Annotated in this window: 57 protein-coding genes and 1 tRNA gene (2 of these 58 running past the window's edge); 28 read left to right on the top strand and 30 right to left on the bottom strand. The window is 67.1% G+C overall.

What is annotated here, in order from left to right; translation table 11 throughout:
- Positions 1 to 1,174: the 3' portion of a nodulation protein NfeD gene (locus DIE08_RS04920; protein ID WP_124901156.1), read on the top strand. The gene continues 383 nt to the left of window position 1, outside the view; 1,174 of the gene's 1,557 nt are visible here — the last part of the coding sequence; the start codon falls outside the window, past its left edge; the stop codon is at positions 1,172 to 1,174.
- Positions 1,171 to 1,944 (top strand): slipin family protein, encoded by a 774-nt coding sequence (locus DIE08_RS04915; protein WP_124622025.1) that lies wholly within the window; start codon positions 1,171 to 1,173, stop codon positions 1,942 to 1,944. Before DIE08_RS04920 ends, DIE08_RS04915 begins: the two co-directional genes overlap by 4 nt.
- A gap of 81 nt (positions 1,945 to 2,025) precedes the next feature.
- Here DIE08_RS04915 and DIE08_RS04910 read toward each other — a convergent pair whose 3' ends face one another.
- Positions 2,026 to 3,303: an HAD family hydrolase gene (locus DIE08_RS04910; protein ID WP_124901155.1), complete on the bottom strand. Its 1,278-nt coding sequence runs from the start codon at positions 3,301 to 3,303 to the stop codon at positions 2,026 to 2,028.
- 471 nt (positions 3,304 to 3,774) lie between these two features.
- On the opposite strand from DIE08_RS04910, the gene DIE08_RS04905 reads away from it, so the two are divergent.
- The 5 genes from DIE08_RS04905 to DIE08_RS04885 all read left to right on the top strand — a co-directional run bounded on the left by DIE08_RS04905 (position 3,775) and on the right by DIE08_RS04885 (position 8,432).
- Complete coding sequence (locus tag DIE08_RS04905; protein WP_124901154.1) at positions 3,775 to 4,653, top strand: M24 family metallopeptidase; 879 nt, start codon at positions 3,775 to 3,777, stop codon at positions 4,651 to 4,653.
- Between the two features lie 49 nt (positions 4,654 to 4,702).
- Positions 4,703 to 6,490 carry an SDR family oxidoreductase gene (locus tag DIE08_RS04900; protein WP_059600182.1) on the top strand — a complete coding sequence of 596 codons (1,788 nt, stop codon included), beginning with the start codon at positions 4,703 to 4,705 and terminating at the stop codon, positions 6,488 to 6,490.
- Between the two features lie 34 nt (positions 6,491 to 6,524).
- Complete coding sequence (locus tag DIE08_RS04895) at positions 6,525 to 7,430, top strand: metal-dependent hydrolase (protein WP_124901153.1); 906 nt, start codon at positions 6,525 to 6,527, stop codon at positions 7,428 to 7,430.
- 88 nt (positions 7,431 to 7,518) lie between these two features.
- A complete protein-coding gene (locus DIE08_RS04890; protein ID WP_059600184.1) occupies positions 7,519 to 7,806 on the top strand; it encodes a hypothetical protein in 288 nt (95 codons plus the stop codon).
- A 251-nt stretch (positions 7,807 to 8,057) separates the two neighbouring features.
- Positions 8,058 to 8,432, top strand: a complete 375-nt coding sequence (locus DIE08_RS04885) for a DUF2917 domain-containing protein (RefSeq protein ID WP_059600333.1) — start codon at positions 8,058 to 8,060, stop codon at positions 8,430 to 8,432.
- Between the two features lie 173 nt (positions 8,433 to 8,605).
- On the opposite strand, the gene DIE08_RS04880 is transcribed toward DIE08_RS04885, so the two are convergent.
- Positions 8,606 to 8,884, bottom strand: a complete 279-nt coding sequence (locus DIE08_RS04880) for a hypothetical protein (protein ID WP_006480752.1) — start codon at positions 8,882 to 8,884, stop codon at positions 8,606 to 8,608.
- 761 nt (positions 8,885 to 9,645) lie between these two features.
- On the opposite strand from DIE08_RS04880, the gene DIE08_RS04870 reads away from it, so the two are divergent.
- Positions 9,646 to 10,947 carry an NCS2 family permease gene (locus DIE08_RS04870; protein ID WP_059600185.1) on the top strand — a complete coding sequence of 434 codons (1,302 nt, stop codon included), beginning with the start codon at positions 9,646 to 9,648 and terminating at the stop codon, positions 10,945 to 10,947.
- Between the two features lie 108 nt (positions 10,948 to 11,055).
- Here DIE08_RS04870 and DIE08_RS04865 read toward each other — a convergent pair whose 3' ends face one another.
- Positions 11,056 to 11,907, bottom strand: coding sequence for a LysR substrate-binding domain-containing protein (locus tag DIE08_RS04865; RefSeq protein WP_124901293.1), 852 nt, complete (start codon positions 11,905 to 11,907; stop codon positions 11,056 to 11,058).
- Between the two features lie 199 nt (positions 11,908 to 12,106).
- On the opposite strand from DIE08_RS04865, the gene DIE08_RS04860 reads away from it, so the two are divergent.
- The 3 genes from DIE08_RS04860 to DIE08_RS04850 are packed head-to-tail and all read left to right on the top strand — an operon-like array spanning position 12,107 to position 13,844.
- Positions 12,107 to 12,637 carry a sugar ABC transporter gene (locus tag DIE08_RS04860; RefSeq protein ID WP_124901151.1) on the top strand — a complete coding sequence of 177 codons (531 nt, stop codon included), beginning with the start codon at positions 12,107 to 12,109 and terminating at the stop codon, positions 12,635 to 12,637.
- A gap of 13 nt (positions 12,638 to 12,650) precedes the next feature.
- On the top strand, positions 12,651 to 12,977 hold the full coding sequence (locus tag DIE08_RS04855) for a hypothetical protein (RefSeq protein WP_124901150.1): 327 nt from the start codon (positions 12,651 to 12,653) through the stop codon (positions 12,975 to 12,977).
- A 3-nt stretch (positions 12,978 to 12,980) separates the two neighbouring features.
- Positions 12,981 to 13,844 (top strand): MBL fold metallo-hydrolase, encoded by an 864-nt coding sequence (locus DIE08_RS04850; RefSeq protein ID WP_059600189.1) that lies wholly within the window; start codon positions 12,981 to 12,983, stop codon positions 13,842 to 13,844.
- Positions 13,845 to 13,996: 152 nt separating this feature from the next.
- On the opposite strand, the gene DIE08_RS04845 is transcribed toward DIE08_RS04850, so the two are convergent.
- Both DIE08_RS04845 and DIE08_RS04840 read right to left on the bottom strand, forming a co-directional pair.
- Complete coding sequence (locus tag DIE08_RS04845) at positions 13,997 to 14,284, bottom strand: DUF1488 domain-containing protein (protein WP_014898618.1); 288 nt, start codon at positions 14,282 to 14,284, stop codon at positions 13,997 to 13,999.
- Positions 14,285 to 14,525: 241 nt separating this feature from the next.
- Entirely contained in the window at positions 14,526 to 14,717 is a 192-nt protein-coding gene (locus DIE08_RS04840) for a DUF2964 family protein (protein WP_059527249.1), read from the bottom strand.
- Between the two features lie 281 nt (positions 14,718 to 14,998).
- On the opposite strand from DIE08_RS04840, the gene DIE08_RS04835 reads away from it, so the two are divergent.
- From DIE08_RS04835 to DIE08_RS04805, 8 genes are all read left to right on the top strand, one after another.
- On the top strand, positions 14,999 to 16,888 hold the full coding sequence (locus DIE08_RS04835) for a sigma-54-dependent Fis family transcriptional regulator (RefSeq protein ID WP_124901149.1): 1,890 nt from the start codon (positions 14,999 to 15,001) through the stop codon (positions 16,886 to 16,888).
- 104 nt (positions 16,889 to 16,992) lie between these two features.
- Complete coding sequence (locus DIE08_RS04830; RefSeq protein ID WP_059527056.1) at positions 16,993 to 17,295, top strand: 2Fe-2S iron-sulfur cluster-binding protein; 303 nt, start codon at positions 16,993 to 16,995, stop codon at positions 17,293 to 17,295.
- A 56-nt stretch (positions 17,296 to 17,351) separates the two neighbouring features.
- Positions 17,352 to 17,846 carry an SRPBCC family protein gene (locus tag DIE08_RS04825; RefSeq protein ID WP_124901148.1) on the top strand — a complete coding sequence of 165 codons (495 nt, stop codon included), beginning with the start codon at positions 17,352 to 17,354 and terminating at the stop codon, positions 17,844 to 17,846.
- Between the two features lie 104 nt (positions 17,847 to 17,950).
- Positions 17,951 to 18,328, top strand: a complete 378-nt coding sequence (locus DIE08_RS04820) for a DUF2946 domain-containing protein (RefSeq protein WP_059600192.1) — start codon at positions 17,951 to 17,953, stop codon at positions 18,326 to 18,328.
- A 226-nt stretch (positions 18,329 to 18,554) separates the two neighbouring features.
- Positions 18,555 to 18,920, top strand: a complete 366-nt coding sequence (copC, locus tag DIE08_RS04815; RefSeq protein ID WP_124622044.1) for a copper homeostasis periplasmic binding protein CopC — start codon at positions 18,555 to 18,557, stop codon at positions 18,918 to 18,920.
- A gap of 52 nt (positions 18,921 to 18,972) precedes the next feature.
- On the top strand, positions 18,973 to 19,419 hold the full coding sequence (locus tag DIE08_RS04810) for a copper chaperone PCu(A)C (protein WP_059600194.1): 447 nt from the start codon (positions 18,973 to 18,975) through the stop codon (positions 19,417 to 19,419).
- Positions 19,420 to 19,451: 32 nt separating this feature from the next.
- Positions 19,452 to 19,628, top strand: coding sequence for a hypothetical protein (locus tag DIE08_RS35500; protein ID WP_170296371.1), 177 nt, complete (start codon positions 19,452 to 19,454; stop codon positions 19,626 to 19,628).
- A 92-nt stretch (positions 19,629 to 19,720) separates the two neighbouring features.
- Positions 19,721 to 20,350, top strand: coding sequence for a LysE family translocator (locus DIE08_RS04805; RefSeq protein ID WP_124901147.1), 630 nt, complete (start codon positions 19,721 to 19,723; stop codon positions 20,348 to 20,350).
- 54 nt (positions 20,351 to 20,404) lie between these two features.
- On the opposite strand, the gene DIE08_RS04800 is transcribed toward DIE08_RS04805, so the two are convergent.
- The gene (locus tag DIE08_RS04800; protein ID WP_124901146.1) at positions 20,405 to 21,727 is read right to left on the bottom strand and encodes a leucine-rich repeat-containing protein kinase family protein; all 1,323 of its coding nucleotides are present in this window, start codon (positions 21,725 to 21,727) and stop codon (positions 20,405 to 20,407) included.
- A 141-nt stretch (positions 21,728 to 21,868) separates the two neighbouring features.
- On the opposite strand from DIE08_RS04800, the gene DIE08_RS04795 reads away from it, so the two are divergent.
- Positions 21,869 to 21,953, top strand: a tRNA-Leu gene (locus DIE08_RS04795).
- Between the two features lie 172 nt (positions 21,954 to 22,125).
- Here DIE08_RS04795 and DIE08_RS04790 read toward each other — a convergent pair.
- A complete protein-coding gene (locus DIE08_RS04790) occupies positions 22,126 to 23,010 on the bottom strand; it encodes a LysR family transcriptional regulator (RefSeq protein WP_185715831.1) in 885 nt (294 codons plus the stop codon).
- Positions 23,011 to 23,088: 78 nt separating this feature from the next.
- Here DIE08_RS04790 and DIE08_RS04785 point away from each other — a divergent pair, with 78 nt between their 5' ends.
- On the top strand, positions 23,089 to 24,390 hold the full coding sequence (locus tag DIE08_RS04785) for an aspartate aminotransferase family protein (RefSeq protein WP_124901144.1): 1,302 nt from the start codon (positions 23,089 to 23,091) through the stop codon (positions 24,388 to 24,390).
- A gap of 84 nt (positions 24,391 to 24,474) precedes the next feature.
- Here the strand turns inward: DIE08_RS04785 and DIE08_RS04780 are convergent, their stop codons facing one another.
- Entirely contained in the window at positions 24,475 to 25,224 is a 750-nt protein-coding gene (locus tag DIE08_RS04780; protein ID WP_124901143.1) for an SDR family oxidoreductase, read from the bottom strand.
- A gap of 41 nt (positions 25,225 to 25,265) precedes the next feature.
- On the opposite strand from DIE08_RS04780, the gene DIE08_RS04775 reads away from it, so the two are divergent.
- From DIE08_RS04775 to DIE08_RS04765, 3 genes are all read left to right on the top strand, one after another.
- Positions 25,266 to 26,243 (top strand): AraC family transcriptional regulator, encoded by a 978-nt coding sequence (locus DIE08_RS04775; RefSeq protein WP_124901142.1) that lies wholly within the window; start codon positions 25,266 to 25,268, stop codon positions 26,241 to 26,243.
- A 154-nt stretch (positions 26,244 to 26,397) separates the two neighbouring features.
- On the top strand, positions 26,398 to 27,255 hold the full coding sequence (locus DIE08_RS04770; protein WP_124901141.1) for an AraC family transcriptional regulator: 858 nt from the start codon (positions 26,398 to 26,400) through the stop codon (positions 27,253 to 27,255).
- 44 nt (positions 27,256 to 27,299) lie between these two features.
- Positions 27,300 to 27,707: a DUF2000 family protein gene (locus tag DIE08_RS04765; protein WP_059600202.1), complete on the top strand. Its 408-nt coding sequence runs from the start codon at positions 27,300 to 27,302 to the stop codon at positions 27,705 to 27,707.
- Between the two features lie 148 nt (positions 27,708 to 27,855).
- Here the strand turns inward: DIE08_RS04765 and DIE08_RS04760 are convergent, their stop codons facing one another.
- The 8 genes from DIE08_RS04760 to DIE08_RS04720 all read right to left on the bottom strand — a co-directional run bounded on the left by DIE08_RS04760 (position 27,856) and on the right by DIE08_RS04720 (position 36,942).
- The gene (locus DIE08_RS04760) at positions 27,856 to 28,557 is read right to left on the bottom strand and encodes an ABC transporter ATP-binding protein (protein WP_006484776.1); all 702 of its coding nucleotides are present in this window, start codon (positions 28,555 to 28,557) and stop codon (positions 27,856 to 27,858) included.
- Positions 28,557 to 29,330, bottom strand: coding sequence for a high-affinity branched-chain amino acid ABC transporter ATP-binding protein LivG (gene livG / locus DIE08_RS04755; RefSeq protein ID WP_059600203.1), 774 nt, complete (start codon positions 29,328 to 29,330; stop codon positions 28,557 to 28,559). The genes DIE08_RS04760 and livG overlap by 1 nt, the downstream gene beginning before the upstream one ends.
- Positions 29,327 to 30,598: a high-affinity branched-chain amino acid ABC transporter permease LivM gene (locus DIE08_RS04750; RefSeq protein WP_059447699.1), complete on the bottom strand. Its 1,272-nt coding sequence runs from the start codon at positions 30,596 to 30,598 to the stop codon at positions 29,327 to 29,329. The genes livG and DIE08_RS04750 overlap by 4 nt, the downstream gene beginning before the upstream one ends.
- 11 nt (positions 30,599 to 30,609) lie before the next feature.
- The gene (livH, locus tag DIE08_RS04745) at positions 30,610 to 31,536 is read right to left on the bottom strand and encodes a high-affinity branched-chain amino acid ABC transporter permease LivH (protein WP_124622061.1); all 927 of its coding nucleotides are present in this window, start codon (positions 31,534 to 31,536) and stop codon (positions 30,610 to 30,612) included.
- 174 nt (positions 31,537 to 31,710) lie between these two features.
- Positions 31,711 to 32,829, bottom strand: a complete 1,119-nt coding sequence (locus tag DIE08_RS04740) for a branched-chain amino acid ABC transporter substrate-binding protein (RefSeq protein ID WP_059534285.1) — start codon at positions 32,827 to 32,829, stop codon at positions 31,711 to 31,713.
- A gap of 1,546 nt (positions 32,830 to 34,375) precedes the next feature.
- Entirely contained in the window at positions 34,376 to 34,885 is a 510-nt protein-coding gene (locus tag DIE08_RS04730; RefSeq protein WP_124622066.1) for an OmpA family protein, read from the bottom strand.
- Positions 34,886 to 34,969: 84 nt separating this feature from the next.
- Positions 34,970 to 36,238 (bottom strand): diguanylate cyclase domain-containing protein, encoded by a 1,269-nt coding sequence (locus DIE08_RS04725; protein ID WP_124901139.1) that lies wholly within the window; start codon positions 36,236 to 36,238, stop codon positions 34,970 to 34,972.
- Positions 36,235 to 36,942 (bottom strand): YfiR family protein, encoded by a 708-nt coding sequence (locus DIE08_RS04720; RefSeq protein WP_124901138.1) that lies wholly within the window; start codon positions 36,940 to 36,942, stop codon positions 36,235 to 36,237. Before DIE08_RS04720 ends, DIE08_RS04725 begins: the two co-directional genes overlap by 4 nt.
- A 609-nt stretch (positions 36,943 to 37,551) precedes the next feature.
- Here DIE08_RS04720 and DIE08_RS04715 point away from each other — a divergent pair.
- On the top strand, positions 37,552 to 38,793 hold the full coding sequence (locus DIE08_RS04715; RefSeq protein WP_124901137.1) for an FAD-binding oxidoreductase: 1,242 nt from the start codon (positions 37,552 to 37,554) through the stop codon (positions 38,791 to 38,793).
- A gap of 16 nt (positions 38,794 to 38,809) precedes the next feature.
- Here the strand turns inward: DIE08_RS04715 and DIE08_RS04710 are convergent, their stop codons facing one another.
- From DIE08_RS04710 to DIE08_RS04670, 9 genes are all read right to left on the bottom strand, one after another.
- On the bottom strand, positions 38,810 to 39,571 hold the full coding sequence (locus DIE08_RS04710; protein WP_124622074.1) for a FadR/GntR family transcriptional regulator: 762 nt from the start codon (positions 39,569 to 39,571) through the stop codon (positions 38,810 to 38,812).
- 71 nt (positions 39,572 to 39,642) lie between these two features.
- Positions 39,643 to 40,533 (bottom strand): amidohydrolase, encoded by an 891-nt coding sequence (locus DIE08_RS04705; RefSeq protein WP_124901136.1) that lies wholly within the window; start codon positions 40,531 to 40,533, stop codon positions 39,643 to 39,645.
- Between the two features lie 48 nt (positions 40,534 to 40,581).
- Complete coding sequence (locus DIE08_RS04700) at positions 40,582 to 41,523, bottom strand: ABC transporter substrate-binding protein (protein WP_059600212.1); 942 nt, start codon at positions 41,521 to 41,523, stop codon at positions 40,582 to 40,584.
- A gap of 76 nt (positions 41,524 to 41,599) precedes the next feature.
- Positions 41,600 to 42,637, bottom strand: coding sequence for an ABC transporter permease (locus tag DIE08_RS04695; RefSeq protein ID WP_124901135.1), 1,038 nt, complete (start codon positions 42,635 to 42,637; stop codon positions 41,600 to 41,602).
- A gap of 30 nt (positions 42,638 to 42,667) precedes the next feature.
- Positions 42,668 to 44,209, bottom strand: coding sequence for a sugar ABC transporter ATP-binding protein (locus DIE08_RS04690; RefSeq protein ID WP_124901134.1), 1,542 nt, complete (start codon positions 44,207 to 44,209; stop codon positions 42,668 to 42,670).
- Positions 44,210 to 44,221: 12 nt separating this feature from the next.
- Complete coding sequence (locus DIE08_RS04685) at positions 44,222 to 44,998, bottom strand: SDR family oxidoreductase (protein WP_124901133.1); 777 nt, start codon at positions 44,996 to 44,998, stop codon at positions 44,222 to 44,224.
- 81 nt (positions 44,999 to 45,079) lie between these two features.
- The gene (locus tag DIE08_RS04680; RefSeq protein ID WP_124622079.1) at positions 45,080 to 46,357 is read right to left on the bottom strand and encodes an L-fuconate dehydratase; all 1,278 of its coding nucleotides are present in this window, start codon (positions 46,355 to 46,357) and stop codon (positions 45,080 to 45,082) included.
- 23 nt (positions 46,358 to 46,380) lie between these two features.
- The gene (locus DIE08_RS04675) at positions 46,381 to 47,223 is read right to left on the bottom strand and encodes an ureidoglycolate lyase (protein WP_124901132.1); all 843 of its coding nucleotides are present in this window, start codon (positions 47,221 to 47,223) and stop codon (positions 46,381 to 46,383) included.
- Positions 47,224 to 47,261: 38 nt separating this feature from the next.
- Positions 47,262 to 48,026, bottom strand: coding sequence for an SDR family oxidoreductase (locus DIE08_RS04670; protein WP_059600218.1), 765 nt, complete (start codon positions 48,024 to 48,026; stop codon positions 47,262 to 47,264).
- A 698-nt stretch (positions 48,027 to 48,724) separates the two neighbouring features.
- On the opposite strand from DIE08_RS04670, the gene DIE08_RS04665 reads away from it, so the two are divergent.
- The 3 genes from DIE08_RS04665 to DIE08_RS04655 all read left to right on the top strand — a co-directional run bounded on the left by DIE08_RS04665 (position 48,725) and on the right by DIE08_RS04655 (position 50,647).
- Entirely contained in the window at positions 48,725 to 49,015 is a 291-nt protein-coding gene (locus DIE08_RS04665) for a DUF3331 domain-containing protein (protein WP_044847789.1), read from the top strand.
- A gap of 130 nt (positions 49,016 to 49,145) precedes the next feature.
- A complete protein-coding gene (locus DIE08_RS04660) occupies positions 49,146 to 50,132 on the top strand; it encodes an oxidoreductase (RefSeq protein ID WP_124901131.1) in 987 nt (328 codons plus the stop codon).
- A 212-nt stretch (positions 50,133 to 50,344) separates the two neighbouring features.
- Positions 50,345 to 50,647 (top strand): DUF4148 domain-containing protein, encoded by a 303-nt coding sequence (locus DIE08_RS04655; protein ID WP_059600219.1) that lies wholly within the window; start codon positions 50,345 to 50,347, stop codon positions 50,645 to 50,647.
- Between the two features lie 192 nt (positions 50,648 to 50,839).
- On the opposite strand, the gene DIE08_RS04650 is transcribed toward DIE08_RS04655, so the two are convergent.
- The 5 genes from DIE08_RS04650 to DIE08_RS04630 all read right to left on the bottom strand — a co-directional run.
- A complete protein-coding gene (locus tag DIE08_RS04650; RefSeq protein ID WP_124901130.1) occupies positions 50,840 to 52,036 on the bottom strand; it encodes a TauD/TfdA family dioxygenase in 1,197 nt (398 codons plus the stop codon).
- 22 nt (positions 52,037 to 52,058) lie between these two features.
- A complete protein-coding gene (locus DIE08_RS04645; protein WP_124901129.1) occupies positions 52,059 to 53,015 on the bottom strand; it encodes an alpha/beta hydrolase in 957 nt (318 codons plus the stop codon).
- A 43-nt stretch (positions 53,016 to 53,058) separates the two neighbouring features.
- Positions 53,059 to 53,547, bottom strand: coding sequence for a thioesterase family protein (locus DIE08_RS04640; protein WP_059534242.1), 489 nt, complete (start codon positions 53,545 to 53,547; stop codon positions 53,059 to 53,061).
- Positions 53,548 to 53,553: 6 nt separating this feature from the next.
- A complete protein-coding gene (locus tag DIE08_RS04635; protein WP_059685629.1) occupies positions 53,554 to 54,519 on the bottom strand; it encodes an L-carnitine dehydrogenase in 966 nt (321 codons plus the stop codon).
- Positions 54,520 to 54,606: 87 nt separating this feature from the next.
- Positions 54,607 to 55,045, bottom strand: the end of a protein-coding gene (locus DIE08_RS04630; protein WP_124622092.1) for a 3-keto-5-aminohexanoate cleavage protein. Its footprint extends 491 nt past the window's final position; only the last 439 of its 930 coding nucleotides appear in the window; its start codon lies beyond the right edge, outside the window — the gene reads right to left on this strand; its stop codon occupies positions 54,607 to 54,609.

Below are 55,045 nucleotides of genomic sequence, written 5' to 3'. Positions count from 1 at the left end.
GGCCGCGAGCGCCGGTACCTATATCGTCTACGCGAGCCACATCGCAGCGATGGCGCCCGGCACCAATCTCGGCGCGGCGTCGCCGGTGCAGTTCGGGATCGGCGGTGGCGCGCCGGGGACGCCAGGCGCGCCCCGAGCGCCGCCAGCCGGGGCATCGGGTGCCGCCGGTGCATCCGCGACGCCGGCCGAGCTGCCGAACGATACGCAGTCGACCGAGATCCGCAAGGCGACCCAGGACGCCGCCGCGTACATCCGCGGCCTCGCGCAGTTGCGCGGACGCAATGCCGCATGGGCCGAGCGCGCGGTGCGCGAGGCATTGAGCCTGTCCGCGACCGAGGCGCGCGCGCAGCATGTCGTCGACCTGATCGCGCAGGACCCGGCCGACCTCGCGCGCCAAGTCGACGGTCGCACCGTGACGACGACCGCCGGCACGCTGCACGTCGCGACCGCGCATGCGCCGCTCGTCGTGCTCGCGCCCGACTGGCGCAGCCGCTTCCTGTCGATCATTGCCGATCCGAACGTCGCGCTGATCCTGCTGACGATCGGCATCTACGGTCTCTTCTTCGAATTCGCGAATCCCGGGTTCGTGCTGCCGGGCGTCGCCGGCACCATCTGCCTGCTGATCGGGCTGTTCGCGATGCAATTGCTGCCGATCAGCTATGCGGGCCTCGGGCTCGTGCTGCTCGGGCTCGGCTGCCTCGTCGCCGAGGCGTTCCTGCCGACCTTCGGCGTGCTCGGTTTCGGCGGAATCGTGTCGTTTACGATCGGCGCATTGATGCTGATCGATACCGACGTGCCCGGCTACGGTATTCCGTGGCCCGTGATCGGGAGCCTCGCGCTCGGCGGCGGGCTGCTCGTCGCGGGCGTGTCGAGCGTCGCGCTGCGCGCGCGGCGGCGGCCGGTCGTGACGGGCGCCGAGGCAATGGTCGGCAGCATCGGCGAAGTGCTCGACGACGGTTTGCAGGCCGACCAGCCGCACGGCGCGGCCGGCCCCGCACCATCGGCGGCGGGCTGGGCGCGCGTGCATGGCGAGCGCTGGCGCGTCGCGAGCAGCGTGCCGCTCGCCGCGGGCTGCCGCGTGCGCGTCACCGGCCGCCAGGGGCTGACGCTCACGGTCGCACCGCTCTACGACGTGCCGGCACACGAACAACAACACCAGGGAGCACCGTCATGATGGGCTACACGTTTGGCTTCAGCAGCGTCCTGATCGTCTTCGTCGTTGTGCTCGTCGCATCGTCGATCCGCATCTTTCGCGAGTACGAGCGCGGCGTGGTGTTCATGCTCGGCCGCTTCTGGAAAGTAAAGGGGCCGGGGCTCGTGCTGATCATCCCGATCGTCCAGCAGGTCGTGCGGATCGACCTGCGCACCGTCGTGTTCGACGTACCGCCGCAGGACGTGATCACGCGCGACAACGTGTCGGTGAAGGTGAATGCAGTCGTGTATTTCCGCGTCGTCGATCCGGAGAAGGCCGTGATCCAGGTCGCGCGCTTCTTCGACGCGACGAGCCAGCTCTCGCAGACGACACTGCGCTCGGTGCTGGGCAAGCACGAGCTCGATGCGCTGCTGGCCGAGCGCGAGCAGCTGAATGCCGACATCCAGAAGACGCTCGACGCGCAAACGGATGCGTGGGGGATCAAGGTGTCGACGGTCGAGATCAAGCACGTCGACCTGAACGAGACGATGGTGCGCGCGATCGCGCGGCAGGCCGAGGCCGAGCGCGAACGGCGCGCGAAGGTGATTCATGCGGAGGGCGAGCTGCAGGCGTCGGAGAAACTGCTGCAGGCCGCGCAGCGGCTCGCGCAGGAGCCGCAGGCGATGCAGCTGCGCTATCTGCAGACGCTGACGACGATCGCGGCGGACAAGAACTCGACGATCGTGTTTCCGCTGCCGATCGATCTGCTGGGGGCACTGCTGGACCGGTTGGGCCCGCCGCGCGAGCATTGAGTCGCGCGGGCGCCGGCCCGCACGACGCCGCAGCCGATGCCGACGGGCGCCCGGCCGCGGCGGCCCGGCGCCCGGCCCGCGTCAGGCCAGCAGCTTGCGGTCGGTCTTGCCGTACTTGATCGACTTCTCGTCCGGAATCATCAGGCCCGTGTGCTCGTCGCGGCCCTGCAGCAGGAAGCGGGCGTCCCGGTTGCCGATCTGTTCGGCCGCGAGCTTGCTGTCCGCGCCGATCTCGCCCTTCTTCATCCGGTTGACGATCACACCGGCCGCGGTGTCCTTGAAGTCGCGCAGCATCCATGCGTCGCCGTCGCTGTCGCCGAACACCAGCAGCGGGCCGTAGCCCTTCTTCGACACGAGGACGTTGCGGATGCCCACCGTCTTGCCGGGCCCCCAGTTGAAATGCCAGCCGGCCGGATAGGTGCTCGTGTATTTGCCGTCCTGCATGTCGAGCCGCAGGCCGATCACGTTCTCGGGCGCCACGCCGTAGCCATAGTTCGGATTGCCGGCGAATACGCGCACGACATCGTCGAGCGACGCGGTGCTCACGTACACGTCGATGCCATTCGCACGCAGCGTATGCATCACCGCGCGGATTTCCTCGTGAATGCGGATGCCATGGAAATGCGTGTCGGCCACCACGCCTGCCTTGCCAGGCAGCGCCTTCGGGCTTTCGTAACGGACCTTGCGCAGCGCGTCGCCGATACCGTAGTTGTTCGACGCTTCCGCCATCGCCTGCAGCTCGGCGGTCGTCATGTTCTTGTAGAAGTAGATGATCCACTTGTAGCCGACTTCGAGCGGATGCGTGTCGCAGATCGCGTCGTACATGAAGTACAGCTTCGCGCGAAAATCCTTGAACTGGTCGGTCTCGCGAATCTCGTCGAGGCTCTTGTCGCCGCCGAGGCCCTTGTAGTTCGCATGGAGCCAGCGGTAGTCGGATTCGACGTCGGCGGCGAGATCCTCCATCGTCACCGGCTTGCCGTCGACGGTCGTGTAGTCCTTCATGAACGCGCCCTTCGGCACATCCTTCCACATCACATCGACGAACTCGTCCGGTGTCAGTTTGTACTGCAGATGGTTGATCTGGTACATCAGCAACGCCTCTTCGCAGTCGTTCATGATGCACGTGTTGTCCCAGTCGAATACCGCATACGGGCGGCGCTTTCCGTCGTAGCGCGCGCTCGCGACGCCATGCTGGTCGAGCACCGCCTGCAGGCGCGCGGCGTTGAACGGCGACCAGCGGCCCGGGTCCAGCGCGTCCGGCGCGGTTGCGCTCTTCGCGCCGGCCATGCCGGCCTTGAGCATCAGCGGCGTCGCAGCGGCCGCCGCGGCAAGGGTGTTCATGAACTTGCGGCGTTGCATGGTCTCTCTCCGTGGAATTGTCGAATCGGCGTGGGTCATAGCCCCGCGAAGCCGGAAAGGCTTCGAATCGGGGGCGAATGATGTGACGAAATTATTTCGGCAATTTGACAGCGTCTCGCTACGACACGACGGGGAGTTGATCCGGCGCGACATTCCAGGCCTGCGTCGGCACCGCGCGGGGCGCACGCCGGCCGGCTCCCCCGCACGGAACACGCGCGCGGCGACTGCCATCCGGCCACGACCGCCGGAAACCTAGAGCTTCCCCTCCATTTCGGCCTTCATTAGGAGAAGCCCTCACCTCCGCGCCACGTCGAACCGGCTATGATCTTTACATCAATCAATGACACATTAAATGCTGACTGAATAATTCGCCCTGGATCGTCGGCGAATGGATTCCGGATCAGCGCCCCAGCCTTGCACAGGCCCCACGTCGCCGAAGCGCGAACGCGGGCCGTCACATGGAGACGCCTCATGCCCGACCATCCGCTGCCGGAAGTCCATCTCGACGAGCTGCCGCAATTCCGCGCGGTCCAGCAGCTTGCCTATCGCTGCGTCGAGACCGTCGGCGCGATGCTCTATCCCGGCATCACCGAGAAGGAAGCCGCGCGCCTGCTGACCGAATGGCTGCGCGACAACGGCGTGCACGACTGGCTACACAAGCCGTTCGCGTGGTTCGGCGACCGCACCGCGTTCGAAGGCTTCTCCGGCCTGAAGCACATGGGCGGCTTCAACCTCGCGTTCTTCCCGAGCAATCGCCAGCTCGAGACCGACATGCCCGTGATCCTCGACGTCGCGCCGGTGCTCGACGGCATCGTGGCCGACGTCGGCTACGCGCACTGCCTCGGCCACAACCCCATCCTTGAACAGCTGCAGGACGACCTGATGGACCATCGCGACATGATCGTGCGGCTCGTGAAGGAGCGCCGCCCGATGGCCGAGGTCGCGCAGGCGGTGGACGCGCTGTGCCGCCGCCAGGGCGTCGAGCCGCGCCACAAGGCGTATCCGTTCAAGGTGCTCGCGCATCGCGTCGCGAAGATCCACAAGCTGTCGACACCGCGCTTCGTCGCGCGCTTCGGGCTGAACGCGACGCGCAACCTGCTGCTCGACCAGGGCCGCGCGGCGAAGCAGCAAGGCTGGTCGCCGCTGTGGTCGATCGACCGCCGCTCCGAACACGCGCCGGTGCCGGGCCTGTGGGCCGTGGAGCCGCATCTCGGCTTCGCCGGCGTCGGCGCGAAATTCGAGGAACTGCTGGTGATCACCGACGACGACGCGTACTGGCTCGACGACGACCTGCCGCACGTGCGCCGTCGGCAGCGCCGCCAGGCCGAACGCATGCCGGCCGTCGCCTGACACGCACGCGTCTCGCCCACTTCCCGAATCCCTGAACGACGGACTCACGATGCAGCCTCTTTCCGATGAAGCGCCGCTGGCCCTGTTCGAATCGGTTCACAGCGAGACGGCCGTCGCCTCCGGCGACCTGACGCTCGCGGTCAGGACCTGGGGCGACCCGGCCCGCTCGCCGGTCGTGCTCGTGCACGGCTACCCCGACGACAGCAGCGTCTGGCAGCAGGTCGCGCCGCTGCTCGCGCGCAAGCACTACGTGATCGCCTACGACGTGCGCGGCGCGGGCCTGTCCGGCGCGCCCAAGCGCACGGCCGACTACCACCTCGCGAAGCTGACCGACGACTTCATCGCGGTGATCGACGCGCTCTGCCCCGGCCGCGCAGTGCACCTGATCGCGCACGACTGGGGCTCGATCCAGGGCTGGGAGTTCGTCACGGATCCGCGGCTCGCCGGCCGCATCGCGTCGTACACGTCGTGCTCGGGGCCGTGCCTCGACCACGTCGGCTTCTGGCTGCGCGAACGCGTGCTGCATCCGACGCCCGCGTCGTTAGCCAGGCTCGGCGGGCAGCTCGTGCGCTCGTGGTACGTGTATCTGTTCCATCTGCCGTTCATCCCCGAGCTCGGCTGGCAGCTGTGGCTCGGCCGCGCATGGCCGGGCCTGCTGCGCCGGGTCGAAAAGACCCCCGCCACGCCGCGCGCGACGCAGGCCGACGACGGCGCGCGCGGCGTACGCCTCTATCGCGCGAACTTCATCCGCTGCCTGTTCGCGCCGCGCGAGCGCTACGCGCACGCGCCGGTGCAGACGATCGTGCCGCTCGGCGACAAGTACGTGAGCCCGGCGCTGTCCGAGAACCTGTCGCGCTGGGTGCCGCAGTACTACCGCCGCGAAGTCGCGGCCGGCCACTGGCTGCCGCTCGCCGATCCCGCGCGCTTCGCGGGCCTCGCCGAACAGTTGATCGACGCGGTCGAATCGGGCGACGAGCCGCCCGCGCTCGCGAACGCACGCCGCCGCGCGACCAGCGGCCGATTCAGCGGCAAGGTCGCGGTCGTCACCGGCGCGGGCAGCGGCATCGGCCGCTGCGCGGCGCTCGCATTTGCCCGTGAAGGCGCGACCGTCGTCGCGTGCGACATCGATCTCGCGAGCGCCGAGCGCACCGCCCTGCTGCTCGGACTCACCGGCGCGCAGGCGCATGCAAAACGCGTGGACGTCGGCTCCGCCGACGAGATGGAAGCGCTCGCGGCATGGGTCGGCAGTGAACTCGGCGGCGCCGACGTCGTGATCAACAACGCGGGCATCGGCATGGCCGGCGGCATTCTCGACACCAGCGAGCGGCACTGGGAGCGCATCCTTCACGTGAACCTGTGGGGCGTGATCCACGGCTCGCGGCTGTTCGCGCAGCAGATGGCCGCGCGCGGCACGGGCGGCCACATCGTCAACACCGCGTCGGCCGCCGCGTTCGGGCCGTCGCGCGACCTGCCCGCGTACGCGACGACGAAGGCCGCCGTGCTGATGCTCAGCGAATGCATGCGCGCGGAACTCGCGGAAAAAGGCATCGGCGTGACGGCCGTCTGCCCGGGCTTCGCGGAAACCGGAATCATGGCGTCGACGCAATACGCGGGCGCCAGCGCACAGGACGAGGCGCGGCTGCGCAAACGCGCGACGAAGCTGTACCAGATGCGCGGCCTGAAGCCGGAAACCGTCGCGCAGGCGATGGTCGACGGCGTGCTGCGCAACCGGCCGGTCGTGGCCGTCGGCACCGAGGCGCACGCGTTGCGCTTCGTCGGCCGCTTCATGCCGTGGCTCGGCCGGGTGCTTGCCCGCGTCAGCATGGCATCGCATTGACGGCGCGGCGCGCCGCACGGAAACGGAGACACAGATGACCTCTACCGCCGACTATCACAAGATCAAGGCCCGGCACGTGAAGTTCGACTTCAGCGACACGCCGATCACCTGGGTGCCAAACGACCCGGGCAGCACGCACATCATCAACACGCTGAACCTGCTGTTCCCGGAGGGCGAACTGTGGTTCTGCCGCGTGTACAACAAGGCACTGCCGAACATTACCGATGCCCGCCTGCGCGACGAAGCCGAAGGCTTCCTGCGCCAGGAAGCCGTGCATTCGCGCTCGCACGGCGGCGTGCTCAAGCATTACTACGACCGGCACGGGATCGACACGAAGCCGTTCACGCAGAAGCTGAACTGGCTGTTTACGCGCGTGCTGGGCGAAGCGCCGTTCGGGCTGAAGATCGGCCATACGCGTTTCTGGCTGCGTCAGCAGCTCGCGGTGATCGCATCGCTCGAACATTTCTTCGGCTATCTCGGCAACTGGGTGCTCAATGCGCACGGGCTCGACGAAGGCCGTGCCGATCCGACGATGGTCGACCTGCTGCGCTGGCACGGCGCGGAGGAAGTCGAGCACCGGACCGTCGCGTTCGACATCTACAACCACATGGGCGGCAACTATCCGGAGCGCTGCGTGCACATGGCGTTCGTGATCGTGCTGTTGCTCTACTTCATCACGAGCGGCGCGAAATTCATGTACCGGCGAGATCCCGCCGCCGGCCGCTACCGGGGTTTCGTGCTGTCGTGGTGGAAGGGTTCTCGACGCGGGCACCTGCCGTCGTTCTGGAAAGTGATCGGCGCGGCGTTGCGCTATTTCAAGCCGGGCTATACGCCCCACCACGAAGGCTCGACCGAGCAGGCGCTTGCGTATCTGGCGCGCTCGCCGGCCGCGCAAGCGGCGGCGCATGGCGGCAACTGGGGCACGACGAAGGGCGCGTGACCGCGTCCGCAAGCGGGTTCGCGACAGTTTCGGCGGGGCGCCGGCCGAAATGCGTACAATCGCGGCTTCATTTCCCGGAGGTGCCGCGATGGCCATGAAGAAAACCGATCTAGAAAAGAACAAGGCGCTCAAGCTGACGCACGCGATGAAGCAGTCCAGCTCCGCCCGCTTCGGCAAGGCTGCCGAGGACGCAGCGAAGCTCGACCGCCGCGCGCAGCGCAAGCTCGACCAGGAACAGGGTCTCGTGCCGTTCGCGTGCAAGCTGAACGCCGAACTCGTCGAACAGCTGAAGGCTCGCGCCGCCACCCATCCGAACGGGATGACCGGCCTGCTGTCCGAACTGCTCGTCAACGGCCTCGCCCAGCGCGACGCGTGATCGTCGCAAATCTCGAAAATAGTCGTTGACAACGCCGTACGACATCGACAAACTCGTTCGCATGCCTACGTTCAAGCTCATCGCCATCGCGAATCATTGCCCGGTGAACATTCGAAAGAATGGATCACGGGAGGCGCTTGTGCGTTAGCATCCGAGCAGTACCGCATGTCACACAAGGCCTCACCGGAAACGGATGAGGCCTTTTTGTTCTGGTGCGCGTCATCCGTCCGGCTCAACGAATGGAGCAGACGATGGACCAGGCAAGCCCGTTGTTCGACCGTCCCGATTCGCGCCGCGTCGGTGCGATCGCGTTACCGACCGTCGTGATCCGCTTCGCGGTCGCGCCGCGCACGACACTGACCTGGCGCGCGCCGAGCGATGCGGAAATTCGCGCGCACGGCGCACCGCTGTGGATCACGCGGCCGCCGAGCGTCGACGACTACTGGGTACAACCCGGCGACGTGCTGCGCATCGCGCGCGGCGATCGCATCTGGCTCGGCACCGATGACGACCGGCCGGCCGAAGCATCGATCACGACGGCGTACGTGAGGCGCGGCGAACGGCTGAGGCGCACGCTCGCGCGAATGCAACGTTTGCTCGCCGGACGTTGGCGAAGACGGGATTGACGATGCGCGCTCACGCGCGCGGCGGGGATGCCGGAATGCGCGGAATCACCGTATCCGGAAACGGACGCACCCGCGACGCAACGCGTCGCGGGTGCGCATCGAATGACGCGGCACGCACGTGCGTGCCGCGTGCGATCGCGCGCCGTGCGCAACCTTCGCATGCATCACGTGCATCAGGTGCTGGCGGCGAGACGCGGGCCCGTGCTGCGAGGCGTGGAATCGAGGTCGGGGCGTTGCGCCGCCTGCGAGGTCACCCACGGGTCGATGCCTTGCTTTTGCACCTCCTCGAGAAATGACACTCGCGTACGCCAGTAATCCGCCTGTAATTTCGCATCGATGACGCGCTGTTCGGCTGCGAACAGTTCCATGCGCGCCGTCACGAGCATCGATGCAGCGGTTTTTTCCGGCGTGGGGGCGTGCCGCATCGCCCAACGGCTGATCCAGTTCAACATGCTGACCTCCGTGATGACGGGCGAACCCGCATCGGGCAATCGCAACCGGTCGCGCCTGCCCGAATGCGCAACGACCGTCACCGCGCTTCACCGCCCGGCCTGCACGGACTGCGACTCCCCCGCGTCGGCAACATCTGGCCGGCGTGTGCGCGCGGTGTATCTATCCTAGAAAGACTTGCCGGTTAACGCGATGACGTCTTGCAATCTTTTACACAGAAACCACAGTCGGGCTCGCACCGCGAAATGACAGTTGCGGACGCGACGGCTTCGGCGCAGGATAGCCCGATATCTGCAATCGCCAGGACTGACGAATGGCTGCTGCATGCCGCCGCGCACCCGCGCCGGTCATGCGCGCGCTCGCGCACGTATTGCGTCCGTCCTGCGTTCGCCCCTCGTGCGGGCGTGCCATTGCAGTCGCATGCCGTCGCGTTGCGGCAGCCCCCCGCATGTCGATCATGCCGTTGCGCCCGCATCGGCCGACACGGCCCGCCCGTCGTCGAATCGTTTCCATCGTTTCTACCTGCCCGCCTCGTCCGAACCGGTAAAATGCGCGCCTTCCTCGCGCGGCCGGCCTGTCCAGCCGTTCGCGCGAACGCTGCCGATCGTGCCCCGCAACTATATCGTCCGAGCTATCCGCGCTATTACAATCCGCCGATAGCGTCGCAATAGTGGCTGGTTACAGTACGCCGGCCTCGCGCTGCCTTACAACAATTCGGCACGAACAACAAGCAACACGACAACCCGACCGGAGAAACGCCTTCATGGAATCCATCAAGCGGTATTTCGGCTTCGACGAAGCCGGCACCGACTTCCGCACCGAAATACTCGCGGGCGTCACCACGTTCCTGACGATGGCCTACATCATCTTCGTCAACCCCGCGATCCTCGGCGATGCCGGCATGCCCAAGGAATCCGTGTTCGTCGCGACCTGCCTCGTCGCGGCGCTGGCATCGATGATCATGGGGCTGTACGCGAACTACCCGATCGCCTGCGCGCCCGGCATGGGCCTGAACGCGTATTTCGCGTACACGGTCGTCAAGGGGATGGGCTTCACGTGGCAGGCCGCGCTCGGCGCGGTGTTCATCTCCGGCTGCCTGTTCCTGCTCGTCACGCTGTTCCGCGTGCGCGAGGCGATCGTCAACGGCATTCCGAAATCGCTGCGCATCTCGATCACCGCCGGCATCGGCCTGTTCCTCGGCATCATCTCGCTGAAGACCTCGGGTGTGATCGTCGGCAACCCCGCCACGCTCGTCACGCTCGGCGACCTGCACAAGCACGATACGATCCTCGCGATCATCGGCTTCTTCACGATCGTCACGCTCGACCACCTGCGCGTGCGCGGCGCGATCCTGATCGGCATCATCGGCGTCACGATCCTGTCGTTCTTCTTCGGCGACAACCAGTTCCACGGCGTGTTCTCCGCGCCGCCGTCGATCGACGCGACGCTGTTCAAGCTCGACATCGGCGCCGCGCTGTCGACCGGCATCATCAACGTGATCCTCGTGTTCTTCCTCGTCGAACTGTTCGACGCGACCGGCACGCTGATGGGCGTCGCGAACCGCGCGGGCCTGCTCGTCGAGGGCAAGATGAACCGCCTGAACAAGGCGTTGCTTGCCGACAGCACCGCGATCGTCGCAGGCTCGCTGCTCGGCACGTCGTCGACCACCGCGTACATCGAAAGCGCGTCGGGCGTGCAGGCCGGCGGCCGCACGGGCGTGACGGCGATCACCGTCGCCGTGCTGTTCCTCGCGTGCCTGTTCATCGCGCCGCTCGCCGGCGTCGTGCCGGCCTACGCCACGGCACCGGCACTGCTGTACGTGTCGTGCCTGATGCTGCGCGAGATGGTCGAGGTGCCGTGGGACGATGCGACCGAAGCCGTGCCGGCCGCGCTGACCGCGCTGCTGATGCCGTTCACTTACTCGATCGCGAACGGCGTCGCGTTCGGCTTCATCGCATACGGCGGCCTGAAGCTGCTGACGGGCCAGGCCCGCACGGTCAAGCCGATCGTGTGGATCATCGCGGCCGTGTTCCTGTTCCGCTTCTTCTATCTCGGCAGCGAGTGACGCACGCGCGCCCCTGTGCGCGGCAAGATGAAACGAAAACGCCACCTTCGGGTGGCGTTTTCGTTTTGTTCTCGTTTTGGCGACGCGGGTGGTGCAAGCGAGCGCCGGTCAAGCCTCCGCCTGCCGGAGCACCCAGCGCGCGAAGGTCTGCAACGGCCCCTCGCCCAGTTCCAGCGCCTCGGGCAACACGAGACAGAAGCGCTTGACCACGCCCCGCCCGTCGGGCCAGGGCGCCGCGAGCAACCCTTGCGCGATCTCGGCCTCGACATAGAGGCGCGGCACCAGCGCGACGCCGAGCCCGGCGAGCGCCGCCGCGATCAGCATCGAGTAAAGATCGTAGCGTGCGCCGGCGGCCGGATTGCTCACCGGCAGCCCCGTCTCCTGCACGTACGCCGACCACGCATCAGGCGTCTGGCGCTTGTGCAGGCGCGGCAGCGTGCCCAGCAATACGTCCGGCTGCCCGGCCGCGAGCAGCGACGGATGGCAGACCGGCACCAGCACCTCCTCGCACAACCGGTACGTATGCATGCCGGCCCAGGCCGGATGCTCGAAGTGAATCGCCGCATCGAAACCGCTGCCGGCCAGCACGAACGGCTCCGCGCGATCGGCGAAATGCACCGTGATGTTCGGATGCTGCGTCTGGAATCCCTTGAGGCGCGGAATCAGCCAGCGCGTCGCGAATGTCGGCGTCACGGCGATATCGACGCTGCCGCCGTCGCCGGGCTGCCCCATCATGTACTGGCTGTCGCGCTCGAGCCGGTCCAGCACTTCGCGAACCTGCACCGCGTAGCGCACGCCGTTCGGCGCCAACCGCACGCGGTTGCCGACCCGCTCGAACAGCGCGACACCCAGGAACGTCTCCAGCCGGCCGATCTGCCGGCTGATCGCGCCTTCCGTCAACGCCAGCTCGTCGGCGGCGCGCGCGAAGCTTCCATGCCGCGCCGCGGCCTCGAATGCCATCAATGCCGAATTGCTCGGAATCCTGCGTCGCGTCACGATTGCTCCCGGTCCGACCGCCGTCGGTCATGGCTTGATCAAATGTCATTGAACGGTGACGAATCATCGTTTTTCCGCCATCCGCCGGCTCATTATCATGACAAAAACTCAACCCGTCGAGCAGCCATCGTCCCCGAAGGCCGCTCGCCCCCGTGGAGAAGTCATGATCTATGCCGTTGAATGCAGCATCGCCGAGCCCGCCGTCGAAGCCGAGTGGAACGACTTCTACAGCCGGATCAAACTGCCCGCGCTGATCTCCGTATCCGGCTTTCGCACGTCGCAACGCTTTCGCGCACTCGGCGGCGACGGCCCCGTCTACCTCGCGCTGCATACGATCGACGGCCCGGACGTGCTGACGTCGGCCGAGTATCGCGACAAGGGCGGCGGCAATTTCGCGCGCTGGCAGCCGCACATCGTCGAGTGGCGCCGCAACGTATACGACTGCGCGGGCCCCGCGCCGGCCGTCTCCGGCCATCAATGGCTGGCCGTTTGCGACGACCCCGCCCCGTTCGCGCGAGCTGCGATCGCAGCCACGGCCATGCATGCGGTCGCGCTGGATCGGCGGCCGGCCGCGCGCTGGCTGGCCGTCCTCACGCACGATCAGGCTCGGCTCGGGTCCGATGCCGCGATCCGGCTCTATGCACCGATGGGTGACCCACTCGTCAGCACACCGACGTCGGCAACCGCACGCTGACCGGAGCCCGACCATGCCCAGCGTCACGATCTTGATTCCCGAGGCGAGCATGCCGGCCAGCACGGCGCTCGACGCGTTGTCGTCGGCCTGCGAGAGGCTCTGCACCGACGTGCTGAGCGCCGCACCCGGCACGGTCCACGTCGCGTACATCCCGGTCCGGCACGGCTGCGGACATCCGGTCAGCGCGGAGATCCGCTTTCGCACCTCGTCATTTCGCACCCCTGAACTGATGGACCGGTTCATGACCGAACTGGATCGCGAGATTCTTCGCCACACCGGATTCGTCGCACGCATCCGCTGCTTCGGCTACGACGCCACCCACCTTCACGCCCGACATTGACCCGTGAGCACGCCTGTTCAACTCCCTTCCTTCCCGCGTCGCCAGATCGGCGATTTCACAGTGATCGCGATCAGCGACGGCACGCTGACGGCCGGCCTCGACCTGCTGTCGAACATCGACGTCGACGACGCGACCGGCATCATGCACCGGGCCGGCATACACGCGCCGTCCGACGTCAACATCAACTGCTACGTGATACGCGGGAACGGGCGCACCGTACTCGTCGACACCGGCGCCGGCGGCATCCGGAACTGGGGCGGCCTGCTGCGTCCGTCGCTGTCGCAAGCCGGCATCGATGCACGCGACATCGACACGGTCCTGCTGACGCATGCGCATCCGGATCACATCGGCGGCCTCCTGGACACGGACGGACATCCGGCCTTTCCGCAAGCGGAGGTGCTCATTCACGAACGGGAACGTGCGTTCTGGCTGGACGACGCCATGTACGAGCGAGCAAACGAGCGCGCACGCGTCAATTTCCGGATCGCGCGGCGCACGTTCGACGTGTATCGCGCGCATCTACGCACCATCGAGGCAGGCGACGTGCTGCCCGGTATCGTCGCGGTCCCGCTGCCGGGGCACACGCCCGGCCACACCGGCTATCGCGTCGAATCGCGCGGCGAGCGCCTGCTGATCTGGGGCGATCTCGTGCATTTCGCGCCGATTCAGGTTGCGCGCCCCGACGTGTCGATCGCGTTCGATCACGATCCGTCGCAAGCATCATCGACGCGCGCGGCCACGCTCGCCGAAGTCGCTTCGGATAACTTGCTGATTGCGGGCATGCACCTCGCCGACACGGGCTTCGCACGCATCGCGCGCACGAACGGCCCAACCGGCGGCGCGTATGTGCTTGGCGGGGCGGATTGAGCGAAACGGAACGCGGGCACGCCAGTGCGCCGCACGATGCTCGAATCGTGCCACGCACCGCTCCGGGCGAGCGCGCTACCGGACGAGCATGCGCCGATATGACACGGGCGCCGGTATCCGGCGCCCGCTCCGTCGCTGCCCGGTCGTCCGGCTCAGCGCCAGTTCGCTTCGTAGAAGCGCACGTAGCCGCTGCGCAGCGTCACGCATTGCGCGCGCGTCTCGGACAGCAACCGCCGTGCGGCCGCCTCGATACGCTCGCGGTGCTGATCGTACGCACCGACCATGTCCTCGAAGCGCGGCGATGCCGCACCGAAATGATCCTCCAGCGCCTCGGCGGTGATCTGACATTGAACGCGCTCGCCATTGACCAGCGCCGTGAAACCAAGCATCAGGTCGCGCCCCGAATATTCGGGCTTCTCATTCGTGAAATGAATCTGCATGGGAGCCGCCTTGTCCGGTAGAAAGCAAATGACCGCGTCCATCGTCCGCTACCGGCCGGACGAAAATTTACGCGGGCTCGCCGGCAGGGGCAGGATCCACGGGGTATCGCGCGGACACCGCATGCCGGTTGCATTCCACTTTAGACGGTTTCGCGCAGGAGGCAAATTTTGCGATGTGCGTCGTTCCGACGCGTATTTTCATCAGACCAGCGCGACATCCGGCACCGTTTGCCGGGCGGCGTCAGTGGGGATCGGTGGGCCAGATGTTCAGTGCGATCGCGGCGGTCGTGGCGCCTACCGCGATCGCGGCCGCCCCGTATTGCACCGCGTCGCTCAGGTCGAACAGCAGACCGTGGATCGCGACGGCGATGCCGCCCAGCATGATGAAGGTGGCGATGGCCGCCAGCACGACTCTCAGTTCCGTCCGAACCATGATGGGTCTCCCGAACGGATGCATGTCACGTCGCATGCATGTTGCGATGCGGAACACGGCGCGTGCGCGTTCCACTTTCATCATTGCATGCGGGCACTTAAAAGCAAGGGGTTTTTGTACGCAGTCGCACAACGCGTGCGGCGCTTGTATGATGAGGAGATATCGATAGCGGCGGCCCGGGTGGCGGATGGTGCGGCGCAAAGTGTCAAGGCGGGGCGACCGCGAAGCATGGAGCCCCAGTAAGCGCTGAAGCGCCAACTGGGGCCGACAGGAGACAAGACATGCCTCAATCTTTCGTGCTGCCCGCCACCGCGGGCCGCAACGACCTGCTCGCGCAGGCGCATGCCCGTTCGACCGCGATCGGCCTGCGCGCCAACGAGCAACCCGATTTCTCGCCGCTGTCGCGGCTCGCGCTGCGCGAACTGCTCGACACGAACCATGCGTTGTTCGCACACGCGCGCCCGGTGATGGAGAACCTCCACGCGCAGATCGCCGACACGCAAAGCCTCGTGCTGCTCACCGACGCCGACGGCGTGATCCTGCACAGCATCGGCGACGCGGACTTCATCGAAAAGGCGAACCGCGTCGCGCTGTGCACCGGCGTGTCGTGGGCCGAAGGCGCACGCGGCACCAATGCGATCGGCACCGCGCTCGCATCGGGCCAGGCGGTCGCCGTGCACGGGTCCGAGCACTTCCTGCGCGCGAACCATATCCTCACCTGCTCGTGTGCGCCGATCATCGACTCGTTCGGCCGCACACTCGGCACGCTCGACGTGAGCGGCGATCCGCGCGGCTTCAGCTCCCATACGCTCGCGCTCGTGCGGATGTCCGCGCAGCTGATCGAGAACCATCTGTTCGCGAACCAGTGCGCGGAAGCACTGCGGCTGCGCTTCCACGCCCACGAGGACTGCGTCGACTCGCTGTTCGCCGGGCTCGTCGCATTCGGCCCCGACGGCGGGCTGATCGCCGCGAACCGCAGCGCGCAATTCCAGCTCGGCGCGACCTTCGATGCGTTGCAGCATCAAGGCTGCGATGCGCTGTTCGGCATGCGCTTCGGCCAGCTCGCGCAGCAGGCAGCCCGGGCACCCGGCGCACCGTTCAGCCTCACGCTGTCGACCGGCGTGCGCGTGCTCGCACGCTGCGAATTCGCGGAAGCGCACAAGACGGCGGTCGCCGTCACGCCGCCCGCGCCCCCCGTGCGCATGCGGGCTCCGGACCCCGACGCGATCACGTTCGCGACGCTCGACACCGGCGATGCGCGGATGGCCGCCGTGCTCGAACGCGTCGCGAAGATTCGTGGACGCGATCTGCCGTTGCTGATCCTCGGCCAGACCGGCACCGGCAAGGAATGGCTCGCGCGTGCGCTGCACCAGGCATCGCCGCGCGCGGACGGCCCGTTCGTCGCGGTCAACTGCGCGGCACTGCCGGATTCGCTGATCGAGGCCGAACTGTTCGGTTACGAGGACGGCGCCTTCACCGGTGCGCGCAAGCGCGGCAGCCCCGGCAAGATCGCGCAGGCCGACGGCGGTACGCTGTTTCTCGACGAAATCGGCGACATGCCGCTCGCGCAGCAGGTCAGGCTCATGCGCGTGCTGCAGGAGCGCGCGGTGATGCCGCTCGGCGGCGCACGCGCGGTGCCGGTCGACGTGCGCGTGGTCTGCGCGACCCACCGCGACCTGCGTGCGATGATCGCCGAAGGCACGTTCCGCGAAGACCTGTTCTACCGGATCAACGGGCTCGCGGTCATACTGCCGCCGCTCGCCGCGCGCACCGACCTGCCGGCACTGGTCGAGCGGATCCTCGCGCGGCTCGGTCGCAGCGAGCCGATGCCGAGCCGCCTCGCGACCGACGTACTCGACGCGTTCATGCGGCACCGCTGGCCCGGCAATCTGCGGCAAATGACCAACGTGCTGCGCACGGCCGGCATGCTCGCCGAAGACGAAGCCGAAATCACGCTCGCGCACCTGCCCGACGATTTCTGGCTCGACTGCGACGACACACCGGCGGCACAGGCCGCACCGGCCGACACGCGCGAAGCGACGACACTGCAGAGCCACCAGGCCGCCGTGATCGACGCGGTGCTCGCGCGGCACGGCGGCAACGTATCGGCCGCCGCGCGGGAGCTTGGGCTCGCGCGCAATACCGTGTACCGCTACCTGCGCCGACACTGACGTCCCGCGCCGGCTGCCCGACGGGCGCCGGCCGCGCCGCCTTCGGGTATGCTTGCCGCTTGCCTTGCCTTGTTTTGCCGCCGCGCCGGCACCCGCTTCGCCCCATGACCGATCCCGACCACCCGCCCCTCGTACGCATCGAGCCGCTCGGCGCGACGTTCGACGCCCCCGATTCGCTGACGCTGCTCGAGGCCGCCGCGTTCGCGCACGTCAGGCTGCCGCGCTCGTGCCGCAACGGCACGTGCCGAAGCTGCCTGTGCAGGATCGTCAGCGGCAGCGTACGCTATACGATCGAATGGCCGGGTCTGAGCCGCGAGGAAAAGGCCGACGGCTATACGCTGCCGTGCGTGGCCGTAGCGACCTCGGATGTCGTGCTCGACGTGCCCGACGCGGTGATGATCGACTGAACGCGGCGAGCGCGCGTGCGCCGTCCCGCAGCAAGGATGCCCGCCTGGAGAACGTGATGACCCAGTCCACCGATCGCATCGAGAAACAAGCCTTGCTCACCGCGCCGCTGGCGCGCGTCTGGGAAGCCGTCAGCAATGCCGGGGAATTCGGCATCTGGTTCGGCGTGACGTTCGACGGGCCGTTCGTCGCCGACCGGCCGCTGTTCGGCCGCATCACGCCGACGCGCGTCGACGACGACGTCGCCCGGGCACAGGAGCCGTATGCCGGCACCGTGTTCGAGATCGTCGTCGATCGCGTCGAGCCGATGCACCGATTCTCCTTTCACTGGCACCCGTTCGCGATCGATCCGAACTTCGATTACGCGTCCGAGCCGATGACGCTCGTCACGTTCGCACTCGCCGAAGCGAACGGCGGCACGCTGCTGACGATCACCGAAACGGGCTTCGACCAGTTGATCGAAGCGCGCCGCGCAAAGGCTCGCGAGATGAACGATCAAGGCTGGGCCGCGCAGATGACGCTGATCACGAAATATCTCGCGAAGCACGCGTAAGCGTGCCGCGCGTCATGCCCGGTATCCGCGTGCCCGCATGCCCTCGCGGCGGGTGCGTGGCATAATCCGCTCCATCGCCGTTCATACCCCGCCCCGCGCATCGCATGCTGAGCCGTCGTTTCCGGAAGATCGTCAGTCTGATCGGGATGCTCGCCATCCTGATGACGACGCTCGCGCCGACGATCTCGCAGGCGCTGACGACCCAAGACCGCGTCGACTCGCTCCTTGCCGGTTACTGCACGGCCGGGCCGGCGGGCGGCAACCATGCCGGCGATGCGTCGTCGAAAAGCCTGCAGGCCCATCTGCAGGCTTGCGGCTATTGCAGCCTGCTCGCCCATACACCCGCCCTGCCCGCGCCCGAACTGACGTTCGCGGCCAACTTCCACCCGCGCGAGCATCGCGAAGCAACCCGCTTCGAAAGCCTGCGCCGCACGCTGCCGCTCACGGCCGCGCAACCGCGCGCCCCGCCGTTCGCATCCTGATTCGTCGTCACCGCGCGTGATGCCCTCGCGCATCACGCCGTGAGCACGCGCGCTGCGCGTGCATGCCGTGTCACGTTTCGAAGGACGATCTCATATTCGACCGTATTGCTCGGGGCATCGTGCCGCGCGTGCGCTCGCCCGCCTCCGGCGGCCACGCGTGCACGCACGCGCGACCATTCGTCGAATGCATCGTTCTCCTTGTCATTTCCAACCGGATCATCCCGTCATGAAAACCACTGCTTTCATTCGCGGCGCACTCGTCGCACTCGGCTTCGTCGTCGCACAGGCCGCTCACGCGCACGCACACCCGAAAAACCTGGACCCGGCCGCCGACGCCACGCTGTCGAGCGCGCCGCACGCGGTCACGATCGACTTCAGCGAAACGCTCGAACCCGCATTCAGTTCGATCGCCGTCACCGACAGCCATGGCCAGTCGGTCGTCGACGGGAAAGCCGCCATCGACGCCGGCAACCGGAAGCGGATGCATGTGGAGCTGGCGAACCTGACGCCGGGCACGTACACGGTCGCTTGGGTTGCCGTGGCGACCGACGGGCATCGCACGCAGGGCCACTACACGTTCACGCTGAAGTAACGCACACGATGCCCGCGCGGCGATCTTCACTACCCGATCAGGAACACACTCGATGAAACGCTCGATTCCGACCAGCCTGCTGTTTGCACTGCTGGCGCTGCAGGCGCCCGCCACGTTCGCCGCATCGGCCGTCCAGGCCGATGCCTGCTGGATCCGCACGATGCCGGCGACGGTGCCGTCGTCCGGTTATTTCACGCTGAAGAACGACGGCGACAAGCCCGTCACGCTCACGGGCATCGATACGCCCGCGTTCGGGATGGCGATGATGCACGAAACGCAGACGGCCGGCAGCACCGCGAAAATGGTTCACGTCGAAGCGGTCGACGTGCCCGCGCACGGCACGGTGACGTTCAGGCCGAAGGGCTATCACGTGATGCTGGAGGAACCGCGCCAGCCCGTCGCGCCCGGCGCGAAGGTACCGCTGCGGCTGCATTTCGCCGACGGCGCGACGGTGTCCGTGACCTGCGACGCGAAGGCGCCCTCCTACACCGGCCAGTAACGCCGCAACCGCATCGACCGAAGGAGACGCACATGAGCAAGGAACGCGTGCCGCTGGCCAGCCTGATCGTCCGCTACCGGACGCCACTGAACGTCGCCGTGTTGATCGCCTGCGGGTTATGGGCGGCATGGATCGCGTGGATGACGCGGCCTTCGGCGATCGATTCGCCGTCGTCGATCGCCGCATACTGCGTGCGCGACACACGCTGACGCGCCGCGCCGGTTCCGGCGGCGGTCCGCGTCATTTTGGCGTGGCATCATCGCTTCATCCCGACCGCCGGAACCCCCTCCCGGAGCAACGCATGTCCATTCAGACCTGGATGCTGTTTGCCGCCGCCTATCTCGCGACGACGCTGTCGCCGGGCCCCAACGTGCTGCTCGTCATCCGCAACACGGTGCGCTACGGCTCGCGCGGCACCGCCGCGACGATCGCGGGCAACCTCGTCGCACAAGGCGCGGTGGTCATGCTCGTCGCGCTCGGCGTCGGCGCGGTGCTGGCCGCGATGCCGCCGCTATTCATCGCGATGAAGGTCGTCGGCGCCGCGTACCTGATGTTTCTGGGCATCCGGCAACTGCGCGGCGACCGCAACGCACGCTCGCCCGACGGCCGGGCCGAGATCGTCGAGCCCGACCGCAGGAAGCTGTTCCGCGAAGCGCTGTTCGTGTCGGGCAGCAATCCGAAGACGATGATCTTCCTGTCGGCGTTCATGCCGCAGTTCATCGCACACGGTCGCCCGCTCGCGATGCAGTTCGTCGTGATGTATGCGACGATCGCATGCACCGTCGTCGTCGTGCACAGCGTCTATTCGTTCGGCGTGCGCCGGCTCCATCGTGGTATCGGCGTCAGGCCGTGGGTACGCGCGGCCAAGCGCGCCAGCGGGCTGCTGTTCGTTGGCCTCGGGATCAAGCTGCTGACCGCACGGCAGGCGTAAGCGTCCGCACGGCGACGGCCGGCGATGGCCGGCGCCGCGGCGTGATCGGAACCGTCAGTCCTTGACGGCCAGCGTGGCCGCAATCTCGCCGAACGACGGCCGTGCGTCGATCTCCTCGTTCAGGCAGGCGGCGGCCAGCGCGTCGAGTACGTGCGAACCTTCCCACGCACGCGGCTCGCATCGCGCCAGCAACTCGCCGAGCAGATGGCCGAACGCCCTGACTTCCAGCCGTTCGAGCCGCGCCGCGCGCACGCGGTCGTTCACGTCGTAGACCGACGCCGCGCCGAAATCGCCGAGCAGCGCGCCGCCCTTGCCGTCGTGCAGGATGTTGTGCGCGTACAGGTCGCCGTGCATGATGCCGCGCGCGTGCAGATGCGCTGCAACCGACGCGATGCCGAGCGCGATCCGCGACGCGTCGGCCGGCGCGAATCGCTCATCGGCCGTATAGACGTCGCGCGTGCAGGACGCAAAGCTCGGCGGCCCGGCGAGGCTCGTCAGCGCCGGATCGACCAGTTCCATCACGAGGCCGTGCGTGCCGTCCGGATGGCCGCGCACCTTGCCGATCACCGGAATCATGTTCGGGTGACGCCCGGCGTGCAGGCACGCGGCCATTTCGCAATCGGGCAGCCCGTCGCTCGTCACGGCCCCCTTGAACAGCTTGACCGCGACCGCGCGCGGCACTTGGCCGTCCACCCGCCACTGCGCGCGATGAATGACACCCGATGCGCCTTCGCCGAGCTTCCGATCGAGGGCGAGCGACGTCCAGTCGATGTCCGCGACGCCCGGCTCGGCCGAAGCCGCCGCTTCCGGCGCGGTGCCGAACGGATTGCCCGCGGACGCGAGCCACGCGAGACGCGGCAGGCGCAGCAACCAGTCGGGCAGTTCGTCCAGCCGGTTCGCCGACAGCCGCACCAGTTCGAGCGCACGGCACGCGGCCATTTCGGGCGGCAACGCGCGCAGCCGGTTGCCCGCGAGCATCAGCTTCTGCAAGCGCGAGCAGTCGCCGATCTCGGCGGGTAGCGCGTCGATTTCGTTGTCGGTCAGGATCAGCCAGCGCAGCGCGCGCGGCAGCGAACGGCGCGGCACCGTGCGGATCCGGTTCGCCTTGAAGCCGATCATGTCGAGCTGGGTGCATGTGCCGAGCACCTCGGGAAATTCGGTGAAGCGATTGCCGGACGCGAACAGGATGCGCAGGCGATGCAGCCGCGACAGGTCGTCCGGCAGCGCCGACAGCGCATTGCCGGACAGGTCGAGCACTTCGAGCGTGTCGGCCAGATCGAAGATTTCGCGCGGAAATTCGGTCAGCCCGCACGCGAGCTTGAGTTGCCGGGCGCCCGACAGCTGGCCGGCCTGCAGTTGTTCGAGGGTGGTGGTCACGGGGAGAAAGCGGATGGCAGTAGCGATGGTCGTCGGACCGATCGTCCGAATTCTACCGGGATCGCTTTCACGCATCCGCTCGCCGTGTCACACCCTCTTCACAAACGCGCGATGTAACGCTACAATTCGGCCCCTTGCAGTGCCGACGTGGTGAAATTGGTAGACACGCTATCTTGAGGGGGTAGTGGCGAAAGCTGTGCGAGTTCGAGTCTCGCCGTCGGCACCAAATACGGTTTTTCCGTGTTTCGTGCATTTGCAAAACCCGCGACAGCGCATGGCTTCGCGGGTTTTTTTATTGCGTCGGCGATGCAGGACGAAGCGCTCGGTCAGATGGACGACAAACGTCGACCCCTCGAATCCCGCGTCGATGCCTGCGTTTCCGGCGCGACGACTTCGCGTCACAGCATCGGCAACACGGCCCGGATATGCTCGGCGAACGCCGCCGTCAGATGCGACGGCCGTTTACGGTCGAACCTCAGCGTAATGCCCACCGCCGGCAACGGCGGCAACCGCGGATCGCCGTTGACGATCGCCAGGTCGGCCGGCACGGCCGTCTGCGTCATCACCGCGAACGCCTGCCCCGAGCGAACCAGCGCGATCAGCCCCGCGAGACTGCTGCTCGCATACGCGACGCGGTAATCGCGGCCGGCGCGATGCAGCGCGTCGCAGGCCGCGATGTGATCGAGCGTATCGGGATCGGACAGCGCGAGCGGCAGCGGATCGAAATGCGCGGGCTCCAGCCCCGGATAGCCGATCCAGACCAGTTGCTCGCGACGAATGATGTCGTCGTTCGCCCCGTCGTCCGGCAATGAAATCATCGCGAGATCGACCGCGCGTTTCTCGAGCTGTTCGAGCAGTCGCGGCGTCGGCCCGCATACGATTTCAACGATCGCCTGCGGATGCTGGCTCGAAAACTGCCGCAGCAGCGGCGGCAGAAACACCTCCGCGTAATCGTCCGGGCACCCGAACCGGATCGTCCCCGTCAACCCCGTGCCGCACAGGTCGGCCATTGCCTCGTCGTGCAGCCGCAGGATGCGCTGCGCATGCACGAGCAGCCGCTCGCCGGGGTGCGTCAGCACCACGCCGCGGCCAGTGCGCTGGAACAGCGGCTGGTCGACGATATCCTCGAGCCGCTTCATCTGCTGGCTAAGCGCGGACTGCGTCCGGCCGACGCGCGCGGCCGCGCGGCTGAGCGCGCGCACCTCGGCGATCACGACGAACGAACGCAGCAGGTCGATTTCGAGCGAGCGTCCCAAGATATTAGCTCCCTTTCTACCTTGCATAAGAACTATTCGTTTCCATCAAACCAGACGCGCGCCTAGACTGCAAGCGATCCCTGCCCCCTTGCCCGGAGAAGCCCGATGTCCCTGAACGACGACGCAACCTTCTGGCGCAACGCCAGGCAGCACCTGGTCCGCTACGGCGGCACGTTCGAGCCGATGATCATCGAGCGCGCGAAGGGCAGCTTCGTCTATGACGCCGACGGCCGCGCGATCCTCGATTTCACGTCGGGGCAGATGAGCGCGGTGCTCGGCCACTGCCATCCGGAGATCGTCTCCGTCATCGGCGAATACGCGGGCAAGCTCGATCACCTGTTCAGCGGAATGCTGTCGCGCCCCGTCGTCGACCTCGCGACGCGCCTCGCCGACATCACGCCCGACGGGCTCGACCGCGCGCTGCTGCTCAGCACCGGCGCGGAATCGAACGAAGCGGCGATCCGGATGGCGAAGCTCGTCACCGGCAAGTACGAGATCGTCGGCTTCGCGCAGTCGTGGCACGGGATGACGGGCGCGGCCGCATCGGCCACGTACAGCGCGGGCCGCAAGGGTGTCGGCCCGGCCGCCGTCGGCTCATTCGCGATTCCGGCGCCATTCACGTACCGGCCGCGCTTCGAGCGCAACGGCGCGTACGACTATCTTGCCGAACTCGACTACGCGTTCGACCTGATCGACCGCCAGTCGAGCGGCAACCTCGCGGCATTCATCGCGGAGCCGATCCTCAGTTCGGGCGGGATCATCGAACTGCCGGAAGGCTATATGGCGGCGCTCAAGCGCAAGTGCGAAGCGCGCGGGATGCTGCTGATCCTCGACGAGGCGCAGACGGGCGTCGGACGCACCGGCACGATGTTCGCGTGCCAGCGCGACGGCGTGACGCCCGATATCCTGACGCTGTCGAAAACGCTCGGCGCCGGGCTGCCGCTCGCGGCCATCGTGACGTCCGCGGCGATCGAGGAACGCGCGCACGAACTCGGCTACCTGTTCTATACGACGCACGTGTCCGATCCGCTGCCCGCGGCCGTCGGCCTGCGCGTGCTGGACGTGGTGCAGCGCGACGGGCTCGTCGCACGCGCGAACGTGATGGGCGACCGGCTCAGGCGCGGCCTGCTCGACCTGATGGAGCAGTTCGACTGCATCGGCGACGTGCGCGGGCGCGGGCTGCTGCTCGGCGTCGAGATCGTCAAGGATCGCCGCACGAAAGAGCCGGCGGACGGCCTCGGCGCGAAGATCACGCGCGAGTGCATGAACCTCGGGCTCAGCATGAACATCGTGCAGTTGCCCGGCATGGGCGGCGTGTTCCGGATCGCGCCGCCGCTGACCGTCAGCGAGGACGAGATCGATCTCGGCTTGTCGCTGCTCGGTCAGGCGATCGAACGCGCGCTGTAACGCCGCCGCGCGGTAACGCCCTTCTCCGCATCGTACGATTCGTCGCGCCGGTTCGAGCGACCGGCGCGACGGATTCCCGATCGATCAGCGCGTTTCGGCCGCCCACGCTTCGGCATCGGCACCGGCCGGAATGCGCATCGGGCTCGACGGGTCCGTCGCCGCGCGCCACACGGCGTCGGCAACATCCTGCGCATGGGTGATCGGCCCCGACGCATCGAGCATCCTCGCGACGGCCTTTCCGGCGAACTCCGCATAAGCCTCGTGTTCGAAGCCATGCATGTGCGCACGCGCGTTGTCGCCGAAACGCGTGTCGGGTGCACGGCCCGGCAGCACGAGATGCGCGCGCACGCCGAACGGTTCGAGTTCGACCGCCATCGATTCGGTGAACGCATTGACCGCCGCCTTGCTGGCCCGGTATGCGCCGACCAGCGGCAACACCTTCAGCGTGACGCTCGACGTGACGTTCACGATCACGCCCGCCCCACGCCGGCGAAACTGCGGCAGCACGGCCTGCGTCACCGCAATCGTGCCGATCGTGTTGGTTTCGAACAGCGCACGCACCGTGTCGAGCGGCGTGAGCTCGGCCGGCGCGGCCGCGCCGAAGCCTGCGTTATTGACGAGCACGTCGATCGGGCCGGCCGCGTCGATGGCGGCGCGGATGCTGTCCGTGTTCGTCACGTCGAGCGCCAGCACGCGCAGGCGTTCCGATGGCGGCAGCACGTCCTCGCGCGGTGTGCGCATCGTCGCGACGACCTGCCAGTCGCGGGCCAGGAAATGGCGGGCAATCTCGAGGCCGAAGCCGGAGGAACAGCCGGTGATCAGTACGGTCTTCATGCGAACTCCTGGGATGTGTTGGGCATGTGTCCGTACGATAGATGGCCGGACCCGTATTCGCTACAATCGAAAATCCGATTTTCTTTTGCGAGAGTCCGGCGATGATCGACCCGTTGACCGAAGTCGTGACGCTGCTGCAACCGGGCGCGCGGTACTCCAAGTCGGTTCACGGCGCGAGCCCGTGGTCGATCAACCGCACGGTCGCCGGCGAGCCGTTCTATTGCGCGATCCTCGACGGCGGGTGCCGGATCGCGATCGACGGGCACGCGCCGATCGAGTTGCTGCCCGGCGATTTCGTGCTGATTCCGGCGGCCTACGGCGTCGCGATGTCCAGCCTCGAACCGCCGCCGCCGGGCGTCGAAACAGGGCCGCCGGTCGCACTCGACAACGGCGAATACCGGATCGGCGATCCGGGCAACCCGGTCGACACGCGGATGATGGCTGGCAACTGCAGCTTCGGTTCGCCGGACGCAGCGCTGCTGGTGTCGCTGCTGCCGCAATTCGTGCACGTGCGCGGCGAACCGCGGCTGACCACGCTCGTGCAACTGGTGCGCGACGAATCGCGCGCGCAGCGGCCCGCGCGCGAGATCGTGCTGGCGCGCCTGCTGGAAGTGCTGCTGATCGAGGCATTGCGGTTCACGACCGAAACGAACGCGTCGCGCGGCCTCGTGCGCGGGCTCGCCGACAATCGACTGGCGGCCGCGATCCGTGGCATGCACGCGCGCCCCGCCTATCCGTGGACGGTCGTCGAACTCGCGAAGGAAGCGGCGCTGTCGCGCTCGACGTTCTTCGAACGCTTCAGCCGCGCGGTCGGCGTCGCGCCGATGGAATACCTGCTCACATGGCGCATGGCGCTCGCGAAGGACCTGCTCCGCCGCAACGAAGGCCGCATCGCCGAAATCGCGGGGCGTGTGGGCTACAGTTCCGCGAGCACCTTCAGCGTCGCGTTCACGCGGCATGTCGGGCGGCCGCCGGCGCAATATGCGCGTGACGAGCAGGCGGTGGCGAGCGAAGCATGAACCGCGCATGCACGCCACGCCGCGTGTCGCGACACGCGCCGGGCTCCCGCCCCGCTTCTCGCCCGATTGCCGGACGAACTGCCCGCGTTTGCCACCGGCATCACGCGATCTGCGTACACTGCCCGACACGCAACAACGACGCGCGAGGCATTCGATGACGACAGCGGCAAAGGACATCGGCACGACCGACCACTGGCTCGTCGCGCGCCGCGATCAGGAAACCGGCATCGAAAGCCTGCACGCGCATTTCAACGGCCATGCGTACGATGCACACGATCACGACGACATGCTGGTCGGCTTCACCGAACAGGGCGTGCAGCAATTCCAGTGCCGCCGGTCGCTGCATACGAGCGTGCCTGGCCGCGCGATCCTGATCGAGCCGGGCGCGATGCACGACGGCCATGCGCCCGAAGCCGGCGGCTTCACCTACGGCATGCTGTACCTGCCGCAAGCATGGGTCGAGCGCGCGGCGCGCCGGCTGAATCTTCCTGGCATGGGTGGCGTCGAGGCCGCTTTCGGCCATACGCTGGTCGACGATCCCACGCTCGTCGACACGATCCGCCAAGCGTTTCTGGCGATCCACGGCAACGAAGGCAGGCTCGCGCGCGACCAGACGCTCGACCGCCTGCTGACGCGGCTCGGCGGCGAACTGCGCGGCCCGCTCGCGCTGGAAAGCGGTGTCGTGCCGCCCGCGATCGCGCGCGTGCGCGATCTGCTGCATGCGCAGATGGACGGCAACATCGGGCTCGACGAACTCGCCAGCGTCGCCGGGATCGACCGGTTCCGGCTGACCCGGCTGTTTCAGCGCGCGTTCGGCACGTCGCCGCACGCGTATCTGGTGCGCTTGCGGCTGCGCGCCGCGCGCCGGCTGCTGGCAATCGGCCGCACGCCCGCTCAGGTCGCGGCCGATGTCGGCTTCGCCGACCAGAGCCACCTGGGCCGCTGGTTCCGCCGCGCGTACCGGATCACGCCGGCCGCGTACCGACAAATGTGCACAAACGTTCCAGACTGATCGCACGCGGCATCCGATCATGAGTGCCCCAATGAGGAGCAAGCATGTTCGATACGAAAGTGGCACTGATCGTGCGCGACGATCTCGCGGCGTGGCAGAAACTCAACGTGGTCGCGTTTCTCGCGACGGGCGTCGCGGCCGGCGCGCCCGACGCGCTCGGCGAACCGTACGAGGATGCGGCGGGCAACCGCTACGGCCGCATGCTCGGCCAGCCGATGCTGGTATTCGCGGCCGACCTGAACGGCCTGCAGGCCGCGCACCGGCATGCGCTGTCGCGCGACGTGAGGATCGTGCCGTACGTGCGCGCGATGTTTTCGACCGGGCACGATGCGGCCAACCGCGCAGTGTTTCGCGCCGAGGATGCGGAGAATCTGGATCTGGTCGGTCTGGCGTTGCACGGGCCGAAGAAGGCCGTGGACAAGGCGGTGAAAGGGCTCGCGTTGCACGCGTAAGCGGGTCGTGCAACGCCGCCGTTTTCGTTCGATTCGCGTTTGGGCCCACGTCGCCGAATTTGCGACGAATGAAGCAATTCCGGCGACATTTTTCTTGCAAGATGATGGGCTGCGCCGCCGGCCCGTTGCAGGCCGGCGGCTTTCTCCATCAACCGCCGAGATACGCCTGCTTGATCCGGTCGTTCGCGAGCAGGTTCGCGCCCGTGTCCGCCAGTACCACGCGTCCCGTTTCGAGCACGTAGCCGCGATCGGCCACGCCCAGCGCCTTGTTCGCGTTCTGCTCGACCAGGAACACCGTGACGCCCTCGTCGCGAATCGTCCGGATGATGTCGAAGATCTGCGCGATCACGAGCGGTGCGAGGCCGAGCGTCGGCTCGTCGAGCAGCAGCAAGCGCGGCTTGCTCATCAGCGCACGGCCGATTGCCAGCATCTGCTGCTCGCCGCCCGACATCGTGCCGGCCCGCTGCGCCGCGCGCTCCTTCAAGCGCGGAAACAGCTTGAACACATGCTCGATGCCGTCGTCGATTTCATGACGGCTCGCGAAGAACCCGCCCATCTTCAGGTTCTCGAGCACCGTCAGGCTCGGGAACACGCGCCGCCCTTCCGGCGAGATCGCCATCCCCTGCCGCATGATCTGGTGCGTCGACATCGCGGTGATGTCGTTGCCCTCGAACAGCACGCGGCCCGACGATGCGCGCGGCGTGCCGCACACGGTCATCATCAGCGTCGTCTTGCCGGCGCCGTTGCTGCCGATCAGCGTGACGATCTCGCCCTTGTTCACCTCGATCGACACGCCCGCGAGCGCCTCGACCGCGCCGTAGTGCGTATGGACCTGTTCCAGCTTCAGCATCACTCTTCCCCCAGATACGCCTTGATCACGCGCGGGTCGTTGCGGACCGCTTCCGGCGTGCCGATCACGATCGGCCGGCCGTGCTCCATCACGAGGATGCGGTCCGACACGCCCATCACGAGGCTCATGTCGTGTTCGATCAGCAACACCGATACGCCGAACTCGTGGCGCAGCTTGTCGATCAGGTGCTGCAACTCGATCTTCTCCTGCGGGTTGAGACCGGCCGCCGGCTCGTCCAGCATCAACAGACGCGGCTCGGTGATCATGCAGCGCGCGATCTCGAGACGCCGCTGGTGCCCGTACGACAGCGTGCCCGCCTGCCGGTTGGCGACCGACGTCAGCCCCATCCGGTCGAGCCAGACGGCCGCGCGTTCGAGCGCTTCCTTCTCGGCGCGGCGATACGCGGGCGTCGCGAACAGGCCGTGCAGCATCCCCGACTTCACCTTGCGATGCTGCGCGACGAGCAGGTTCTCGACGACCGTCAGCGACTTGAACAGGCGGATGTTCTGGAACGTGCGCACCAGGCCCTTCAACGCGATCTTGTGGCTCGGCAGCCCGGCGATCGCGTGGCCGTCGAGCACGACGTCGCCGCCGGTCGGCTTGTAGAAGCCGCCGACGCAGTTGAACACCGTGGTCTTGCCCGCGCCGTTCGGCCCGATGATCGCGAACACCTCGTTGCGGCGCACGTCGAAATCGATGCCGTCCACCGCGAGCAACCCGCCGAAGCGCATCTGCAGCCCGGCGACCTTCAACAGTTCTGCATTCGCGCTCATTGCGGCAGCTCCACGTGGGGACGGCTCGCGGGCAGCAGGCCCTGCGGACGCCACATCATCATCAACACCATCACCAGACCGAAGATCAGCATCCGGTACTCGGCGAACCCGCGCGCGACTTCCGGCAGCACGGTCAGCAGGATCGCCGCGAGAATCACGCCGAGCTGCGAACCCATCCCGCCGAGCACGACGATCGCGAGGATCAGCGCCGATTCGATGAAGGTGAACGATTCAGGATTCACGAGGCCCTGACGCGCGGCGAAGAACGCGCCGCCGATGCCCGCGAACGCCGCGCCGAGCGTGAACGCCGACAGCTTGATGCGCGTCGGGTTCAGCCCCAGCGAACGGCATGCGATCTCGTCGTCGCGCAGCGCTTCCCACGCACGCCCCATCGGCATGCGGATCAGGCGGCTCGTCACGAACAGCGTGAAGCCGACCAGTACCAGCGCGATCAGGTACAGGAAGATCACCATGTGCTCGCCGCTGTATTCCAGCCCGATCAGTTCATGGAAGGTCTTCGCGCCTTCGACGCTCGCCGAGCGCGCCATCTCGAAGCCGAACACCGTCGGCTTCGGAATGCTCGAGATGCCGTCCGGGCCACCCGTGAGGCTCGTCAGGTTGTTCGCAAGCAGGCGGATGATTTCGCCGAAGCCGAGCGTGACGATCGCGAGATAGTCGCCGCGCAGACGCAACACCGGGAAGCCGAGCAGGAAGCCGAACGTCGCCGAGGCGATCGCCGCAATCGGCAGGCACTCCCAGAACGACAGCCCGAAATACTGGTTCAGCATCGCGTAGGTATAGCCGCCGACCGCGTAGAACCCGACATAGCCGAGATCGAGCAGCCCCGCGAAACCGACCACGATGTTCAGCCCGAGGCCGAGGATCACGTAGATCAGCGCGAGCGTCGCGACGTCCACGGCGCCGCGCGAACCAAAGAACGGCCACACGAGCCCGACCGCGAGCAGCACCCAGATGATCGCGCGCTGCTGCTGCGCGCCCATCGCGGGCATCGCCGGCAGCTTCACCGCGGATTTCGCGCGCACGAGCCACGGCTTGAACAACTGGAACAGGAACACGGCCGCGACCGCGATCCACACCGGGCGCCAGTGCGGCGTGAGCACCACCTGATAGCCGTCGAGCTTCAACTGCAGGCCGAGCACCGGAATCGTGAGGATCGCCGTCAGCAGCGCGGCGGCCGCGGCATTCTTCAGCGCCTGGCCGATCGAGGCATCGGCGGCCGGGCGGCGAACGGAAATGACTTGACTCATCTGCGTCTCCCTCAAACCTTTTCGATGTCCGACTTGCCGAGCAGGCCGGTCGGGCGGAAGAGCAGGATCAGCACGAGCAGGCCGAACGCGACGACGTCCTTGTACTCGGCCGGCATGTAGCCTGCGGCGAAGGTTTCGGCAAGGCCCAGCAGCACGCCGCCGAGCATCGCGCCCGGGATGCTGCCGATCCCGCCCAGCACCGCGGCGGTGAACGCCTTGATGCCCGCGACGAAGCCGATGTACGGATTCAGCTTGCCGATCGTCAGCCCGATCAGCACGCCGCCGACGGCCGCCAGCATCGCGCCGAGCACGAACGTGAACGAGATCACGCGGTTCGTGTCGATGCCGAGCAGGTTCGCCATCTTCATGTCTTCAGCGCATGCGCGGCAGGCACGGCCCATCCGCGAATGCGAGATGAACAGCGTCAGCGCGATCATCAGCACGATCGTCACGCAGACGATCAAGAGACGCGCATACGGAATCGTCACGTCGTAGTCGCCGCCGAGATGGATGTCGAACGCGCCGGAGATCAGGATCGGCACGGATACGTCGCGCGCGCCCTGGCCGATCTGCACGTAGTTCTGCAGGAAGATCGACATGCCGATCGCGGAGATCAGCGGCACGAGGCGCGGGCCGCCGCGCAGCGGCCGATACGCGACGCGCTCGACCGCGAAGCCGTACAGGCCGGTGACGATCACCGACACGATCAGTGCGGCGCCGAGCACGAGCGGCAGCGGATAGCCGGCGGAGATGCCGATGGCGGTCAGGGTCACGAGGCCCACGTACGCGCCGATCATGTAGATCTCGCCGTGGGCGAAGTTGATCATGCCGATGATGCCGTAGACCATCGAGTAGCCGATGGCGATCAGCGCATAGATCGCACCCAGCGTCAGGCCGTTGACCAGCTGCTGGGCGAATTGAGGAAAGAAGTCAGTCATGTGCGGGAAGCTCCCGTTGGCGCTGGGTCGCGTGCCGTCGCCGGATCACGGCGTTCGGCCGCGCGCAACGCACGGTGTCGTCTCGGGCCGCCCGTTGGCCGTGCAACGGCCAAATGCGCACGCACCCTGCCCGGGTGACGGGCAGAGCGGGTGCGCGGGGCGGATACTCCGTTGTTACTTGGCGGCGGTCTTCGTCGCGTCCTTGTGCCACGTGTAGACGACGAACTTGAACGCCTTCAGGTCGCCCTGTGCGTCATACGCGACCTTGCCGATCGGCGTGTCGAACGTCGTCTTGTGCATGTACGCGGCGACCTTCGTCGGGTCCGTCGTCTTCGCGCCGGCAATTGCGTCGGCGATGATCTTCACCGCTGCGTACGACGGCATCTGGAACGGGCCGTTCGGGTCGCGCTTCTTGTCCGCGAAGGCCTTCACCAGCGCCGCGTTGGCCGGGTCGGCCGAGAAGTCGGCCGGCAGCGTGACCAGCATGCCTTCCGAAGCCGGGCCGGCGATCGCCGTCACGTCCTTGTTGCCCACGCCTTCAGGCCCCATGAACGTGGCCTTCACGCCCTGCTCGCGCGCCTGGCGCATCAGCAGGCCCATTTCCGGGTGGTAGCCGCCGAAGTAGACGAAATCGACGCCTTGCGACTTCAGCTTCGTGATGATCGCCGAGTAGTCCGAATCGCCGGCGTTGATGCCTTCGAACAGGACGACCGGAATCTTCGCGGCTTCGAGGTCCTTCTTCACCGACGACGCGATGCCCTGGCCGTACGACTGCTTGTCGTGCAGGACCGCGACCTTCTTCGGCTTCACGTTGTTGATGATGTAGTGCGCGGCGGCCGGGCCTTGCTGGTCGTCACGGCCGATCGTGCGGAAGATGAAGTGACGCTTCTTGCCTTCCGTCAGCTGCGGCGCGGTGGCCGACGGCGTGACCATCACGATGCCTTCGTTTTCGTAGATGTCGGATGCGGGGATCGTCGAACCCGAGCACACGTGGCCGATCACGTACTTGATCTTCTGGCTGACGATCTTGTTGGCGACGGCGACGGCCTGCTTCGGTTCGCATGCGTCGTCCATCTGCACGACTTCGAACTTGTTGCCGCCCGCACCGCCGGCCGCGTTGATCTGTTCGATCGCGGTCAGCGCGCCGGCCTTCACCATGTCGCCGTACTGGGCGACCGAGCCGCTCATCGGACCAGCGATGGCGATCTTCACGGTTTCCGCTTGCGCGGCGGCGGCGCCGGCGGCGAACAGCACGGCGGCGGCGGAAATGGACGTAAGACGGGACAGCGTCATCTGGGAGCTCCTCGATGTTGTTTAGTCATACGGGCAAAGGCGGCATGACTTGCGCAATCGAACAGCACCCGGGGCGAGGACATGGGACACGCCCGAGACACATGAAGACGGACCTGCGGATGGATGTTGCGTAGCGGGGCCCGGCTCTTGCAGTCCCCAACGGGGACGTCTGGTTCGGAAAGACATCGTGATGCGTCTTGCATTGCGCAAGCGTTTCGCCTGCCCCGCTTGCCAAATCGCTAGTTCGGAGGGATGGTCCGACAGCCGTTGGCAAGGCAGTCGAAATTATATGGGGGTTTTTAAATCGTCTGTCAAAAATGCCGCTTCTATGAGGGAAAACACGGAGAAACTTGGTTCGCGCGAGGTGGCGATTCGGGAGCAACCGAGATGGGCGGAGAACGTTTGCGGTGGGTGCAATTGGGTTGCGATTTTGAGTGAGTTGGTGGGCAGATTCCTTGCCGGGTGTGGGTTTCGGCGATTTGGTGTCACGCGTTGCCTGCTTCTTTGGATGCTTGGGGTCCGATCGTCGAAGATCAATCAACTGATGATTGTGTCGACGCGCACCGAGTCGGGGCGATGTATCTGTGCGGTCAATCCTTCTTTTTGCCGACATCGACCAGCACAACGAAAGCAGATTGTGATTTTCATGAAATAATTCGCGCTCGCTTCTGCAATCCAGCCAGCCTTCCTGCGAGTCGCCCCTCCGCGATTCGCAGTCGCTTCAGGGCCGCTTCGACGCTCACACGTCGCCGAGCCGCCAGCCAGTGATCTGCCGTTTTCTCTCGATACATGTCACCTGGTTCGGATCCCGATGAATCATCCTCTCCGTTTTTCTTCCGCCGCCGCGCTTGCCTGTGCGCTTTCCGTTTCCATTGCCGACGCTTCAGGCCGCGATTCGCTGGTCGATCGCCCGGGCAGTGCCAACGTGTTTCGTTCGGAACGTCGGGCCGGGACTACGCATGATGCGCGTGCGGCGCTCACGACGCGCCGCGCGAAGTACGCGGCGCCGGTTGAACGCAGTCCGTTCGATACGCCTGATACGCGGCCGTTGCGGGTTTCGGGCGATACGCTCGAGCCGCAGCCTTCGGTCGAACGCGAGCCCGGCGATTCTGTATGGCACTCGAATCGCGTCGCGCTCGGCGCGGGCGGCAGCGATAGCTTCGGTCGCGCGTTGCCACGACACGAACAGCGCGCGCTGAACTGGAATGAATATCTGAGGGCCAACGGGTCGCAAGCGCCCGGCGACAGGAATTCGTATGCGCCCACGCGACCTTTCGATGCCGCGCGCGGTCCGCACGGCGCGCCGAATCCGCACGATCCGTCAGTGCCGCAGCCGGAGACGCGGACGTTCTATGACAACGGCGCGGGTTCGCATTGCACGGCGACCGGCGGTGCGGGAACGTCGCGGTCGTCTTGCAATATTGCTTGGTGAGGCACGGGGCGATCGGCAGCGGCCTCACACAGCAAGTTGCGCAATCTCAGTCTGGTCACGCACGCAAAGCGCACGATGCGCATCGCCAAACGGCGACATCGCGCTAAAGCCGCCTCACCTCGGCGAAACCACAATCGCCGCCCGCCGATTCTGCATTCTCCCGGCTGGCGTCCGGTTATCCCCCACCGGATCGCTCTTCCCCTTCCCCACGATCGCAATCCGCTTCCTGTCCAGCCCGACGTCCACAAGCTCGATCGCCACCACCTCTGCCCGCCGCCGGGACAACTCGAGATCGTAGGCAGCCTCCCCCTCCTCGTCGGAGTACCCGTACACCCGCACCCCGTTGATCCCCGCCGACCTCAACGTCCTGCCAATCCGCTCGACGATCCGCCTGACATCCGGCTTGAGGTTATACCGATCGAAATCGAACAGAATCGGCCCCGTCGACCCGAACTCGAACCCCTGCTGCGTCTCCTGGAACCCGGCCGACTTCAGCGCCGTGACCTGCGTCTGCGTGAGCCCCCGATGAAGCGGCGGCGTCTTGCATCCGCCAAGCAGCAGGCACAGAAGCACCGCGCTCGCGACGCACATTCGCCCAATGCTCACCGGCAACGAGTCATCCATGATCGCCCCCTTCGTACGCGCCCGCTTCGCGCGCGCTTATTATCCCGCCGCCGCGGCCTCGCCCACGGCGCGAAACGACAGACATCAAACCCGTCCCGCTACGCCCTCCGCCAGCTGCCACGACCCCGGCCGAGCACGCTTGGCGCGGTACATCGCGGCATCCGACGCGCGCAGCAAGCCGCTCGCGTCGGACGCATGATCGGGATACAGCGCAATACCGGCACTCATCATGGTGGCCACCATGCGCCCGTCGGACAGCTCGATCGACGGCACCATGCCGGACAAAATCTCGTCGGCGATCTGGCACACGCTGTCCGTATCGCGCACCGCCGTCAGCATCACCGCGAATTCATCGCCGCCCAGCCGCGCGACGAGATCGGTCTCGCGCACCTGCGCGCGCAACCGCGCCGCGATGCCGATCAGCACCGCGTCGCCCGCATCGTGGCCAAGACCGTCATTGATTTCCTTGAAGCGGTCGCAGTCGAGATACAGGACGGCAACCCGCTGCCCCGTCACCACGGCGTCGCAGAGGGCAACCGACAGACGCGACTCGAACTGCACGCGGTTGGGCAGCTCCGTGAGCGCATCGTGCGTCGCCTTGTGTTCGAGCGACGCGTTTTCGTCGCGCAGCGTGTTCTGCCAGTCTTCGAATTCGTCGAGCAATGCATTGAAGTCGTCGCCAAGCTGATTCAGTTCGGCGATCGCCACCGGCTCGACGCGACGCGCGAACGCACGCTCGCGGCGCGCGGCGTGCGCGACGTCGGCCAGCGCGCGCAGCGGCGCAACGATGTTGCGCAACAGACGCTTGGAGCTGACATACGCGCCGATCACGCTGACTGCCAGACAACCGAGAATGCCGCCGATGCCACCGATCAGGAACCCGAAGAACTGGTGCCCCCGGCCACGCACGATGACCTGGCCGATGACGACGCCGTCGTGCATCACCGCGGCGCTCACTGGCCCGGGAAGCGCCAGCGCGGCGACGCCGCGCTCGAGACGGGCGATCCGGCCTGCGGCGGGCAGTTTCCACGTCGCGAACAACTGGCCTTTGCCATCGGTGACGACCACCTGCGCGACGTCCTCGTCGTTGGCGATCGTCGCGATCGCCTCGTTCGCCGCGACACGGTCGCCGAACACGAGCGCTGCCTCGACCGTGTAACCGAGCGAGCGCGCCAGCAGGTTCAGGTTGTTGCCGGCGTACGCGCGCAACGCGATCACGGCGACGACGATCAGCGACACGGCGGCCATCGCGACCGCGACGAACGCAAGGCGCAAATGCGCGCGGCGCAACACGCTTTGCAGCGTCGAGCGCGATACACGTGAAGGCGAAATGGCGGGCCCCGAACGTGTCATGGCGTCAGCGTCCGCCGCGCGAGATTGAGCACGTTCGGATGCACGCGCACGCCACTGCGCGCGACGGCGTCGAGATTGATGTCGAACGTGACGCGTTCGCCTTCGACCGCGAGACAGAACATGCTGCCCGCGGTGCAGGACGGATCGTGTTCGGCGATGGTCAGCACCGGGCGGCCGACCAGCGCGGTCCTCACCCGCTTTCGCTCATCGTCCCCGAGCACGCCGAGATACACGACGTCGCATGCGACGCCGAGCGCGGGGTCGTCGAAGCGGACCCGCTGCACGTCGAGCACGGTCGAGCCGGCCTGTATCGTGCCGGTCAGGTCGCCCGCGTAGTCTGACCTGCCCGTCACGCACAGATGCAGGCGAACCGGCGTCGTCGGCCAGCGCGTGAAACTGATGATGCCGAGCACGACCTGGCGCACGGCGGAGTCGTGTGACGAAAAGGCGGGACTGGTGGGATTGACGGGTGTCGTGGTGGCGACGAGCCGCACCGTATCGATCGGCGCGTCGGCATCGCCAGGCGCCCCGGCGAGAACGGAGGGCGCGACGCTCAGAGCGCAAACGATTGCGATGCATGCGGGGCGCAACGTGGCGACTCGGCCGGACCGGCCGGATGCCTTCCGCGCGGCGATTACCGCCGCGCCCGCTGGCGTCGATGCGGCCGCATGATTCTCGGCCGCCGCGCACATACTCGCATCCATGATGGAAACATCTGCTGCAGTCGTTCCCGGCGCTGCCCCTTCCTGCCATGCGCGTGCCGGCACCGTATCACACGCACGATTGCTTCCATCTTAGGTAAATATTCGTATCCCAAACCAGTGGGATACACCCGCGATTCATGTCGGAAAGTATGCGGAATCGGTGCTGTTCGTGGCGATGCGACGCCGAAGGATTGGCCAGCGAACAGGACGAACGTGCGAGTCAAACTTCATACGTTCCGCAGGGGTGCGCCAGACCGGTTTCCCCACGCAACGATGCGACGCCGGTGGAAGTTGCCGCGCGATTCCGTCGCCGGACGCAACGAATCCGTCACGCGATGCTCGACACAACGACGTTTCATTCGCCCCCGGAACGCATACCCGTTCCCGTCCTTCACGGACATGGCGGGCTCAGACGAGCAGTCGGCAAATTCGATCGAAGCACCCCGACGCCAGATGCCCCCATCGCGCCGGACGAGGGAGCACGATTCGCGCATCACCGCGTTCGCGAGTATCCTTGCTGATCATTCGATTGCAGTTCCGCGCACCCGGCCGAAGCGCGCGTCGCCGACGCCGAGTGTCGATCATCAACCGTCTATCTCGTCTTCCCTCATGGACTTCGACGTAATCGTTCTGGGCGCGGGCATCGTCGGCGTCTCCGCCGCGCTGCACCTGCAGGATCGCGGCCGCAAGGTTGCCCTCGTCGACCGCGGCGCGCCCGGCGAAGGCACGAGCTTCGGCAACGCGGGGCTGATCGAGCGCTCGTCGATCGAACCGTATCCGTTCCCGCGCAGCCCGTTCACGCTGATGCGCTATGCGCTCAACCGCTCCACCGATCTCTATTGGCACAGCGCGTCGCTGCCCGCGTTCGCGCCGTGGCTCGCGCGTTTCTGGTGGGAATCGGCGCCGCTGCGTCACGCGGCAGCCTCGCGCGACATGCTGCCGCTGATCGAGCGCTGCATCGTCGAGCACGACGCACTGATCGCGCGCGCCGGCGCCGGGGAACTGGTGCGCGCCAACGGCTGGATGGAAGCGTTCCGCACGCCCGCCGCGTTCGAGCGCGCGGTCGCCGATGCGGGACTCACCGCGCGCCGCCACGGGCTCGGCATCACACCGCTCGATGCCGCGGCACTTCGCGCACGGGAGCCGAGCCTCGCTGCAGGCTTCTGCGGCGCGCTGCACTGGCTCGATCCGAAAAGCGTCGTCGATCCGTCCGCGCTCGTCAAAACCTACGCGCAACTCTTCGTGCAAGGCGGCGGCACGCTGCTCACCGGCGATGCCGCGAGCCTGGAGGCGCTGTCGCCCGGCTGGCAGGTCACGACGGACGACGGCAAGATCGCCGCGCCGGCCGTCGTCGTCGCGCTCGGCCCGTGGTCCGACACGGTGTTCGGCAAGTTCGGCTACAAGATTCCGCTGCGCGAGAAGCGCGGCTACCACATGCACTACGCGCCGTCCGAACGCGGCGCGCCGTCGGCGCCGATCGTCGATCGCGAATACGGCTACGTGATCGCGCCGATGCGGCGCGGACTGCGGCTGACCACCGGCGTCGAGATCGCGCGGCGCGGCCTGCCGCCGACGGGCGTGCAGCTCGATCGCGCGGAACGCGTCGCGCGCCCGGTGTTCGGCTTCGGCGAGCGGCTCGACCCGCACCCGTGGCTCGGCTTCCGGCCGTGCACGCCCGACATGCGGCCGGTGATCGGCCCCGCACCGGCGCATCGCGGGATGTGGTTCTCGTTCGGGCACAACCATCACGGGTTGACGCTCGGCCCCGTCTCCGGCCGCCTGCTGGCCGAGATGATGACCGGCGAGACGCCGTTCACCGATCCGACGCCCTACCGCGCCGACCGCTTCTGATGCCGATCGCCCGCGCTCAGTCGAGGGCGCGGCCGAAGATCCGGATCACTTCGTCGAGATGCTCGGCCATCGCGCGGCGCGCGGCCTCCGGGTCGCGCGCGCGGATTGCATCGAGGATCGCGCGGTGTTCGAGCTCCGAGCGATGCGGCATGTCGTTCGGCATGTACAGCGACTGCAGCCGCTGGAACATCAGGTCGTACTTGTGCGCGAGCAGTTGCTTGATCATCAGCGCATACGCGGGGTTGTCGCTCGCTTCCGCGATACGGATATGGAACAGCCGATCGCCCGGATGCGTGAGCGACCCGCTACGGTTGTCTTCCTGGTTGCGCAGGAACGCCTCGTGAATCCCCTCGATCTGCGCGTCCGAGCCGTGTTTCGCGGCGAGCGACGCGGCTTCCGGCTCGATCAGCCGGCGCGCCTGCAACAACGCGAACGGCGGGATTTCGGTATCGAGGTCGACAGCGATACCGAGCTCCGGATCGACCTCGACGATCGAGAACGGCGCGACCGTCGTGTCGATCCGCGGTTGCGGTGCGGTGGCCGCCTCGGGTTGGCGCACCTTCACGCCGTCGCCGACGCGCACGCTGACGAGACCGTTCACCTCGAGCGCGATCAACGCCTCGCGCACCGATGTGCGCGACACGCCGAACTGCTCGGCCAGTTCGCGCTCGGGCGGGAGGTAACTGCCCGGCGGGAAGTCGCCCGACTCGATCATCGCGCTGAGCTTGTCGGCGATCTGCTGGTAGAGGCGGCGGTTCTGAATCGGCTGGATGGACATACGTTGATACAGGTAAGCGGTTGCGTTGCGGACGGTCTGACGAATGCCGCACCAGACTGATCGCGCCTATTCTATATGCCGGGCTTCATATCGTCCGGCACCGCATAGCACCGCGCGGCCGTACCGCCCCACAACGCGTCGCGCTCGGCCGCCGACAACCGCGCTTGTGCCCAGCGCTCGACCAGCGACGCCACTTCGTCGTACGACGCCGCGAGCAGACACACGGGCCAGTCCGAACCGAACATCAGCCGCTGCGGGCCAAACGCGTCGAGCGCCGCATCCAGGCATAGTTCGATGTGGCGGATGTCCTGCCCGCGCAGGCCGCGCCGCCAGTCCGTCTCGGTCACGAGCCCCGACAGCTTGCACACGACGTGCGGCATCGCACCCAGTTCGCGCAACGCCGCGCGCCAACGTGCGAGTGCGGTGTCGTCGCGGTCGAACTCGGCGAGCGCGGGCTTGCCTGCGTGATCGAGCACGAGCCAGTGCGCATCGTTGCGCGCACAGAACGCGCGCACGTCGCGCAACTGACGTTCGAACACGAGCACGTCGTACACGTAACCGTTCGCCTGCAGCCATGCGACACCGCGATTGAACGCGGGATCCGCGACGAACGCGCCGACGTCGGCCTCGTCCTGCAGCAGGTGACGAAAGCCGCGCAGCTTCGGGCTGCGCCATTCCGCGATACGCTCGGCGAGCGCCGGCGCAGCGAGGTCCTCCCAGCCGACCACCGCCGCGATGCGCGCTTCGTCGTGGGCCAGATCGAGCAGGAATGCCGTCTCGTCGCGTCCGACGCGCGCCTGCACCGCGATCGACGCACCGAACGCCTGCGCACGCATCTGCGGCCACAGCGCGTCGGGCATGTAATCGCGGGCGAGCACACCCATTCCGGCGCCGATCCATGGAAATTCGGCCGCGCGGTAACGCCAGAAGTGCTGATGAGAATCGATGCGCACTGCGCTCATGGTGTCCTCGCCGTTCGCCGTCGTCCGCCGTGTCAGGTCACGTCACGTTCAGTCGTACAGCACCGCCGTGATTTTCGGGTCGTCGATGTTGGTCTTGTCGTACCAGTAGAAACCGGTATCGATGACCTTCGGCAGCTTCTCGCCCTTGATCGCCTTCACGGCCGCCTCGACGGTCTTGTAGCCGATCCCGACAGGATTCTGCGTGATCGCGCCGGCCATGATCCCGCTGCGGATCGCATCCTTCTGCTGCTTGCCGGAATCGTATCCGATGATCACGACCTTGCGCTTCATCTCGCGCACGCCGTTCACCACGCCGATCGCCGAGCCTTCGTTGGTGCCGAAAACGCCCTTGAGCTTCGGGTACGCCTGCAGGATCGACTTCGTCACTTCGGTCGACTTCAGCTGGTCGCCCTCGCCGTACTGCACGGTCACGATCCGCACCTTCGGGTGCGCCGATTTCATCCGTTCGAGAAAACCGTCGCGGCGATCGATGCCGGTGCGGCTCGTCTGGTCGTGCGCGACCACGGCCACCTCGCCCTCGTCGCCGATCAGCGCGGCGAGCTTGTCGGCGGCGAGCGCGGCGGCGGCCTTGTTGTTGGTCGCGGCGGTCGTCACCGGGATGTCGCTGTCGACGCCCGAGTCGAACGCGATGACCGGGATCTTCTCGGCCTGCGCCTTCTTCAGGAGCGGTAACGCGGCCTTGCTGTCGAGCGCCGCGAAGCCGAGCGCCGCCGGCTTCTTCGCGATCGCGGCGGACAGCATGTCGATCTGCTTGTCGACCATCGCCTCGGTTTCGGGGCCTTCGAACGTCACCTTCACCTTGTAGTCCTTCGCTGCCTGCATCGCGCCCGCCTTCACGGCCTGCCAGAACTGATGCTGGAAGCCCTTCGAAATCAGCGGGATGTAGGTTTCCTGCGCCTGCGCGCCGGCCGTCACGCCAACGGCGAACGCCAGTCCGACGATCGCGTTCAACACCTTGCTCCTGATCACTTCGCGTCTCCTTGGTTGGTATCGACTGAAATGCCGGACGGGCCGGCGGTGAAGCACATGTGTGTTCGTGCGTGCGTCAGCGGCGCCGCCGGCGCAGGATGTCCACGTAGACGGCGAGGATGATGATCACGCCCGTGACGACCGTCTGCCATTCCTGCGCGACCGACATGATGCGCAGGCCGTTGGTCAGCACGCTCATGATGAACGCGCCGATGATGGTGCCGACGATGCTGCCCGCGCCGCCCGACAGCGACGTGCCGCCGATCACGACTGCCGCGATCGCATCGAGCTCGTAGCCCTGTCCGAGCGCGGGCTGCGCGGAATTCAGCCGCGACGCGATCAGGAGCCCGGCGATCCCGCACACCGCGCCGCTGAACGTATAGACGGCGATCTTCCACGCGTCGACGTTCACGCCGGACAGCCGCAGCGCTTCCTCGTTGCTGCCGAGCGCGAACGTGTAGCGGCCGAAGATGGTCCGGTTCAGCACGATCGACGCGCCGACCGCGACGAGGAACAGGATCAGCACCGCGTTCGGAATCGGCAGCGCGGGAATCAGACTGCCGATCAGCGAATCCTGCGCAATCGACGTGAAGCCCGGCGTGTCGTTGAAGTAGATCGGCCGCGTGCCCGAGATCACGAGCGACAGCCCCTTGAGCAGCATCATCATCCCGAGCGTCGCGATGAACGGCGGCACCTTCATCTTCGCGATCACGAAACCCGACACACTGCCCGACAACGCGCCGAAGCACAGCGCGGCCAGAATCCCGAGCGGCAGCGGCATGCCCCAGTTCGTCAGCACGACGCCGGCCATCACCGCGCAGAACGTCATCAGGGTGCCGACCGACAGGTCGATGCCCGACGAGATGATCACGTAGGTACACGCGACCGCCAGCACGCCGTTCACGGCGGTGGCCTGCAGGATCGTCACGAGGTTGTCGACTTCGAGGAAGTTCGACGACGCGAAGCTGAAGAACACGATCAGCAGCACGAGGCTCGCGAACGCGAGCAGCTTCTGCCGCGCGGCCGGGTTGAAGAAGCGCGACTTCAGGCTCGATGCGGCGGCCGGCGTGTCGCCGGAAGCCAGCGGCGGGACGGGATGCGTATCGTTGGACATGGTCGGTAGGCGTATGAATCGGCGTCCGAATCAGGACAAAACGGTCGACTCGCGCTGCGTTGCGAGCTGCATGATCTTTTCCTGCGTGGCGTCGGCCGCGCGCAATTCGCCGGTCACGCGCCCTTCGCACATCACGAGAATCCGGTGGCTCATGCGCAGCACCTCGGGCAACTCCGACGAGATCATCACGATCGCCTTGCCGTCGGCGGCGAGCGCGTCGAGCAGCTTGTAGATCTCGCTTTTCGCGCCGACGTCGATGCCGCGCGTCGGCTCGTCGAAGAACAGGATGTCGCAGTCGCGCAGCAGCCACTTCGCGATCACGATCTTCTGCTGGTTGCCGCCCGACAGGAGGCGCGCCGGCTGCGCGACCGACGGCGTGCGGATCGCGAGCTGCCGCACGTACGACTGCGCGGTGTCCCGCATCCCGCGCGCATCGAGGAACATGCCGCGGCGTACGAAGCGCTGCATGCTCGACAGCGCGATGTTGTTCTGCACGTCCATCCCGAGCGCGAGCCCGAAGTGCTTGCGGTCCTCCGACAGATAACCGATCCCGTGCGCGACCGCGTCGGCCGGCGTGCGGATCGTCACGGTCTTGCCGTGCACGCGAATCTCGCCCGCGTCGACCGGGTCCGCGCCGAACACCGCGCGCGCGACCTCGGTGCGGCCCGCACCCATCAGCCCCGCGAAGCCGAGAATCTCGCCGCGCCGCACCGTGAAGCCGACGTCGCGGATCGCGCGGCCGCGCGACAGCCCGCGCACCTCGAGCGCGACCTCGTTGACCGACGTATCGGGCGGCGTGCGGAACGTCGTATCGAGCTGGCGACCGACCATCATCGCGATGATCGCGTCCATCGACGTATCCGCCATCGGCACGGTCGCGACGTACTTGCCGTCGCGCATCACCGTCACGCGATCGGCGATCTGGCGCAGCTCGTCCATCTTGTGCGAGATGTAGACGATGCCGACGCCGTGCGCGCGCAGGTCGCCGATGATGCGGAACAGCTCGGCGATCTCCGCGTTGTTCAGCGCGGCGGTCGGCTCGTCCATGATCAGCACGCGCGAGTCGAACGACAGCGCCTTCGCGATCTCGACCATCTGCTGCTTCGCGACCGTCAGCCGGCCGACCGGCGTACGCGGATCGAGATCGAGCCGCATCCGTTGAAAGATCGCGGCCGCGTCACGGTTGAGCGTGTCCTCGTCGACGAACACGCCCAAGCGGCCGCGCGGCTCGCGCCCGATGAAGATGTTCTGCGCGACGCTCAGGTGGTTCATCAGGTTCAGCTCCTGATGGATGATGCCGATGCCGAGCGCCTGCGCGGCGCGCGGATCGTCGATCTCCACCGCGCGGCCGTCCATCCGGATCTCGCCTTCGTCCTTCTGATAAACACCCGCGAGAATCTTCATCAACGTCGACTTGCCGGCGCCGTTCTCGCCCATCAGCGCGTGGACTTCGCCGGCATGCAGGTCGAACCGGCAATCGTCGAGCGCCTGCACGCCAGGGAAGCGCTTGCCGATGCCTGTCAGCGCAATCAGCGCGGCGGGTGCGGCGGTCGGGTTCAGATCGAGTTGCATGGCTCGATGGTCTCAGCCGATCGCGCGATCGAGATGCGTATAGCCGCCGTCGACGAACAGCCACTGGCCCGTCGTGTGCGACGCGCGCGCCGACAGCAGGAACACGGCCGTGTCGGCGATCTCGTCGGCGGTCGTGAAGCGCTTGCCGAGCGGCACCTTGCCGGCGATTTCCGCGAGCTTCGCTTCGGGGTCGTCGAAACCGGCGATCCAGGTCTGGTAGAGCGGCGTCATCACCTCGGCCGGAATCACGGCGTTCACGCGCACGCCGTTGTCGCGCAGTGCGACGGCCCATTCGCGCGTCAGCGCGAGTTGCGCGCCCTTCGATGCGCAATAGCCGCTCGTGTTGCCCTGCCCGGTGACGGCCGTCTTCGACGAGATGTTGACGATCGCGCCGCGCGTCGCCTTCAAGTGCGGCACGCAGTAATGCGCCATCACGTAGTAGTGGATCAGGTTGCGTTGGAGCGATGCGACGAACGCGTCGCGCCCGGCGTCGAGCCCGACGCTGTCGTTGATGCCCGCGTTGTTGACGAGGCCGTCGATGCGGCCGAAGCGCGCGATGGTTTGCGCGACCGCGTCGCGGCATTGCGCGTCGTCCTGCAGTTCGACGGACACGCACGCGGCGCGCGGCTGTTGCTGCGTGAGGGCGCGCCAGAAGCCGTCGTCCGGCGTGTGGCGCGCGAATACCACCGGAATCGCGCCTTCGCCGGCCAGCCGCATCGAGATCGCGGCGCCGATGCCCGATGCGCCGCCGGTCACGATCACGATCTTGTCTTGCAGATTCAAATCCACTTCGCGTCTCCGTCATTCATGTTGTCGCCGCGCGGGCCGCGCGCGGTGCATCGCGCGTCGTCGTGCTGCGTGCCGCGTGCTTCAGCCGCGGAATCGATACCGCTCCAGCGATTCGGGCTTCATCTCGATCGAGAAGCCGGGCGCCGTCGGCGGCATGTAGGCCGCGCCGCGCACGACGCACGGCTCGACGAAATGCTCGTGCAGGTGGTCGACGTATTCGGTCACGCGCCCTTCCTTCGTGCCGGCAATACACACATAGTCGATCATCGACAGATGCTGCACGTATTCGCACAGCCCGACGCCGCCCGCGTGCGGACACACCGCCAGCCCGTATTTCGCGGCCAGCAGCATCACCGCGAGAATCTCGTTGACGCCGCCGAGCCGGCACGCGTCGATCTGCACGATGTCGATCGCGCCGCGCGCGATGAACTGCTTGAACAGCACGCGGTTCTGGCACATCTCGCCGGTCGCGACCTGCACGGGCGCGATCGCCTCGCGGATCTTGCGATGCCCTTCGACGTCGTCGGGGCTCGTCGGCTCCTCGATGAACCACGGTTTCGCGAACGCCAGCTCGCGCACCCAGTCGATCGCTTCGTCCACCTCCCACACCTGGTTCGCGTCGATCATCAGCTTGCGGTCCGGGCCGATCACCTCGCGCGCGATCGTCACGCGACGGATGTCGTGCTCCAGGTTCGCGCCCACCTTCAGCTTCACGTAGTCGAAGCCGGCGTCCACCGCCTCACGGCACAACCGACGCAGCTTGTCGTCGCTGTAGCCGAGCCAGCCCGCCGACGTCGTGTAGCACGGGTAGCCTTCGCGCTCGAGCGTCGCGATCCGCGCCGCCTTGCCCGGCGCCTGCCGTCGCAGCAGGTCGAGCGCCTCGTCCTGCGTCAGGCAGTCGGTCAGGTAGCGGAAATCGATCGCGCGCACGATCTCCTCGGGACTCATGTCCGCGACGAGCCGCCACAGCGGCTTGCCCACCGACTTCGCCCACAAATCCCACACCGCGTTGACGACGGCGCCCGTCGCCAGATGGATCGCGCCCTTGTCGGGGCCGATCCAGCGCAACTGGCTGTCCGACGTCACGTGCCGCCAGAAGCGGCCCATGTCCTCGCGGATCCAGTCGAGGTCGAGGCCGACGACGAGGTGACGCATCGCGTCGATCGCCGCGCAGCAGATTTCGTTGCCGCGCCCGATGGTGAACGTGAGCCCGTGGCCTTCGAGCCCGTCGTGGTCGGTTTCCAGCACGACGTACGCGGCCGAATAATCGGGGTCCGGATTCATCGCATCGGAGCCGTCGAGCTGCTGCGAGGTCGGGAAGCGCACGTCGAGGACGCGCATCGATCGAATGATAGGCATGGCGAACGGTCCGTAAAAGGAAATCAGGCCTGCACGGTGCGCTGGCGCTGCTCGCCGAGCCCGTCGATGCCGAGCGTGATCACCTGCCCGGCGCGCAGATAGACCGGCGGCTTCTGCCCGAGGCCGACGCCCGGCGGCGTGCCGGTCGAGATCACGTCGCCCGGCTGCAGGCTCATGAAGCGGCTCAGATAGCTGATCAGGTGCGGCACCCGGAACACCATCGTCGCGGTCGTGCCGTTCTGGTAGCGGTGGCCGTCCACCTCGAGCCACAGCCGCAGCGCGTGCGGATCGGGCACTTCGTCGGCCGTCACGAGCCACGGGCCGAGCGGGCCGAACGTGTCGTTGCCCTTGCCCTTGTCCCACGTGCCGCCGCGCTCGAGCTGGTATTCGCGCTCCGACACGTCGTTCACCACGCAGTAGCCGGCGACGTGCGACAGCGCGTCGGCTTCGTCGATGTAGCGGCCACCCTGGCCGATCACCACGCCGAGCTCGACTTCCCAGTCGGTCTTCTCCGAGCCGCGCGGAATCTCGACGTCGTCGTTCGGCCCCGAGATCGCGCTCGTCCATTTGCCGAACACGACCGGCTCCTTCGGGACTTCCATCCCGGATTCGGCCGCGTGGTCGGAATAGTTGAGCCCGATGCAGATGAACTTGCCGACGCGGCCGACGCACGCGCCAAGCCGCGGCGTGCCTTCGACGCGCGGCAGCGACGACGGGTCGATGTCACGCAGCCGCGCGACCGACGCGGGTGCGAGCGCATCGCCTGCGATGTCGTCGATCACGCCCGACAGGTCGCGAATCCTTCCCTGCGCATCGAGCAGGCCCGGCTTTTCGTGGTGCTTGTCGCCAAATCTCAGCAGTTTCATGTTGTGTGAGGAAACGGAAGGTGAAGAGGAAGACGCGGTCAGTTCGACCAGCCGCCATCGATCAGGTGAATCGCGCCGGTCGTAAACGACGCTTCGTCGGACGCGAGGTACAGCGCGAGCGCGGCCACTTCTTCCGCGGTGCCGATGCGGCCGATCGGCTGGCGCGCGACGAACGCCTGGCGCACCTCGTCGGTCGACACCTGGCGCGTGCGCGCCTGGTCCGCGATCCGCTGCTCCAGCGACGGCGACTCGATCGTGCCCGGGCAGATCGCGTTGCAGCGGATGCCCCGCTCGACGAAATCGGCAGCGACGGCCTTGGTCAGGCCGATCACGGCCGCCTTGGTGGTGCCGTACACGAAGCGGTTCGGCACGCCCTTCACGCTCGACGCGGCCGATGCCATGTTGATGATCGACGCGCCGCCCGCTTCCAGCATCGCCGGCAGCAGCGCGCGGATCAGCCGGTACATCGACGTGACGTTGAGATTCAGCGAAAACGCCCACGCGGCATCGTCGCAATCGAGGATCGAGCCGTGGTGCACGAACCCCGCGCAGTTAAAGAGCACGTCGAACGCGCGCGCCTGCGCGGCGAGTGCCGAAACGTCGCCCGCATCGGTCACGTCGAGCCGCCGCGTGGCCAGCCTGCCGCCGGCGCGCTCGGCGTCGGCCGCGAGTTGCGCGAGCGCAGCCTCGTTGATGTCGGTCGCCAGCACGTCGGCCCCCTCGCTTGCGAACCGCAGCGCGGTCGCGCGGCCGATACCCTGCCCGGCCGCCGTCACCAGCGCGCGCTTGCCCTGCAATCTCATGAGCACCACTCCTGTAGAAGCCGGCCGAGCCGACTGATTGGCACAAAGGACCAAAGGTCCAACCAATCATAGGAACAGATTCCGGATTTGTCACGATCGCGGGATTCAGTATTTTCCCGAACGGCAGAATCGGGGCGGCGGCGGTGCCCCGGACTTCGGCGACCGTCTTGTTCTGATTCCGGCGCCCAACCACTTGTCCCGCAAAGCCAATGTCGGCGGGGGTTTGCGCCGGCCACGGGCGCCTGGGTCGCGCCGCCGTCGCGGCGAAACTGACAAAAAAGTCATGTTCCCGTCAGGGTATCAACGGGGGGCGCGCGCGATCATGATGTTGCCGGACCGCGCTTCCCGGATCACCGCACCCCGCCCGTCGCCGATCCCTGACGGGCACCTCCGTCCCCCGCGGTGTCCACGTGACTGAGCGAGCAGACACGGTGGCGCGGGCCGATTTTCCGCCCCGGGCGTTCGCGTCCGGGGCGCTTTTGTTGTTGGTCTTACACGCTTTTGTCGTTGGTTTTTCAAGAAAATGCGCGTTGATTGTTTCTGAATCGGCAAAAGGTAATTTGAGCCAGACAGGATGTTTTTTCCGGTCACAGACGCTTACATTTAGCGCACCACTCATGGAAACCGCTACGGAATCGCCGTCGGGTAGTGACATCCACTGCCACGGCCGAAACCGCACGAGCTTTAGGAAACGGCAAATGAAGGCCTCCAAATCCCTGCCTGTGCTCGATCCCGCCGACGTCCACGTCGAAATTCTGGAACGTTCCGATACGCTGCTCGTCGTTCGCTGGGTCGAACCCGGCCGCTGTCATTACGGCGAACAGCGCTGGCGCCGCCGCTTCGCGCAGCGCACCGGCACCTGTGCGCTGTCGCGCCAGGTCATCCAGCGCGGCGACGAAGTCTTCCGCCCGGCCGAGCGCCCGGCACCGGCGAACGCGGCCGCGATGATCTCCGCCGCCGAAGTGCTGGCCCTGGCCGGCAGCCGGTAACGCGCAAGCCGGCCTAGAACCACCGGTCTAGTTCCCCCGCTTGTCTGCCCCGCCCGCGCGGACTATCGTTACAGCATTCAATGTAACGATTACGCGTCGTGGCGCACCGGCCACGCCGATGGAGGCAGACATGCATGCATGGAGCGCGCGCCACGTCCCGGCGCAAGGCGGCAAAGTTGCGGTCGTGACCGGCGCCAACAGCGGGCTCGGCTGGCACATCGCGGAAACGCTGGCCGCCAAGGGCGCAACCGTCGTAATGGGCTGCCGCGATGCCGCGCGCGCCGCGCAGGCCGCCGATGCGATCCGTCGGTTCCATCCCGCCGCACGGGTCGAAGTCGATCCGCTCGACCTCGCCGATCTCGCGTCGATCCAGCGCTTCGCCGCCGACGTCTCCGACCGCCACGGCCGCGTCGACATCCTCTGCAACAACGCCGGCGTGATGTTCCTGCCGCTGCGGCACACGCAAGACGGCTTCGAGATGCAGTTCGGCACCAACCACCTCGGCCATTTCGCGTTGACCGGCCATCTGCTGCCCGCGCTACGCGCCGCGCGGCGCGCGCGGGTCGTGACGATGTCGAGCGGCTTGAACCGCGGCGGCCGGATCCGCGTCGACGACCTTCGGGCCGAACACCGTTACAACCGTTATCTCGCCTACTGCGACAGCAAGCTCGCCAACCTCGTGTTCGCGATCGAACTGCAGCGCCGCTTCCAGCGCGCGACGTTCGCGGGCATCAGCGTCGCCGCGCATCCCGGCTACGCGGCAACCAATCTGCAGTTCGCGGGCCCCGCGATGGACCGTTCGCCCACGCGCGCCGCGCTGATGCGCGCGGCGAACCGTTATCTCGCGCAACCGGCCGACCAGGGTGCGCTTCCCGCGATTCACGCGGCGACGTCGCCCGACCTCACCGGCGGCTCGTACATCGGACCGTCCGGCTGGTTCGAGTCGCGCGGGCTGCCGGCACCGGCAAGCGTGCCGCGCGCGGCACGCGATGTAGCGACCGCCGCGCTGCTGTGGGAGGCCTCCGAAGCCGCGACGGGCGTGCGTTTCCTGAGCTCGGGCGTGGCCGAGGGTCACCTGCCCGCCACGCCGCTCGACACGTCGGCCGAGACACGTTGAATCGCACCCCTCGCCTCAACATTCATCATACTTATTACACTTAAAGAAACGAAAGCTTGGTGAAAGCCTGATTGGACAGCCCACTGTTACCAGTCCGGAAACAATCTATCGTCAAAATCAGCGTTTACCCTCAACCACCCGGTGACTAAGATTTAGTCAATCGCTGCAGACATGGTGTCGCAAGCGAACCCAATAAAACACCGGAGGTCATCATGAAATCGCTCGTTTCCGCAGTCGTTGCTGCTGTCGCCCTGTCCGCTTCGTTCGGCGCTTTCGCACAAAGCACCGTGACCCGCGCACAAGTCCGCAACGAACTGGTCCAGCTCGAACAAGCCGGCTACAAGCCGGGCGTGTCGAGCCCGTATTACCCGAACGACATCCAGTCGGCGGAAGCGCGTGTTCATGGTGCCGACGCCAGCGGCTACGGCGCACAACCGGCTCCGGTCGTCCACTCGGGCGCCCCGGTTGCCGCAGCGTCGTCGAACGCTCGCGACTCGATCTTCTTCGGCCAGTAAGCCGACGTGCCCTGACGGGCGCACCGCGCACGGCGCGACGAAGCTGTACCCGGACGAGCCCCTGATGCGGGCTCGTCTTTTTTTGTGAAACGCATACCTCCGCCGCCCGGCAGCGGGTGGCTTCGCCCGGGCGCGCTGCGTCCGGGCGCTTTTTCCGCGGCGAGGTATGCGTGGCGATGCCGTATGCGCCGGTCAACGCCCCGCGGCTGCCGCAGGCGCCGCACGCGACAGCACGCGCCAGCGCGACAGCAGTTCGTCGCGATCGACGTAGCAGCCCTGCAGATGCCGGCGGCCCGTCGACGGATCGAACTCGGTGCGCGCGTGCAGCACGCGCCGGTTGTCGAATGCCCACATGTCGCCCGCCCGCAGCCGGCGCTGCACCCGGAAACGTGGCTCGCGCGCGAGCCCGAGAAAGCGCCGGTACGCGCGGTAGATGGCCGCGACCGATCCGGCCGGCGCATCGAGCGGCCCGCGCAGGAAATTCGCGACGCGCACTTCCGTCACGTTGCCGCGTGCATCGAGGCCGATCACCGGCGCCGAACAGCGGTAGTCGCTGTTCGCACTCTTGTTCCAGAACTCGAACGGCGTCGAGGCAAGGTGTTCGAAATCGGCCGGATAGTCGCGCCGCAGCGCTTCCGCGAGCGCAAAGCCGTCGAGGAAAATGCTGTCTCCGCCCGCCGCGTCGTTCGCGAGGCAATGCAGGAACTGCACGCCGGGCTGCAATTCACGCGTCGGCAAGTCGGTGTGTGGCGGCAGGTTGAGCGACGTGTAGGCATTGCTGTCCGGTCGCGGCTTCGACTCGACATCGAACAGCACGCCGAAATTGCTTTCGCGGATCAGACCGACACGACGCGCGATCTGGTCGACCCGGCCGCGTTCAGCCGGCACGCCCTCGACGAGCGTCAACCCCGTGCGCTGCAACGCGGCGAGCCACGCGCGCAACGCGCCGTCGTCCTCCATCACGTCACGCCACGCGAACACCCCGATCGCCGTCGCATCGTCGCCGGCCCATACGTGCCGCCCGTGCGCGGCCTGGCGTTCCGCGCGCGACGCATCGTCGTATGCATGCGCGCGCAACCATCCCGGCGACCAGGTACTACGATGCCCGTCGTTCCACTCGACGTGCAGCGCGCCGTCGGTTTCGACATGCACGGCGAGCGCCGACAGATCCTCGCGCGCGTCGGCGATCTCGAACACCTGTTCGCGCGTGAGCGCATGCACGCACGCGGAACACGCGCAGTTGTCGCGCAGCCAGTCGAAGTGAAACGGCGATCGTCGCGTGTCGCTCCACTCGACGTTCACCGCTCCATCGCCAATCGTCGCCGCCGCAATGGCCGCGTCGGCGGAATAGGTCCGCCAGTCCTCGATACGGTGTTGCGCTGCCTGCATCGTTGTCTCCCGGAAACGCCCGCTACGCGTGTGGTGCGAGCAGAAACCCGCCGATCATCCGGTGCATCCGCGCCGCCTGCGGGCTCGTTCCGAGCGCGCGCCAGCAGCCGTGCACCAGCCCCTCTCCCCTCCAGTAACGCGCGGCGCCGCCGGCCGCAAGGATTCGTTCGACATAGACGCGTGCATCGTCGCGCAGCGGATCGTGTTCAGCGCCGATCGCGAGCACGGGCGGCAGCCCGTCGAAGCGCGACGCCGCGAGCGGCACCGATGCACGCAGCAGCGGATCGTCGTTCAATGCGGCTTCATCCGCATCGCCCCAGTACAGCGCGCGATAACGATGGACGTCGTCGAGCGTCAGCATCGGCGCGCGCGCTTCCGTTTCGCGCGCCGGCGATTGCGGTTCGATGCCGAGCATCGGATATACGAGTGCGATCCCGTCGATGCCGCCTTCGTCCGCGTCGCGCAGCGCGGTCGCGACGGCCGCCGCGAGATTGCCGCCCGCGCTGTCGCCCGCGAGTGTCAGCGGTCGTGCGCACGAGTCGAACGGCCAGCTGACTGCGTCGCGCGCGGCACGCGTGACGGCCAGGCAATCCTCGAGCGCGGCCGGCGCACGATGCTCGGGCGCGAGCCGGTAGTCGACCGCGATCACGGCAAGCCCCGTGTCGGCCGCCAGTTGCGCGGTAATCAGCGCGTGACTGTCGAGCGAGCCGACGACGAAGCCGCCGCCATGAAAGAACAGCACGGTGCCGCACGGCTTGCCCTGCGCGGGCGCGTAGCGCCGCAGTGCGATCGCGCGCCCGTCCGGCGCATGCCACACGGCGTCCTGCCGCACGATGCCGGCCGGCAGTTCGGCGGGCGTCCATGCGGCCGCGAAGCGATCGTAGACGCGGCGTTGCTCGACGGGCGAGCGCGCCGCCGCGTCGGCTGGATACCACGCGTCGACGGCCGCAACGAACGCCGCGATTTCCGGTTCGAGCATCGTGTGCGCTCCGCAGTCGACGGTCGAAAGTTGAACGCCGATGCTAGCGACGCGGCGGCAGCCCGATCACGCGGCCCGCATACGCGGGCGCCGCGCAATCGCGCTGCAACGCATGCAGTTCGGCCACGCGCGCGGCGACGTCGTCGTCGAACGGCGCCGATTTCGCGCCGTCGCGCGTGTCGACGTGCAGCAGCATCTGCTCGCTCGCCGACACCGCGCCGTCATGACCGTCCGCGAACAGCTCGAGATACAGGTGCAGCCGCTTCGCGTCGTGCGCGAACACCCGCGCGTCGACGCGCACGCGCGTGCCTTCCTTGATCTCCTGCAGATAGTTCACGTGCGCCTCGAGCGTGTAGACCGAGCGGCACCGCTCGCGACGCGCGGCGTCGTCGAGGCCGATGCGGTCGAGCAGCGCATCGGTCGCGAAACTGAAGATCAGCAGATAGAACGCGTCGCGCAGGTGGCCGTTGTAGTCGACCCACTCGGGCCGCACGACGTCGTGGTAAATCGTCAGCGGAGTATCGCCGGTCATGTTCGTTCAGTCCTCGAATCGCATCCCGTGCCGCGCCTTCACCGCGGCGATCGCCTTCAGCACCTCGGTGATGCACTCGTCGCGATAGCGTTCGAGTTCCTTGATGCTGCGCGTGCCCTGCTGCTCGCTCGTGCCTTCGACGACGCTGTCGATCAGTTCGTCGGTCAGCTTCGGCGCGACCAGCTTGGTCCATGGCAGTTCGAGCGCGGGGCCGAACTGCTGCATGAAGTGTCGCATGCCTGCGTCGCCGCCAGCCAGCGTGTAGGTCAGGAACGTGCCCATGAACGACCAGCGGATGCCCGCGCCGAAACGGATCGCATCGTCGATCTCGCCAGTCGTCGCGACGCCTTCGTTGACCAGATGGAGCGCCTCGCGCCACAGCGCTTCGAGCAGCCGGTCCGCGATGAAGCCCGGCACCTCCTTGCGCACGTGCAGCGGCCGCATGCCGAGCTTGCGATAGATCGCCATCGCCGCCTCGACCGCTTCCGGCGACGTGCGCGCGCCGCCGAGCACCTCGACGAGCGGCAGCAGGTAGACCGGATTGAACGGATGGCCGACCACGCAGCGCTCCGGATGCGTCGCGCGCGCGTAGAAGTCGGTCGGCAGCAGCCCCGATGTCGATGACGCGATGATCGCGTCGGGCTTCGCCGCGCGGCTGATCTGTTCGTGGAGTTCGAGCTTCAGCGCCTCGCGCTCGGGCGCGCTTTCCTGGATGAAGTCCGCGTCGGCGACGCAGGCCTCGATCGTCGACTCGAAACGCAGCCGCGCGGGATCGGCGCCCGGCGCGAGGCCGACGCGTTCGAGCGCAGGCCACGCATTCGCGACGTTCGCGCGCAACCGCGCCTCGGCGCCCGGCGCCGGGTCCCACACGACCACGTCGAGACCGTGCGCGAGCGCACGGCAAATCCATCCGCTGCCGATCACACCGGTGCCGATCGCGGCGAACGTCTTGATGTCGGTCTTCACTGCCATGTCAACGCATCCTTCAAATCGAGGGAAATCGGACGGCGACCGCGCTCGTGCGCGCCGCCGCATTGAATCGGAATCAGCCGTGAACGCTCACGCGAATTCGGTCACCGCGCGGCGTTCGAGCAGACGCTCGCCGCGCGCCGGCAGGCCGAGTTTGCGACGCCCTTCGGCCGGCGTCAGCACGCGGCCGCCGAGGCGTTCGACGATTTCCCGTGCACGCTCGACGAGCGTGCCGTTGGTCGCATGCACGCCACGATCGAGCCAGATGTTGTCTTCGAGGCCGACGCGCACGTGACCGCCGAGCAGCATCGCCTGCGCGACCATCGGCATCTGCATGCGGCCGATCCCGAAGCCGGCCCAGTGCGCGCCCGGCGGCAGGTTGTCGACCATCGCCTTCATCGTGCCGGTGTCGGCCGGCGCACCCCACGGAATGCCGAGGCACAGCTGGAACAGTGGCGGATCGTCGAGCAGCCCTTCCTTCAGCAATTGCTTCGCGAACCACAGATGGCCCGTATCGAAGATTTCCAGC

This window comes from Burkholderia sp. Bp9004, from assembly GCF_003858025.1.
GTDB classification, from domain to species: domain Bacteria; phylum Pseudomonadota; class Gammaproteobacteria; order Burkholderiales; family Burkholderiaceae; genus Burkholderia; species Burkholderia diffusa.
The sequence above is the reverse complement of the archived record's forward strand: the minus strand, read 5'-3'. Positions and strand labels throughout refer to the sequence as shown.

Excerpts from the sequence above, each read along its gene's own strand:
- DIE08_RS04855 (WP_124901150.1), top strand. The coding sequence starts at position 12,651 with ATGCCCAGCGTCACGATCTTGATTCCCGAGGCGAGCATGCCGGCCAGC.
- DIE08_RS04725 (WP_124901139.1), bottom strand. The coding sequence starts at position 36,238 with ATGACACGTTCGGGGCCCGCCATTTCGCCTTCACGTGTATCGCGCTCG.
- DIE08_RS04895 (WP_124901153.1), top strand. The coding sequence starts at position 6,525 with ATGACCTCTACCGCCGACTATCACAAGATCAAGGCCCGGCACGTGAAG.
- DIE08_RS04760 (WP_006484776.1), bottom strand. The coding sequence starts at position 28,557 with ATGCTGAAGCTGGAACAGGTCCATACGCACTACGGCGCGGTCGAGGCG.
- DIE08_RS04890 (WP_059600184.1), top strand. The coding sequence starts at position 7,519 with ATGGCCATGAAGAAAACCGATCTAGAAAAGAACAAGGCGCTCAAGCTG.
- DIE08_RS35500 (WP_170296371.1), top strand. The coding sequence starts at position 19,452 with ATGAGCAAGGAACGCGTGCCGCTGGCCAGCCTGATCGTCCGCTACCGG.
- DIE08_RS04750 (WP_059447699.1), bottom strand. The coding sequence starts at position 30,598 with ATGAGTCAAGTCATTTCCGTTCGCCGCCCGGCCGCCGATGCCTCGATC.
- livH (WP_124622061.1), bottom strand. The coding sequence starts at position 31,536 with ATGACTGACTTCTTTCCTCAATTCGCCCAGCAGCTGGTCAACGGCCTG.
- DIE08_RS04835 (WP_124901149.1), top strand. The coding sequence starts at position 14,999 with ATGCCTCAATCTTTCGTGCTGCCCGCCACCGCGGGCCGCAACGACCTG.
- DIE08_RS04865 (WP_124901293.1), bottom strand. The coding sequence starts at position 11,907 with ATGGCATTCGAGGCCGCGGCGCGGCATGGAAGCTTCGCGCGCGCCGCC.
- DIE08_RS04870 (WP_059600185.1), top strand. The coding sequence starts at position 9,646 with ATGGAATCCATCAAGCGGTATTTCGGCTTCGACGAAGCCGGCACCGAC.
- copC (WP_124622044.1), top strand. The coding sequence starts at position 18,555 with ATGAAAACCACTGCTTTCATTCGCGGCGCACTCGTCGCACTCGGCTTC.
- DIE08_RS04825 (WP_124901148.1), top strand. The coding sequence starts at position 17,352 with ATGACCCAGTCCACCGATCGCATCGAGAAACAAGCCTTGCTCACCGCG.
- DIE08_RS04845 (WP_014898618.1), bottom strand. The coding sequence starts at position 14,284 with ATGCAGATTCATTTCACGAATGAGAAGCCCGAATATTCGGGGCGCGAC.
- DIE08_RS04860 (WP_124901151.1), top strand. The coding sequence starts at position 12,107 with ATGATCTATGCCGTTGAATGCAGCATCGCCGAGCCCGCCGTCGAAGCC.
- DIE08_RS04670 (WP_059600218.1), bottom strand. The coding sequence starts at position 48,026 with ATGAGATTGCAGGGCAAGCGCGCGCTGGTGACGGCGGCCGGGCAGGGT.
- DIE08_RS04710 (WP_124622074.1), bottom strand. The coding sequence starts at position 39,571 with ATGTCCATCCAGCCGATTCAGAACCGCCGCCTCTACCAGCAGATCGCC.
- DIE08_RS04655 (WP_059600219.1), top strand. The coding sequence starts at position 50,345 with ATGAAATCGCTCGTTTCCGCAGTCGTTGCTGCTGTCGCCCTGTCCGCT.
- DIE08_RS04645 (WP_124901129.1), bottom strand. The coding sequence starts at position 53,015 with ATGCTCGAACCGGAAATCGCGGCGTTCGTTGCGGCCGTCGACGCGTGG.
- DIE08_RS04880 (WP_006480752.1), bottom strand. The coding sequence starts at position 8,884 with ATGTTGAACTGGATCAGCCGTTGGGCGATGCGGCACGCCCCCACGCCG.
- DIE08_RS04885 (WP_059600333.1), top strand. The coding sequence starts at position 8,058 with ATGGACCAGGCAAGCCCGTTGTTCGACCGTCCCGATTCGCGCCGCGTC.
- DIE08_RS04785 (WP_124901144.1), top strand. The coding sequence starts at position 23,089 with ATGTCCCTGAACGACGACGCAACCTTCTGGCGCAACGCCAGGCAGCAC.
- DIE08_RS04640 (WP_059534242.1), bottom strand. The coding sequence starts at position 53,547 with ATGACCGGCGATACTCCGCTGACGATTTACCACGACGTCGTGCGGCCC.
- DIE08_RS04810 (WP_059600194.1), top strand. The coding sequence starts at position 18,973 with ATGAAACGCTCGATTCCGACCAGCCTGCTGTTTGCACTGCTGGCGCTG.
- DIE08_RS04695 (WP_124901135.1), bottom strand. The coding sequence starts at position 42,637 with ATGTCCAACGATACGCATCCCGTCCCGCCGCTGGCTTCCGGCGACACG.
- DIE08_RS04705 (WP_124901136.1), bottom strand. The coding sequence starts at position 40,533 with ATGAGCGCAGTGCGCATCGATTCTCATCAGCACTTCTGGCGTTACCGC.
- DIE08_RS04840 (WP_059527249.1), bottom strand. The coding sequence starts at position 14,717 with ATGGTTCGGACGGAACTGAGAGTCGTGCTGGCGGCCATCGCCACCTTC.
- DIE08_RS04650 (WP_124901130.1), bottom strand. The coding sequence starts at position 52,036 with ATGCAGGCAGCGCAACACCGTATCGAGGACTGGCGGACCTATTCCGCC.
- DIE08_RS04675 (WP_124901132.1), bottom strand. The coding sequence starts at position 47,223 with ATGAAACTGCTGAGATTTGGCGACAAGCACCACGAAAAGCCGGGCCTG.
- DIE08_RS04740 (WP_059534285.1), bottom strand. The coding sequence starts at position 32,829 with ATGACGCTGTCCCGTCTTACGTCCATTTCCGCCGCCGCCGTGCTGTTC.
- DIE08_RS04715 (WP_124901137.1), top strand. The coding sequence starts at position 37,552 with ATGGACTTCGACGTAATCGTTCTGGGCGCGGGCATCGTCGGCGTCTCC.
- livG (WP_059600203.1), bottom strand. The coding sequence starts at position 29,330 with ATGAGCGCGAATGCAGAACTGTTGAAGGTCGCCGGGCTGCAGATGCGC.
- DIE08_RS04915 (WP_124622025.1), top strand. The coding sequence starts at position 1,171 with ATGATGGGCTACACGTTTGGCTTCAGCAGCGTCCTGATCGTCTTCGTC.
- DIE08_RS04720 (WP_124901138.1), bottom strand. The coding sequence starts at position 36,942 with ATGGATGCGAGTATGTGCGCGGCGGCCGAGAATCATGCGGCCGCATCG.
- DIE08_RS04805 (WP_124901147.1), top strand. The coding sequence starts at position 19,721 with ATGTCCATTCAGACCTGGATGCTGTTTGCCGCCGCCTATCTCGCGACG.
- DIE08_RS04660 (WP_124901131.1), top strand. The coding sequence starts at position 49,146 with ATGCATGCATGGAGCGCGCGCCACGTCCCGGCGCAAGGCGGCAAAGTT.
- DIE08_RS04905 (WP_124901154.1), top strand. The coding sequence starts at position 3,775 with ATGCCCGACCATCCGCTGCCGGAAGTCCATCTCGACGAGCTGCCGCAA.
- DIE08_RS04680 (WP_124622079.1), bottom strand. The coding sequence starts at position 46,357 with ATGCCTATCATTCGATCGATGCGCGTCCTCGACGTGCGCTTCCCGACC.
- DIE08_RS04765 (WP_059600202.1), top strand. The coding sequence starts at position 27,300 with ATGTTCGATACGAAAGTGGCACTGATCGTGCGCGACGATCTCGCGGCG.
- DIE08_RS04900 (WP_059600182.1), top strand. The coding sequence starts at position 4,703 with ATGCAGCCTCTTTCCGATGAAGCGCCGCTGGCCCTGTTCGAATCGGTT.
- DIE08_RS04690 (WP_124901134.1), bottom strand. The coding sequence starts at position 44,209 with ATGCAACTCGATCTGAACCCGACCGCCGCACCCGCCGCGCTGATTGCG.
- DIE08_RS04775 (WP_124901142.1), top strand. The coding sequence starts at position 25,266 with ATGGCCGGACCCGTATTCGCTACAATCGAAAATCCGATTTTCTTTTGC.
- DIE08_RS04820 (WP_059600192.1), top strand. The coding sequence starts at position 17,951 with ATGCTGAGCCGTCGTTTCCGGAAGATCGTCAGTCTGATCGGGATGCTC.
- DIE08_RS04830 (WP_059527056.1), top strand. The coding sequence starts at position 16,993 with ATGACCGATCCCGACCACCCGCCCCTCGTACGCATCGAGCCGCTCGGC.
- DIE08_RS04635 (WP_059685629.1), bottom strand. The coding sequence starts at position 54,519 with ATGGCAGTGAAGACCGACATCAAGACGTTCGCCGCGATCGGCACCGGT.
- DIE08_RS04665 (WP_044847789.1), top strand. The coding sequence starts at position 48,725 with ATGAAGGCCTCCAAATCCCTGCCTGTGCTCGATCCCGCCGACGTCCAC.
- DIE08_RS04790 (WP_185715831.1), bottom strand. The coding sequence starts at position 23,010 with ATGCAAGGTAGAAAGGGAGCTAATATCTTGGGACGCTCGCTCGAAATC.
- DIE08_RS04730 (WP_124622066.1), bottom strand. The coding sequence starts at position 34,885 with ATGGATGACTCGTTGCCGGTGAGCATTGGGCGAATGTGCGTCGCGAGC.
- DIE08_RS04780 (WP_124901143.1), bottom strand. The coding sequence starts at position 25,224 with ATGAAGACCGTACTGATCACCGGCTGTTCCTCCGGCTTCGGCCTCGAG.
- DIE08_RS04770 (WP_124901141.1), top strand. The coding sequence starts at position 26,398 with ATGACGACAGCGGCAAAGGACATCGGCACGACCGACCACTGGCTCGTC.
- DIE08_RS04910 (WP_124901155.1), bottom strand. The coding sequence starts at position 3,303 with ATGCAACGCCGCAAGTTCATGAACACCCTTGCCGCGGCGGCCGCTGCG.